Below are 57,671 nucleotides of genomic sequence, written 5' to 3'. Positions count from 1 at the left end.
TCCAGCTCCAAACTGAATTAAATTGCCTTGCAGCCTATTTGTAATACGCCCTTCATCTAAAATTAAAACCGAATTATACCCATAATTATAATCTGTATAACCCGCAAAAGCACTAATAGTCCCTAAAAGGCTATTTTCTAACCGAGCATAGCCTTGTACATTAAAATCTTCTAGGGTTGTTTTGGTTCGCAGATTAGCATTTTCATACGAATCTCCGTAGCTTTCATATGGGGCATCTTGAGTGTACAGAAATGATTTTTCTTCGTAACTAAAACGATTTCCAATTGCCAATACATTATACTTCGTACTATCTCGTTGACTAATGAGTTCATATTCGTGATCCGCGTAGAAACGCAAACCTTTCAATAAATTTTCGGCATCTTCAAAATTGACATCAATACGTCCTCGATCGTTAAATTCGGGGTCATCATTTACAAACAAGTCAATCGAATTTGCCGGCAACCCACCATTTTCTTCATTTAAAATGTCCTGGGCAGCAATATGAGCACGAACTTTATAGCGCTTACTTTTTGTAGTGTAATTAGTTGTAAAGCGGAAGTTTCCAGAGCTCGTTAAAATATTCTGGTACGTTCCCAATGACCGAACTCCTTTATACGCAATCGAAAAGTTAAACTGTTCGTTTGTATTTACTGTAAAAAAAGCGTCCAACTGCTGGCCTTGTTCAAAAGCGGTTTTAAAATATAATTCAGATAAAGGTGTTGGGACATTGTAATACTTCATATCACCTACATCCATATAATTAAAATGGTGCGATTGCGCTACAAACAATGGTTTTAAGTTCAGTTTATCAAAACTATATGCAAGAGAATTATACGGCTGCCCCACATTTGAAAAAGGCAATAGTTCAAATTGATCCCTTCGTAAATAGTTAAATTTATATTCTTTTTGAACACTCAAGCTAGTATCAACATACGTAGTATCACGATCTGCGGAAATAATCTTATACAACTCTATTGGTGGTTTTTTGGGTTCCTCAGTATTTTCTATAGGGTCCTGAGCAAACAGGCTGTTTCCAAAAGAGAGAAAGAGAAGTAGTAAAAGTAGGTTTTTCATTGATTTTTTACTTTCGAGGCAAAGGTATACTTTTGAACGGAATTCTTTATTTTAAATTTTAATGCTGAAGCTTAAAATAAACAAAAAATTAATTGAATGTGGTACCGACGAAGCCGGAAGAGGCTGTTTGGCGGGTCCTGTTACCGCTGCAGCAGTCATTTTACCGAATGATTTTAGTCACCCTTTTTTAAACGATAGCAAGCAGCTTTCAGAAAAAAAGAGGCTTCAACTCAAAGAAATTATTGAAAAAGAAGCCATTTGCTACTCTTATACCCACGTAATGATGGACGAAATAGATGAAATCAACATTTTAAATGCGTCTATTTTGGCGATGCACCGTTCTATTAAAAAATTAACGCAACAGCCTGAATTTATTGCCATAGATGGTAATCGATTTAAACCCTACGGCGAAACCCCTTTTGAATGTGTTATTAAAGGAGATGGAAAGTATTTGCACATTGCTGCGGCTTCCATTTTAGCAAAAACTGAACGAGATGCCTTTATGGCGCGTATTCACGAAGAACACCCGGAATACAAATGGAGGAAAAACAAAGGGTACCCCACTAAAGAACACCGCTCTGTCATTAAAGAATTAGGCGCAACTCCCTATCATCGTAAAAGTTTTAAACTATTGCCTGAGCAACTAAAACTAAATTTAAAAACAAAATGATTGAGTTTGTCCTCCCCTAGTTTGGGGGAAGTGCCGAAGGCGGAGGGGGACTGTTAACAACCCGTCAATAAATCGTTATCATCTTAAGGTAATCTAGACAAATTACTTGTTATTTTTGTAAGGATGGGGTACACTAAAATTTTAGCACTAGTATTTTTTGTTTTGCTTTGGGGTTGTGATCAATCCGCTACCAAAAAAGGGGAATTAATAAACTTTGTTCCGCAAAACAGCGATTTGGTTTTAAAGATTTCAAATTTTGAAACATTACAGAGCGATATAAAAAATAGCGCACTTATTTCTGAATTCAGTAAAACCAAGGCTACCACTTATTTTACTGAAGCCCACACCCTTTTTAAACACCTCAACCCAAAGAGTGAATGTTTTCTTTCTATACGTAAAAGAAACGATAGTATTACAGATTACACATTTATTGCTCGGCAAGATTCCACTTTATTCAACATTGATTCCATACAAAACCGCTCGGTTGAGACCTTAAAGCTTGATGATATTTCCTTGCAACGCATTAACATTGAAAACAAAACAGCATACTCTGCTATTCAAGACAGTGTTTTTATTGCCAGTAGTTCTCAAGAAATAATTACAGCTATTTTAAGAGGAAAAAACAAACTAGACCCTGATTTTAAAAAAGCTATTTCGGTAAAAGAAAATAGTGAGCTTACAGCGGTAATCAGCGATCCCAAGGTATTTTTAAACGATTCAACTACTGTAAACTTTGCTACAAATATAGCTTTAGACATCTCCGTTTTACCAAATGCGTTAACAGCAACCGGAGTTGCTTTAGCTCGAGACACCGTCCCACAATTATTAAAAGTATTTGAAGGGCAAGTACCGCAGCAGAACGATCTAAAACAAATTATCCCCAAAAATGCTTTATCTGCTGTATCGTATACGTATAATGATGCTGTGACTTTGTCTGAAAACTTACACCCATTTCAAACAATAACGCTTTCTGAAAATACAAACAGCATTTTAGGTTCGGTTAATGAAATAGGTGAAATTTTTCTAAAAGAAGGAAGTGCAATTGTATTAAAAAGTATTGATAGCGATATGACTAACGAAGCATTGGGACAATATCTTTCAGAAAATAACTCGTTTCGAGAAACGACCATCTACGATTTTAACCAACCCCATTTATTATATAAAACGCTCAATCCCTTAATTAGTAACACTAAATTATCACAAGCTTTTCAATTAGACGATTTTTTTGTGTTTTCAGAAAACGAAGCGATTACACAAGCCATTATTACCGCTTATAAAAATAACGATGTAGTAGAAGAAAGCTATTATTTTAAAGATGCATCCACACAATTGAGCAATGCTTCTTCTATTTTAATTTACAAAATGGGCGATAAAATTACAGACGCCATTGCACCTTATTTTTCTTCGGAAATTGCAACTATTTCCCCTTCTAATTATCCGTTGGCATTGCTTCAGTTTACGTACGATCGTGATTTTGCACACGTGAATTTGGTTTGTAAAGAAGCTTCAGAAACCAAACAGACAACAGGCACGGTTGCTGAAAAATTCAGCATTGAATTGGAGAGTACCGTTTTAGGCGACCCGCAGTTGTTTACCAATCACCGAACCAACGGAAAAGATATTATTGTTCAAGACATTCAAAATAAATTATATTTTATTTCAGAAGAAGGAAAAACACTTTGGACAAAAAAACTAAACAATCCTATTCTTGGCAAAATCCACGAAGTAGATGTGCTTAGAAACGGCAAAAAACAATTGGCTTTTGTTACTAAAAATGACTTTTATGTTTTAGACAGAACTGGAAATAATGTGTCGCCTTTTCCACTTCAATTTAAAGACGAAATAACCCAACCGCTCTCCGTTTTCGATTATGACAACAACCGGAAATACCGTTTTATCATCACCCAAGGTAAAGAGTTATTTATGTACGATAACAGTGGGAAGATTGTAAAAGGTTTCACTTTCGAAAAAGCCAAAAGTAATATTGTACTACCTCCACAGCACATTAGAATGGGTAACAAAGATTACATTGTGATTGCTGAAAAAAATGGTCATTTAAACATTTTACACCGAACTGGAAAAGTACGTGTACCCCTTTCAAAAAAGTTTGAATTTTCTGAAATACCCATTGAAGAAGAAGGAAGTAGTTTTGTTGTAATTACAAAGGACAATAATAAAATAAGTATTTCGCAAACAGGAAAAACCACTACGCAAACCCTTGATGTAAGCAACAGCTACGGTTTTGTAGTAAATGGAAATGTAAAAGCTACGATGGATGACAATTTACTGCGCATAAATGGTAAATTAACCGAATTACCGTTTGGAATTTACACACAACCTAAGATTTTTACTGTAAACCGAAATAAATATATTACCACTACTGAAACTCAAGAAAGCAAGGTGTATGTTTTTGATGCCTCGGGTGACCTTTTAAATGGTTTTCCTGTGTATGGCACCTCTCCTGCAGAAATAGGTCGCTTATCCTCAAAAAATAAAGTTGGTATCGTTATTAAAGGTTCGGAAAAAGAGATTGTTTTATATAATCTATAACCACAACTAATTGATTTTGTAACTAATTATCTTTTACAATTCCCTGTGTTAATTTTATATCCTATTCTGAATATTGTAACACACATTCGTTACAACAGTACTAATCCTATACTATAAATATGTGTAAAATTGTGTACCTTTAATTAAATAGGTCATTTTTTTACATGAATAAGTTCCTTATCCTCATCTTTTTTTGTTCTACCAATTCTTTTAAACAAGATAAGGTAAAAATCAATTTCTATAAGAGTCTCCTTTATGACTATATTTATGTTGATAAAGACTCTGAAATTTTAATATAAAAACCATTTTAAAGTATGACAACTCTCTGCCGCTGTTACCTTCTACTTTTTTTTGGCCTTACTCTTCACGCCCAAAACTCAAAAAAGATTGAAACTTTAGAAAAAGATATTTCTAAGGCTTCAACAATCGATCAAAAAATTGACTCATACGTCGCCATTTTTGAATATACTCTGAACAATTCCCCAGAAATTTTTAAAAAATATCACGATCAACTTGCCAGTTTAGAAAATAACGGTTGTGAAAAGTGTAAGGGAGTGGCCAGTTGTTATATGGGCAATTACCATAAACAAATGAATGATTATGTGAGTGCCATAGAAGCCTACAAGAAAGGCTCAAAGCACGCAAAAAAAGCCAATGATAAAGAGACTGAAGCTAGGTGCTATGCCTATATATCTGAACGCTATCTGGTGCTTAGAAATTTTGAAAAAGCCAAGTATTACGCCCACAAAATTATAGATGAAAATGTGAAAGGCACAGTAAGCAAAAATTTATTGAGTGCACACTTTATTCTTGGTTCTATTCACAACACTATGGGATTTACAGATCTTTCGGTCAAGGAATATGCGATAACGGACTCTCTGGCAGATTTGTTACCAATTAAAATTTCTGGGTTTTACAAAGGGGCAGTTAATAATAACTTGGCAAAGTTGTTCAGGGAAATAAAAGATTACGATAAGAGCCAGGAGTATTTGATTGAAGCTAAAAAAGGATTTGCTAAAATAAATGACACCTTTAATGTCATGTCTGTCAATTTCCATTATGGTATTTTACAAACAGACCGAGGCAACTACCAAGAAGCGTTAGATACTATCCCCACGATTCAAAGTTATTTCAAAAAAAATAACTTTGGCTATGATGAAGCTGTTGCAAATTTATACTTGGGTATTTCGAGCAATGGAGTAAAAAAGTACAAGGATGCACTTAAATACCTTAAGGATGCACAAGCTCTTTTTAGTAAGGTAGGAGATACGCTTACCATGGCCGAAACATACTATTATGCTGGCGAGAGCTACATGGGATTGGGAGATTATCGTTCAGCCAAAGTTAAATTAGACAGTGCCTTATATTTTGCGAACTATATGAACGTAAAACCTGTACAGATTGCCGTTTTGCATAATTTATCACGTTACGGTCAAGAGACCGAAAATTATAAAGCAGCTTTCACTTATGAAAAAATCAGGGACTCCTTAAATAATGCGTTTCAAGAAGATCTTAACAAAAAGAACACGCAAGCACTTGAGATCAGTTTTCAGACAAAAAAGAAAGAACAGGAAATAAACTTGTTAACTTCTAATAATCAATTAATAGAAGAACGAAGGAAAAATGAACGCACATTATTACTTGGAGGCTTACTTCTGTTATTTATTGCCGGTCTGTTTTTATTCTTTCAATACAGAAACCGCCAAAAAACAAACAAAAAGCTGGAAGAACTGGACACTGTAAAATCCACTTTTTTAGCCAACATCTCACACGAGTTCCGTACACCGCTAAGTTTAATAAAAGGTCCTATTGTAGATCAACTGGAACTAAAAACGCTACCTAAAAATCAACGTAGTAACCTTTTGGCTGCAGAACGCAACACCAATAAATTAGAATCATTAATTGAACAACTTTTGGCACTATCTAAATTGGAAAGTGGGACTATCAATCTGCAGGTTCAACCTGGCAACCTCTCTTCTTTTATTGCCGCACAGATAGAGGTGTTCAATTATATGTTTTCAGAAAAGAAACTTGAAACCAACATACGTCTTTCAGCAGAAAACACCACAGATTGGTTTGACCGTGATTTGGTTGAAAAAGTGATGTCAAACTTATTGGGCAACGCCATAAAATACACACCAGAAAAGGGAGAAATAATTCTTATCGGTGAAAGAGTCAAAAATACTTACAAGCTATCGGTTAAAAATAGCGGCGTTTTTTTAAGTACAGAACAACAAAAGAATATCTTCCAACGGTTTTACCAAACCGACCCAAAAAACCCAGGTACAGGCATAGGTTTAGCGCTAACAAAAGAGCTTATCGAACTCCATAAAGGAACCATTAAGGTAAAAAGTGAAGAAAATGATTATACCGAATTTATCATTTCTATCCCCATCACTATAGATTCTTACACAGAAGCAGAGAAACTTGTAGAAGAATTGCAAAAACCTATCTCTGAAAACATAATTATACAAGAATTGGACACCGAAACCACTATTACAACTGATGAAGACGCCCCAATTTTATTAATTGTGGATGATAGCCAAGAAATAAGGGACTATGTCGCTTCGATTTTTGAAAAAGAATACTTGATTTTTAAAGCCAGAAACGGAAAAGAAGGTTTTGAAATTGCAAAATCTGAAATTCCGGATATTATTATAAGTGATGTACTAATGCCCACTGAAGATGGTTTTAAACTTACTAAAAATATAAAAGAAGATCCGCTCACTTCGCACATTCCTGTTATTTTATTAACAGCTAAAAATAAAATGGCAGACAAATTAGAAGCAATGGGTCTTGGAGCCGATGCATACATAACAAAACCCTTTAGTTCAAAATTGGTCAAGGCTACAGCGGCCAACCTTATCGAGACCCGCCGAAAACTACAACAGCGTTTTGCAAAAGAAGTGATCCTAACCCCAAAGGAATTAGCTGTCTCTTCTGCTGACGAGCAGTTTTTAGAGCGTTTGCAGCTAATCATGGACAAACATTTGACCAACCCAGAACTCACAGTCGATCTTTTTAGCAATGAAATGAACGTAAGCCGTATGCAACTTCACAGAAAACTTAAGGCCTTGACCGGATATTCAACCACAGAATTTTTGCGGACACAACGTTTAAAATTAGCTGCTCAATTGCTAAAAGGTGGCAAGATTTCAGTTTCAGAAGTAGGATATACAGTTGGGTTTAACGACATCTCCTATTTCGGAAAATGTTTTAAAAAGGAGTTTGGCTGTGCCCCTTCCGATTTCGCTACTGAATAAGCACCTTCCATTAACAATAAAGTTGGCTTGGTTACATACATACTAACTTTTATTACATATACCCTTACCCTCGTTACATATACACCCCTTTTTGTTACATACCTACCAATCAGCTTTTTGTATATATAATAGTTTTACTATGTGAAATAATTCACTACCATAAAAACTATATATAATGAAAACTATTTTTACTTTTATGCTACTGCTTATCGGTATGGTAAGCTTGGCGCAGGACAAGATTTACGTGCACACCGCCACGGCAGCAAATATTGTTGGGAACACTACTTATATTGACCATCCAGACCTTAATAATAACCCCGATGCCCCTATTGTTTATGTAAATAATTTTAACCCGGGAGGCTTGGGCGGAACTTATAATGACAACGTATCGGGATTATGGTACAATGGTGACCAATGGACTATTTACAACCAAGATTTCACGCCTATAATCGAAGGAACAAGCTTTAACATTTATATAGCGAGTGATCCTAGCAATGTTTTTACCCATATAGCCACACTAGCAAATACCAGTGCCCACATAACCAGTATGGATAATCCATTATTGAATGGGCAGGATCCAGGACCATTCTTAGCGATGTCACATTATTATAACCCAAACAACGTTTACAATACCGGTAATTACGGGCAATATTATGCTAGCGGTTTAAGAAGACTGTATAATGAAGACCAAACTACTGCTGTGCCCTTAGGAGCTGCCTTTAAAGTACTGGTGGATGGTGGCGTAGGATCCACACGCACTGAGCACACATCCTCAGCTTCAAATATTACAGGTAATTGGACCATTATAGACCATTCTGACTTAAACGGTAATCCAGACGCTACGTTTGTGATGAGCCATTATTGGGGTGTGAATGGCGCTCCTAGTCAAGTGTATCTTGATGCGGTTTTGGGGGTTTGGTATACTGGCAGCAACTGGGCTATATACACTGAAGATACGAGCATCGCCTTTCCTGAGGATGTTGCTTTTGACATTATTATAGCACCACAGGAGGTGCTGAGTGTAGAAGAAAACAAATTGGCAACCACAGTTAAAATGTACCCAAACCCTGCCAATGATGTTGTTACAATAGCAGCCAATACAACCATAACCAGTGTTGAAATATATAATCTGTTAGGACAAAACATAGCGACTGCTAAAAGTAATGGTGACAACATCTTGCAAATCGATGTTTCAAACTATGCAGCAGGAAACTATCTTGCTAAAGTTACTACTGGTGAATCAAGTGAGACCCTAAAATTACTTAAAAAGTAATTCTTTCTTAAAACCAATAATGTTGTTTTTAAGAAATTAAACCTTTAAAAAAGATTCCGGGAAAAACAGCTCGGAATTTTTTTCCGAAGTAACTTTTCTTAAAAATAAACAATAATTAAAAGTCATTCTAAAGCCTTGATCATACTACTTTGTTACAATACCACTGGTATTTGTTACAATGGTACGAGTCTTCTCTTAAGTTGGCTTATACATTTACAACACAATACTTCCCATTATAATGAGCAAGACAAAAAAAACATACATAGGGAGTTTACATTATGTGCCAAGACATGATATATACCTGAACATTACAAACCTAAAAGACGGAAAATATGTACTTCATATAAGTCATAAAAATAAGGTAATTAAAAAAACAACTTTTAAAAAAAAGAAAGAAAACCATTAACAAAATCTCTTTACTCATGAAAACAATTAAAGTATTAAGCATTCTATTTTTATTTTTAGGTGCCACGACAACAACCCAAGCTCAGTTCTGGAAAAAATTGGGTGAAAAAGTAGGGGACGCTGCTGAGCGTGGGGTACAACGCACTATAGAAAGACGCGTAGAAACAGAAACGACAAAAAGTACCGACCGCACGTTGGACACTATTATTGAAGCTCCCAAAAAATCTAAAAAAGAAAAAAGAAAAGAACGCAAAAAGAAAAAGAATAATGGAGGAAACATCATTGGTGGAGATGCTAATACCGAGCAAACGAATAGCTCAAATGAAACCGTAGTAAATTCTAATTTCGATTTTACACCAGGAAACGTCGTTGTTTTTAAAGACAGTTTCTCAAAGGAAAATCTAGGCGACTTTCCCGCAAACTGGGATAGTAATGGAGCTGCCGAATTAGTAAGTATTAACGGTGAAAAATGGCTTCGGATAGGAAATAAAGCTACCATTTATCCTATGCTGAATAATACACTACCGGAAAACTACACGATTGAATTTGATTTATTTACTGAAGGTATGGACGGTAAAACAAGTTCTCAAGCTTTTTTAAAACTACTACTACAAGACACCAAGGGATTTCAGAAGCCTACATCTTTTAGTATGGTAGAGCTTTCTCCTTGCCAATTTATAGCATCGCAAGGAGTAATTGAAAAGCAAGTAAATGGCAAACGAGAAATGCGTAATAAAATAGGAAAAGATATAAGAAACGCCATCACCGGAAAGTCTCACATATCCATTGCCGTGAATAAAACCCGAATGCGAGTTTGGCTTAATGAAGAAAAAATTGTGGATGTTCCTAGGTTAGTCCCAGAAGACGCAAATAACTTTAAGCTATATACCACGGGACTTCGTGACAATGGGACAAACGATAAAATCTATATTGCAAATTTTTCGGTAGCAAAAAGTGGCGAAGACAATAGAAGCAAATTACTTACCGAAGGACGCCTTTCTACCAACGCCATTTTGTTTAACACAGGATCTGCAACCATTAAAAGTGGTAGCGAAACTATTTTAAAAGAGGTGGGCGAAGCCATGCAAAGTGCTCCCAACATACGTATTATGATTGTAGGCCATACCGATGCAGATGGAGATGCCAGCAGCAACCTTAAACTTTCAGATGAGCGCGCAAAATCGGTAAGAAAAGCTTTAGTAGATCAATACGGAATCAACATTGGTAGAATACAAACCGACGGTAAAGGCGAGAGCAATCCAGTTGCAGATAATAATTCTTCTACAGGAAAAGCCCAGAACAGACGGGTAGAATTTATAAAGCTTTAAAAATAATATTCATTTCAAATTAAAAAAGAAACACATGAAAAATTTCAAAATAATAGGTATCTGCATCATTGCTGCTTTTATAACCACTTCAGTAGCTGCACAAAATAATTGTAGCACTTTTTATCCTTTTCAACAAGGGGTAACCTTTCAAATAACCAATTATGGTAAAAACAAAAGAGTTGCCGCGATTACAGATTTTCTAGTTACCGATGCTTCAAGCAACTTTGCTACATTTACATCTTTTTTAAGAGATAAAGATGGCGAAGTTTTAAACGAAGCTACCTTTACTATGTCGTGTGAAAATGACGGTATTGTAGTAGACATGGAATCTCTTTTAAATCCGCAATTACTAGATAACTATAGAGATTTTGAAACTGAAATTTCTGGAACCAAAATAGTAATTCCAAACAATTTACAAGTTGGCCAAGAATTACCAGATGCTAGTATGACCATGCTTGTGAACATGAGTGGCATTAATTTAAGAATGGAAGTATCTATGACAGATAGAGCTGTAGTAGATAGAGAGACTATAACAACCAGCGCTGGAACGTTTGATTGTTTTGTAATTGGTTATACAAATACAATTAATATGGGAATGAATAGGACGACTACCGCCAAGCAATGGATTTCTAAAGGTGTAGGGATGGTGAAACAAGAAGACTATAACAGACGCGGGAGAGTTACAAGCAGTAGTTTATTAACAGACTTTCAGAGATAAATTTACATCTAACCTACGATTAATAAAAACCGGAGTGTTGTTACACTTCGGTTTTTTGATGCAGTTCCGCTTCAAATAGTTGAGCAAAGTGTTTTAGAAGTTTTTCCTTTACTTCTGCTAAGTTTACTTCGGCTTTTCCTAATTCTACGTTTAAAGAAGTTACAGCTTTTCCTTTAATTCCGCAGGGAATCATATAATCAAAATATCCTAGATCTGAATTTACATTTAAAGCGAATCCGTGCATGGTCACCCAACGACTAGCACGAACACCCATAGCACAAATTTTTCGGGCAAATGGTGTTCCTACATCAAGCCAAACACCGGTTTCGCCTTCAGAACGTTCAGCTTTCAATCCATATTCAGAAAGGGTTAGGATTACCATTTCTTCTAAAAAACGTAGATATTTATGAATGTCGGTAAAAAAATTTTCAAGGTCTAAAACAGGGTATCCTACAATCTGTCCCGGCCCGTGATAGGTAATATCCCCACCACGATTAATTTTGTAATAAGTGGCACCTATTTCGTTCAGCTTTTCTTTTGAAATTAAAAGATTAGAAAGGTCTCCGCTTTTTCCTAATGTATACACATGAGGGTGTTCAACTAATAAAAAATAATTGGGGGTGTTATTATCAGTACTTTCGCGGCGATTTTTCACTTTACAATCAAGTATTTTCTTAAAAAGTGATTCTTGATATTCCCAACTTTCCTTGTAGTTTTTTCGGCCTAGATCTTCAACCTGAACAAGATTATTTATCATCTTAAAAAATTCTATTTTTAGAGGAACAAAATTAACGGTATTATAATAATTTCTAATGTTATTTTAAAAATTAGTATTGTCTTGATCAAAAACATGACGTATTTCTTTAAAAAGAGGCCAAAGCGCAGTATATTTACGGTAATTATTCAAAAAAATGTCATAGATAATGAAAAAAATTACTACTAAAAACCTTGTGTTTCTGCTGTTTGTTTTATTCAGCTTTGGTATGCAAGCGCAAAACCCATCATCTTTATGGAGCCAAATAACCCTTAATGATGTAGAGGTGCAGAAAAAAGAAGCACGGAACACTATGCCTTCTGATTTTCAACTATTTAATCTAGAAACGGAAGGTCTAAAAACTATTTTGGCAACCGCCCCTTCAAGAAAAACAACGTCAAGTTCAAACGTAATAATTGAACTACCAACCGAAGGTGGAAACCTAGAAAGATTTAGAGTTTTTGAAGCTTCAATATTTAGTGAAGGTTTAAGTGAAAAATTTTCAGGAATCAACTCATATGTAGGGCAAGGTATTGATGACCCTACTGCTATGGCACGATTTAGTGTTTCACAAGTTGGAGTGCATGTAATGATTTTATCTGCTAAGCACACGACAACTTACATTGATCCCTACACTAAAGATAAAACAGCTTATATAAGTTATTCTAGGGCAAGCTTGCCAGCCGACACCAGTAACTTTGTGTGTCACGTTAAAGATAGTTTTCCAAGTAATCTTCCTGATTTAGAAGATGAGTCTGCACAAAGAAATGCTGACGACGGAATGCTGCGTACTTTTAGACTTGCTTTAGCTTGTAATGGAGAGTATGCGCAATGGCACTTAAATAACCAAGGAATAGATCCTAGCGAAACAGACGCGGTTAAAAAAGCAGCAGTTCTATCTGCTATGAATGTTGCTATGACTCGTGTAAATGGTATTTATGAAAGAGATTTAGCTGTAACAATGGAATTTATTCCTGAAAATGAAGATATCATCTTTTTAGATACTGCTACAGACGGGCTAAGCAACAACAGCGGTATGATAAACCAAATACAAGCTGTAATTGATAACGCAGTAGGTTTTAATAGCTATGATATTGGTCACGTATTCAGTACTGGCGGGGGTGGTATTGCCCAATTGAACTCACCTTGTACTTCTAGTAAAGCACGTGGAGTAACCGGATTACCACAACCTATTGGTGATGGTTTTTATGTAGATTATGTATCTCATGAAATGGGGCACCAATATGGCGGAAATCATACTCAAAATAATAACTGTCAACGATCAAACGCTTCTGTAGAGCCAGGAAGCGCCTCAACAATTATGGGATATGCAGGTATCTGCCCACCGAATGTTCAAAATGTTAGTGATGATTATTTCCACGCTATAAGCATTCAAGAAATGTGGAATAATATTACAGTTGGTAACAGTCAATGTGCTGACCAAACACCAACAGGGAATGATGCTCCTACAGCTGATGCAGGTCCAGATTTCACTATTCCAAAGTCAACACCTTTTATCTTAAAGGGTAATGCTACCGATCCAAATTCTGGAGATGTACTTACTTACAGTTGGGAGCAATTCGATTCTCAAGTTGCACCTATGCCACCACAAAATACTTCTACTGGAGGTCCAGCATTTAGATCTTTAGATCCTATCGCATCACCTAACAGATATATGCCTGCTTTATCTACTGTTTTAAATGGAAGCACTCAATCAACTTGGGAAGTTGTTCCTGCGGTAGGTCGTTTGCTAAGATTTAGACTAACAGTTCGTGACAATGTAGTAGGTGGTGCGGCAAGCGCCAGTGATAATACTCGTATTACAGTAGATGGTGATTCTGGCCCCTTTGTTGTAACATCACAAGCTAATAATCCAGAGTGGAAACAAGGATTGCAATACACTATTACATGGGATGTGGCTAATACAGATGTTGCTCCTGTTGATAGTCAAAACGTTGATATTTTATTGAGTATAGATGGCATTAATTACGACACGGTATTAATAGCAGGCACTCCAAATGATGGAAGTGAAGTAATTACAGTACCTAGCGTTGACAATACTGAAGATGCTAGAGTGATGGTAGTTGGAACCGACCATTTATTTTACGCACTAAATGCAGAAGATATACTTATTGATGAAAATTTAAGTGTTGAAAACGCTTCTCTTGAAAACTTCACTCTTTGGCCTAACCCAACAACAGGACTTGTAAATCTTGAATTTGTAACTACAACTTCAAATAAAGTATCTGTAGCTGTTTATGATGTTAGAGGAAGACAAGTTGCTGGTGAAGTATACAATAATCAAGGTGGAACTTTTAAAGAAACATTTAATTATAGTTCTTTAAATTCTGGAATGTATTTTATCACTGTTACGAATGGCGATAAAAAAGTAACTTCTAAACTTTTAAAGAATTAATATACTTTAAATTAGTTGAAAAATAAAAAGGGACGCAATTGCGTCCCTTTTTTATTATAATCAAAAAACCTACATTTCTATTGTCTTACTAATTTTAGAAAGTTTATGAGAGGTTTTATCTACTGCAAATTGAAGCTCAAAATGCAGTTCATTTCTATTTTTTGTCACTTGTAAACTGCCATTCTCTACTTTATAAAAACCTGCCTCACCCTTGCAGTAACATTGTTTACCGTATAACAATTTAATGTCCTGTAAAGAATTTCCTTTTTTGTCAACCTCACTTGCATTAGCTGGCATTTCAAAATGAATGGTTTCGGAATAATCTCCATCAACTGTTCCCTCTGGTCCTTTTTGAGAGAATGTATAAATAACCACCATATTATCTCCTGAAGAAATCTCTGGATATAATGCTCCTGTACCGTCTTCTTTAATAATAAGTTTTTTACTTTGTTGAATTTCTGCGGTACAAATTCCATCTGCAGGACACTCAACTTTTGTCTGCACTTCTTCAGTTGCTGTAGTATTTGTTTGAGAAGCTGAATTTGTATCTGTAGTAGTTTTACAAGAATTTATAATTAGTAAGGGTAGTAATAAGAAAAAGGCTTTCATAAATCGATTTTTTAAGTTTTATAAGTGAAAGATACTTAAAAATCAACACAACCGTACGTAAATTATTTTTCAAACTCTACTTCTAAATCTAAAATATCAGGATTTTTAAAGTAGTCTAAAAAACGACGTTCAACAGTAATTGTTTTCCCATCCAATGAATAATTCGCATCTTCAATAGAAGACGATTTTATTCGCTTCGGAAATGTATATTTTAATTTATAATTCATGCTATTCATAAACATTTCGGCTTCTTGCAGACTATCTTTCTGTTTTTTATACGCTTGTTCGTCTTTAACATACGCATCGCGTGAAAAGCTATTTCCGGTATAATCATAACGTACACCCAGAACATCGGTAGAAGGGTCGCTTTTTATTTCGGCACCACCACCGGGCGATTCTGGCATAACGGCCGAAGCTTGATTTAAACTATTCATCAGGTTATTTGCTTCAGTAATATTTTTAAAATCTACAAAAACATCGATAAACAAATCGCTTGTCTCAGGGGCCATAACAGTCCGTATACTATAATCTTCTAGCTTTTTTAATTTTTCTTGATCGGATTTGGACAATTTTGCGATACTATCTTTCTTCTCTTCTAAAAATGCTGCAAAAGTAACAGTACTGTCCATTTTTACCAATGTACTGTCCATACCCATAGACTGAGTCATGGCCATCATTTCTTTCATATCAATATTCATCGACATCCGTCCACTCCCATCTTCATTAATTGTTAGTGTTTCGGTAAACTGGCAGCTTACTAACGTAAAAGCAACAACCAATAAAAGAAGTAATTTTTTCAACATAACTTTATTTGTTAGGGTTATTTAAAATGATGAGCGCGGCTATTACACCGGGTATCCAACCCAAAATAGTAAGAATTAATACAATTAAAATAGACCCGCAGCCTTTATCTATTACGGCTAATGGCGGAAACAAAATGGATAAAATAACTCTCCAAATACTCATACACTACAAATTTACGGTTAAAACTTTAATTATAAGTCTGTGTAATTTCCTTTTGTTACAGCTATTGGTTACGAGCATCATTGTTGGTATCTTTGTAGCTTCATTTATTAGAAATAACATATGCAACTTTCAGAACAAGAACAAGTACGTCGCCAAAAACGCGAGCAACTGCAAAAAATGGGTATCAATCCGTACCCAGCAGATCTATATGAAATAACATCTTTAACTAAAGATATAAAGAAGGATTTTTCTGAAGGTAAAAAGGTTAAAATCGCGGGTCGATTAATGTCTCGCCGTATTCAAGGAAAAGCCTCTTTTGCTGAACTACAAGACAGCGAAGGTCGCATACAAGTGTATTTTAACCGAGATGAAATCTGTACAGGTGAAGACAAAACCATGTACAACGATGTGTATAAAAAATTGCTTGATATTGGCGATTTTATAGGTATTGAAGGCGAACTGTTTATAACAAACGTAGGTGAAAAAACAGTGATGGTAAAGAATTTTACTTTACTTTCTAAAGCATTACGCCCATTACCGCTTCCTAAAGTTGACAGCGAGGGTAATAAGTTCGATTCTTTTAACGATCCTGAACAACGGTATCGCCAGCGTTATGCCGATTTAGCCGTAAACCCACACGTAAAAGAAGTATTTAAAAAACGAACAAAGCTATTCAATGCCATGCGAACGTTTTTTAACGAACGTGACTATTTTGAAGTAGAAACCCCCGTATTACAACCTATTCCTGGTGGTGCAGCGGCTCGTCCGTTTGTTACCCACCACAACTCATTAGATATTCCATTGTATATGCGAATCGCAAACGAGTTATATTTAAAAAGGCTAATTGTAGGTGGTTTTGATGGTGTGTATGAGTTTTCTAAAAACTTCCGTAACGAAGGGATGGATCGCACCCACAATCCAGAATTTACCGCAATGGAAATTTATGTAGCCTACAAAGATTACAATTGGATGATGGATTTCTGCGAACAACTATTAGAATTTTGTGCAACAGAAGTTAACGGAACCAGCAAAGTTACATTTGGCAAACACGATATTGATTTTAAAGCACCGTACCCAAGAGTAACAATGGCTCAAGCTATTGAAAAATATACCGGCTTTGACATTACCGATAAAAGCGAAGCCGAAATTAGAAAAGCAGCTGAAGATTTAGGTATTGAAGTAGATGAAACCATGGGTAAAGGAAAACTCATCGATGAGATTTTTGGTGAAAAATGTGAGCCTAACTATATTCAACCCACTTTTATCACCGATTACCCAAAAGAAATGAGCCCGTTGTGTAAAGAACACCGCGACAACCCAGAACTTACAGAGCGTTTTGAGCTTATGGTTTGCGGAAAAGAAATCGCCAATGCCTACAGCGAACTAAACGACCCAATTGACCAGCGCGAACGTTTTGAAGCACAATTAAAACTAGCAGATCGTGGTGATGATGAAGCAACCGAATTTATCGATTACGACTTCTTGCGGGCATTAGAATACGGGATGCCTCCAACAAGCGGAATGGGTATTGGTATGGACCGATTAATTATGTTCCTTACCAACAATGCTTCTATACAAGAAGTGCTTTTCTTTCCACAGATGAAACCAGAAAAGAAAATTACAGTTGAACTTAACGATGAAGAAAAAGAGGTTTTTGAGTTGCTAAAAAAAGCTAAAAAAATAGACCTTAATGAACTTAAGGAACAAAGCGGTCTTAGCAATAAAAAATGGGACAAAAGCATTAAAACGTTGACCAAACATAAATTAGCCAATGTTAACAAAACAGATGACGGCCTGTTTGTAGAGTTGGTAGAGTAAAAAAAGCGACTCCCTTTTACAGAAGCCGCTTCCCAAACATCAAAACCGGAACGTGCATGGCACCTTCCGGTTTTGAATTTTTATTTCTCCTTTTTATCTAAAAACTTGATATCTCTGGTGTTTTTCTGCACCGCGACGGCAGAGAAAAGTGCCAATACGAAAGACATTCCGTAAAAACCTTTTTCACTCAATTCCATATCGGCGTTCCAAAGACCTATTATCAATAATAAAATCGATGCTATAGTGGTAAACCAACAAATACCATAGTAAATTTCAGTTACAGGAATACCTTCTTGTTTATCACGTACACTTTTTTGCACCGAAACCACCGAGAATAACCCAAACAATAAAATGGTAAAGTAATATCCTTTCTCGTTCAACCACATATCTGCATTCCACAAGCCTACACAGTAGGATATCATCCCAACAAATAAAGCAGTCCAGGCAGCCGAAATAAATGCCGCGGTAGGCCTACAATTAAACGCTTCTTCTTTTTTCTTGTTACGGGTAAACTCATTATCGGTTTCTTTCCCTGTATTCATTTTTTGATTTTCCATAATTAAACGTTTTTGATGTTTATGTTTTAGTACGGTACAAATTTGCTAAAGTATCGGTTATTAAAAAACGTTACTTTTTATAAAAACTTACGATTGAAAAACATACATTTATCTTTTATTTACTTTTAAAACGATGATAGTTTACCCATAAACCAACGATTGAATGAAGGATATTTCAGCAATAATCGATACATTTTCTACGGAAGAAAAGCAGGGATTTGCACGCTTTCTGAAGAAAAAGAACCAACGTGGCGATACGAAGAACCTACAGCTCTTCAAATTAATTAACAGTGGAAGAACGCAAGATTTGGATGTCCAGCTATACGGGAAACCGTCCAAAAATGCGTATCACGCCCTGTGCAAAAGACTTCGTGATAGCTTGGTAGATTTTACAGCCTCCAAAAGTTTTTCGGGAGAAACTTCCGAAGAGATGGAAATTATGAAGTTGCTGCTAGCTGGCAGGATATTTTTAGAGCAAAAACTGAACAAAATCGCCTTTAAAACATTGAAAAAGGCCGAAAAAGAAGCCTTAGCCTTAGACTTACACCCAATTCTTAATGAAATCTATCATACAAAAATCCAATATGCACACCTAAACCCTTCCCAAACATTGGAAAATGTGATACAAGCTTCCAATACCAATATGAAGTTGTTTCAAAAACAATTTCAATTAAATATGGCATATGCTTCCATAAAAAAGCATTTAAAAAACCCAGGGGAATCTTCTATTACTGGAATAATATTAGAGCATTTTTCGGCTTTTAACATTAAAATTGATACAACGCTCACCTATAAATCTTTGTTTCAGCTACTCAACATAACAGCCACTGCAGCGACTTTGCAAAGTAATTATTATGAAATCGCTCCATTTATGATGGATATTTACACAATTATTTCAGAAAAAAAGGAAGTAGCACAAAAGCATCTTTTCTATCATATAGAAACTCTTAATCTCATGGCTGTAAACAGTTTCAGGAATAAGAATTTTGAACAATCAAAAGAGTTTGTCGTAAAAATGGAAGTAGAAATGCAAAGGAATAACAAGCAGTATTATAAGCGTTTTAGCGACAAACTAGTTGTTTTAAAAGCAATGAACTTAACTTACACAGGAAAAGCAAGAGAAGCTTCAAAACTGCTTAAAAACACCAAAAATCTTTCGCTAGACAGCCAGTTAACGTTTTGCATGTGTCTATTTCAACAGAGTGAATTCAATAGCGCATATCAAGAGTATAGAAACTTGACGCACAGTGACCATTGGTATGAAAAGAAAATGGGCTGGTTATGGGTGCTCAAAAAGAATATTATCGAAATCCTATTACTCATCGAACTCGATAAACTGGATCTTGTGCTATCACGTTTACAAAGTTTTAAAAAAAGATATACAAAGCCACTAAAAAAAGCAGGTGAAGAACGTGTGTTGACATTCATTAAACTAGTTTCAGATTATTATGAAAATCCAGATCAAGTAACCACTGAGAGGTTTAAAAATAAAGTGGAGGGGTCTTTTGAGTGGATTGGCACACAGCAAGAAGATATATTTGTGATGAGCTTTTATGCATGGCTAAAAGCGAAAATGGAAAAAACAAACCTATATAAAACAACTTTGGGATTGGTATCCTAAAAAAGATAATATCCTATTAGAACACGACCCACAAAAAGCACTGTTAGCAATATAACCTTAATCTTTTGGCATAGACGGTTCAATATCTCTATTGATTTGCAAACAGTGCCTAGTAAGCTTAACAAAAAAGATTCTCTCTTTTGTGCATGTAGTAGTCTGATTTTCAATAAAAAACTTACACAAATACAATAAGATTTTTAAGCAGAAAGCTAGAGGCTGTATTTTTAACACCTTGCAAAACAGTGGTTAAAAAGAAATGGTTATTTTTAAACAAACTATTTCAACAAATGAAACCATACCTACTCAAGCTTTTTTCGGTAATTTTCTTATTAATTATAATTTCCTGCGGCGGCGATGATGATTATAGCCCTACTGAAACTGAAACCACAGACACCGAAAACCCCACGCCACCCACAAACTTAAGGACAAGTAATAAAACAGAGAATAGCCTTCAACTAAATTGGGATGCATCGAATGATAACGTAGGTGTGGTAAATTATGCTGTATTTCAAGATGGTAATTTAATTAACAATGACGTTAATGGCACCTCTTTACCCATCCAAAACTTAACAGCGGAAACAGAATACAGCTTTTCGGTTATTGCTTTTGATGCTCAAGGAAACGAATCGGAAAGCAGTGATATTTTAGATACGTGTACACTCGCTGTAACGCTAGAGTATAAAACAAATCTATCTGAGATGGGCGTTTTCGCGGGAAGCCTTTCTAGTTTAAGTCCAGCCGCTGGCGTTCAATTATATGAAATAAACAGCACACTCTTTACCGACTATGCAAAAAAGCAACGTTTAGTACGCCTACCCAACTGTGAAACTATGGAATATAGAGGAGACGATTTGTTGCCAGAATTCCCAGACAATACTTTGATTGCAAAAACATTTTACTATAACAAAAACGATCAAAACCCAAGCGAAGGAAAACTCATTATTGAAACGCGCATCTTACTAAAAATTAATGGAAATTGGCAAGTGGGTAATTATATTTGGAACGAAGCCCAAACCGAAGCAACCTATACCGAAAATGGAAGCGTTAAACCTATTAGTTATATAAATGAAGCTAATGAAACATTGAATATTGATTACGAAATCCCTTCTAAACAAGATTGTTTTACATGCCATAATAATGATAACACAACCCTTCCTATAGGAATGAAGTTACGAAGTATGAACTTTACTCCTTCCTACACAAGTCTAAATCAGCTTGCTTACTTAGAAAGTATTGGGATGATGGAGGGCATAACTTCAGAAAACATAAGTGTACTCCCCGACTGGACAGATGACGCCACGTACGATATTTTAGAGCGAGGCAGAGCCTACATAGACATAAACTGTGCTCATTGCCACCAACCCGGAGGAGCAGTAACAAATTTTAATCTTGATTTTAGGTTTGAAACTCCTTTTGAGGATACTAGTATTTATGCTAATCGCGGCGAGATTGAAGCTAGAATTCAAAGTACAGCCCCTGTGTATAGAATGCCGCAAATAGGACGTACCATTGTACACGAAGAAGCGGTTACAATGCTACTTGAATACCTAGAAGCCATTGAAGATTAAAACATCTTTTATATGTATTTAAAAGCTGCCTTTACGGCGGCTTTTTTTATAAATATCTACCTATAAATTAAACCAAGTGTTAAAAAACAAGTCATAGGTATGTAGAACATTAAAAAAATAAAAACATGAAAAATGTATTAATTATCTGTATTGCCCTATTGGGTTTTAATGCAATAGCGCAAAAAAAGGATACCTCTAAGAGAGAAGCTAGATCTGAAATGAAACAAAATTTAACTGCTGAGCAGAAAGCAGAGTTAAAGTCAAAAAAGATGACATTAGCGCTTGATTTATCTGAAAAGCAACAAAAAGAAGTAAATCAACTGTTTCTGAAAGAAGCCAAAGAAAGAGAAGCACTTAAAAAAGACGGGGAAAACCGAAAAGAGCTTTCTGAAACTGAACGTTTTGAAAGAAAAACACAAATGATGGATAAACTAATTGCTCATAAAAAGGAAATGAAGTCCATCTTAAATGAAACGCAATACACCAAATGGGAAAAATCTTTTGGAAAGCATAAAAAAAGAGAAGGCAAAAAAAGAAGAGGTGAAAAAAGAAGAGGTGAAAAAAAACGTGGCTAAAAGGCTGTAAATATTAAAATTGGCTTAATTTTTGGTCTATATACGTTACAATTACTTACTTTAGTAATTGATTTTTAAAAGTAAAAGACATGAAAAATATAGTTAAAATACTTGCAATCGCTCTTGTAATGGTAGCTGGCGTACAATACTCCACTGCTCAAAGCCTGTCTCAAGACGCTGATAGACCAGAAGTAATAGCCAAAAAGAAAGTGGCAGATATTTCAACAAAATTAGGAATAGATGACAGCCAAGAACGTGCTCTTTTTAGATATTACACTTCTTACGAAATGAAATACAAGAAGAACCTTGCTGGCAAAGACTTAAACGAACCTAAGCTTGCAGCTGAAAAGAAAGAGTATATGGATGACTTAAAGGCCAATGTTAAAAAAACATTGAACGATGAGCAATACAATAAGTGGTTGAATATGCTAAAAGAATAGCTTTATCACATATTTTACAAAACAAATCCCTCCTTAGCAAAAGCTTTGGAGGGATTTTAATTTTACACCGAAATTTTTAATTTGTTTTATAGTGTTTTGGCTACTTTGCCACAAGCTTTAATGGTAGCATCAAGATCCTCGTAGGTCAAGGCTTCAGTTAAAAACCAAGTTTCAAATGCACTTGGCGCAATGTAGATTCCTTCAGCTAAAAGACCGTGAAAAAACTTTTTAAAGGTATCGTTGTTTCCTAAAGCAGCTGTTTTAAAATCTGTTACAGGTGTTTCAGAAAAATGAACCGATATCATAGAACCTACCCTATTAATGGTATGTGTTACATTCGCTTCAGTTAGAACAGAAGCTAATCCTTTATGTAAGTATTCAGTCTTTTTTTCTAATGAAGTAAATATTTCAGGATTATTATTCAGTTCCAATAACATCGCCAAACCAGCAGCCATGGCTAATGGATTACCACTAAGCGTCCCAGCTTGGTAAACTGGACCTTCGGGTGCCAAATGACTCATAATTTCGGCTCTGGCAGCAAAAGCTCCCACTGGTAAACCACCGCCTATCACTTTTCCGAAGGTAACAATATCGGCATCAATACCGTACAGTTCTTGAACGCCACCTTTCGCTAAGCGAAAACCCGTCATTACCTCATCAAAAATTAGTAGAATATTATTTGAATCGCATAACTTTCGTAATCCTTCAAGAAAACCTTTTGCTGGAGGAATACAGCCCATGTTCCCAGCTACCGGCTCTAAAATAATACAGGCTATTTCATCTTTGTTTTCTGAAATAACCTCGGCCACATTATTTAAATCGTTAAAATCTGCTAACAAGGTATCTTTTGCCGTACCCTCTGTAACACCTGGACTATTAGGTGTGCCAAAAGTAACCGCTCCACTTCCCGCTTGTATTAAAAATGAATCGCTATGTCCATGATAACAACCTGCAAACTTGATGATTTTATCTTTCCCAGTAAAACCACGAGCCAAACGCACGGCGCTCATACACGCTTCGGTTCCACTGTTCACAAATCGTATTTTATCAATATTCGGAACCATAGAAACAGCCAAGGAAGCTATTTCGGTTTCAATTTCAGTAGGCATTCCAAAGGAAGTTCCTTTTTCGGCTTTATCAACTACAGCCTCAACTACTGGCTGGTGTGCATGCCCTAAAATCATAGGACCCCAAGAATTGATATAGTCTATTAGTTTATTTCCGTCTGCATCATACAAATAAGCTCCTTTGGCTTTTTCAACAAAAATAGGTTCTCCTCCGACTGCAGTAAATGCTCTTACTGGAGAATTAACACCACCAGGTATCACTTTCTGTGCCTCTTTAAAAAGGGCACTGCTTCTTTTATAGATCATAATAAATTATTGATTTTTTACTGAATGCAAGTATAAAACTTGCCCAATGGATATATTATTAGACTCTAACCCATTGTACTCTTTTAATGTTTCAACCGTAATGTTATACCGTCTTGAAATATTATATAGCGTATCACCACGTTCTACAATATAGGTTTTTACTTTCGTGTTTTTCGTGTCTTTTTGCTTCTCTATTGCAGTTCCGCCCAAAACAAGTTCATCATAATGTGTTAGACCATAGCGCTCTACAATACTTATCAATTTATCTGGATAACGTGGATCGGTTGCATATCCGGCTTTTTTTAGACCTTTTGCCCAGCCTTTATAGTCGTGTTTTTTTAGTTTAAAGAGATCCTGATAGCGGCTACGTTCGGTTAAAAACAAGGAATGGTCCCTAAATGAATATTTTGGATCTTTGTATTTTCTGAAACACTCCTGTAATTCATCATCATCGTGATACACGCGGCCTCCGGTCCATCCATGGCACTTAATCCCAAAGTGATTGTTCGCTTTTTTGGTAAGTTCGCCCCGACCTGCACCACTTTCTAAAATACCTTGTGCTAATGTTATACTTGCAGGGATACCATATTGCTGCATCTCCTCCATAGCAATCAAGCTATAATTATCAATATAAGTAGTAACAATTTCTGCGTAGGAAGCATTGGGAGGAGGCGTTTTAATTTCGGTTTTTTTAGGAAGTTTTATTTCTCCTTTTCGGGTATCTGAAATGTCTACCCGCTCAGTACGGTCTCTTTTATTTGAAGTGACTGCTCTTTTTTTAGATTTACAGCTGCTAAAAAACAGTGTGCTGATTAACAATACGATGCAAATTCGATATAGCATATTATAGGTCTATTTGTGGCAAGTTTTTCTTTTTTAAACGTTGATTCATACCGGCAATACCTTGTAAACCTCCTGTATGGACAGCAAAAATACGGCTATTTTCTTTGAAATACCCACGTTTCAGTAAGTCTACAATACCAAATAGCATTTTTCCGGTATAGACCGGATCTAATGGGATACCGGTTTTTTTATAAAACTCATTAATAAAACGCACCAATTGCAAATCTATTTTAGCATACCCTCCAAAACAGTAATCATCTATAATTTCAAAATTAGTTTTTGAAGTATATTTTTGAATTTCTGAAGTTTGAAATTTTCCCTTTAACGCTGAAAAACCTAGTACTTTTTGATGCGGTTGCGATGCGCCAACTAATCCCGCCAGCGTACCGCCTGTGCCCACTGGAGCACAAATATAATCGACGTGCTTTTCTACCCTAGAGAATATTTCTTCACAGCCTTTTACTGCCAAAGCATTGGTACCTCCTTCAGGTAATAAATAGAAATCTCCATAGGTATTTCTAAGCGTTTCTATAAATGATGCTTCATATTTATCCCGGTAGGCTTCCCGGGTTATAAACTGAAGTTGCATACCTTGTTTTTGGGCATAAGAAAGGGTTGCATTTTCACTTATTTTATTTGATAGTTCCTCTCCTCGTATTATCCCTACAGTTTGTAAGCCTGCTAGTTTGCCTGCAGATGCAACTGCCGCAATATGGTTAGAATATGCTCCCCCAAAAGTTAGCAAGGTCTTATGGTTTTCAGTTAAAGCCTGCTGAATGTTATATTTCAGTTTTCTGAATTTATTACCTGAAACAAATGGATGAATCTGGTCATCGCGAAGTAGGCTTAAACTACATGTGGTATTCACAAAACTTAAAAGATTTATTTGTTGTAGCTTACTATCTGTGTTTAAAGAAAAAGATTGGTACTTATTATTTTTCATTATTTCCAGTTAATAGTTGATATAATCTTGGTTTTAATTTAAAAAAGTAGGATTATAAAAATTGTAAAAAGTTCCAAAAAGATCTATCGTTTAAAAATGAAATATCCTGCTCCTTTGCATACGCCTCTCGTTCAAAACTAATATTTCGGTATGCCGTAGAGTGATTCCGGTATCGCAGTAGTCTAATTAGATATTCAATTCCATACCATACGTAAAAAAACACCACCAAAAGTTCTGTCTGTTGCCGCAAGTGAATACGTTCATGATTCATAAAAACTGCATCGGTCTTTAAAGCACTATCTTTTAATAATAAGAAAGGCCATAACGCAATCCCCACAAATTTCTTCCGCAATAAAAACCGATTTACCAAAACAATCATAAAACCACCTTAGCCTACAAAGTTACATATTTGAAAACTGCCTACTGAGCACTGAATTTTGTATTTTTGTAGTATGTTATTTCCAAAGAAAAGAATAGAGATTGAAGAAGGCGATTTTTACCTAACGCCCGAAGGCTACAAATGTTTTACCGAGCAATACCACTTAAAACGGGGTTATTGCTGCGAAAGTGGTTGTAGGCATTGTCCATATGGATTTAACAAAAAAACCAATTCAAAGAACAATCAATAAACCCAATCCACCTCTTCCATTGCGAAAAGATTGGCGTATAAAAGAAAAGAGTTATATGACATTCAAAGAGACTATACAACAAGGCATTCCAGATCAATTACCAAAAGCAAAAGCCTACGATATGGAACGCAACCATGCCCCTAAACGTAAAGAAATTCTTTCTTCAGAAGAAAAGAAACTTGCGTTGCGTAATGCCTTACGATACTTTGATAAAAAATACCACACTACCCTCCTACCCGAATTTAAAGCAGAGTTAGAAAAATACGGACGCATCTATATGTACCGTTTTCGCCCAGATTACACCATGTACGCTCGGCCTATTGATGAATACCCAGGAAAAAGTCAACAAGCAAAGGCTATTATGTTGATGATACAAAACAATTTAGATTATGCGGTGGCGCAACACCCCCACGAATTGATTACCTACGGTGGAAACGGAGCTGTTTTTCAAAATTGGGCACAGTATCTGCTAACGATGCAATACCTTTCGCAAATGACCGACGAGCAAACCCTTGCTATGTATTCGGGTCACCCTATGGGTTTATTCCCTAGCCATAAAGATGCTCCCCGAGTGGTTGTTACTAACGGGATGATGATTCCTAATTATTCTAAGCAAGATGATTGGGAGAAATTCAACGCATTAGGAGTTACTCAGTATGGACAAATGACAGCTGGTAGCTTTATGTATATTGGTCCGCAAGGTATTGTTCACGGAACAACTATTACTGTTCTCAATGGTTTCAGAAAGATTAAAAAGCAACCACAAGGAGGCTTATTTGTTACTTCAGGACTTGGAGGAATGAGTGGTGCACAGCCCAAAGCTGGAAATATTTCAGGCTGCATAACAGTTTGTGCCGAAGTAAATAAAAAAGCAACCCAAACACGCCACGAGCAAGGCTGGGTAGATGAAGTGATATCAGACGTAACAGAACTTGCCAACCGGGTGAAAAAAGCCATTTCAGAAAAAGAAACCATATCTATCGCTTACGATGGCAATGTGGTAGATGTCTGGGAACATTTTGCTGAAGCAAATATTAAAATTGATTTAGGAAGCGACCAAACATCACTACACAACCCTTGGGCCGGAGGATATTACCCTGTTGGGATGAGCTATGAAGAAGCCAACGATATGATGGCTAACAATCCTGAAATCTTTAAAAATAAAGTTCAAGAAAGCTTGCGTCGTCAAGCTGTAGCCATCAATAAACACACAGAAAAAGGAACCTATTTTTTTGACTACGGAAACGCTTTTCTTTTAGAAGCTTCTCGTGCTGGTGCTGATATTCTTTCAGAAGAACCAAATAAGGAGTTTAGATATCCTTCGTATGTACAGGACATTATGGGACCTATGTGTTTTGACTATGGTTTTGGCCCATTTCGTTGGGTATGTGCATCAGGAAAACCAGAAGATCTTCAGAAAACAGACAATATCGCTTCCGAAGTACTTCAAGAATTAATGAACGATTCGCCTAAAGAAATCCAACAGCAAATGCAGGACAACATTAATTGGATTGAAGGAGCACAAGAAAATAAACTGGTAGTAGGCTCACAAGCACGTATTTTATATGCTGATGCCAATGGGCGTACCCAAATAGCCGCTGCTTTCAACAAAGCTATAAAAGAAGGCAAAATAGGTCCTGTAGTATTAGGTCGAGATCATCACGATGTTTCTGGTACCGATTCTCCGTATCGAGAAACTTCCAACATCTATGATGGAAGTCGTTTTACAGCCGATATGGCTATACAGAATGTAATTGGCGATAGTTTCCGCGGGGCAACTTGGGTAAGCATACACAACGGCGGTGGTGTTGGTTGGGGCGAAGTGATAAACGGCGGTTTCGGCATGGTTCTTGATGGTACTATAGATGCACAACGACGGTTAGAAAACATGTTATTCTGGGATGTAAATAACGGAATTGCACGCCGCAGTTGGGCACGAAACGACGGAGCGGTCTTTGCCATAAAAAGAGCCATGGAAAACAATCCAAATTTACAGGTAACCCTCCCCAACTTCGTAGATGATGATTTACTTTAAAAACAATAAATTATGAAAGCATTAAAATTTATACCCCTTCTACTCTTATTTGCTTTTGTAGCTTCTTGTACCTCTGTAAGAGTTGCAACCGACTACGATAGAAAAGCAGATTTTAACAGTTACAATACCTTTGCGTTTTATAAACCTGGTATTGATAAAGCAGAAATAAACGATTTAGATAAAAAACGTATCCTCCGTGCTATCGATGCCGAATTAGCTGCTAAAGGACTATCCAAAAACAAATCGGCCGATCTTTTGGTAAGTATTTTTACAAAAGAGAATGAACGTGTAGATGTATATAACAATAACTTTGGCTACGGTTGGGGTTGGAATCCATGGTATTATGGAGGATATTCTGGAAATACAGTTTCCCGTTCTACTGAAGGGAGCCTTTATATAGACCTTATTGATGCAAAAACCAACGAACTAGTGTGGCAAGGGATAGGCAGTGCTCGCCTTATTACAAGTGGTAATATTGACGACAAAGAAGAACGCATTCGAGAAATTGTAAATGAAATTTTAGCGGAATATCCCCCCGGAGCAATGCAACAATAAAAAAAAGCCCTCGAAAATCGAGGGCTTTTTTTTATGACTTTTCTAAGCTATTTCCTATAAAACCCACCTATGTTACATACGTTATACACTTTGTTACATTGGTAATAGTACTACCTCTTTTCTACCTATAAATTTGTTTCAATGATATTGACCCCTTAAAAAAAGAGGGTATTGCCCCAGGCAACTACAAGTCTTCACCTGCTGAAAATCAAAACAGTGCGCGCTACTTTTGATGACAGTAATTTAATGAACAATTTAAAACTTAGTATTATGAAAACAATTTTTACTTTTTTAGGGATGCTGCTTTTTACAGCAGTACTTGCACAAGATAAAATCTTTGTGCATACCGCCACGACAGAAAACATTTCAGCCGATGCCACTTTTATTGATCATCCCGACCTTAACGGTAACCCCAGTGCTGGTATATTGGAAGTGCACAATTTCTCTCCATTGGGTGTTTACAACGATCGCGCAACTGGGCTGTTTTACAGTTCCACGCAAAATAAATGGACCATCTACAATGAAGATTCATCGCCCATGGTAGAAAATAGCAGTTACAATGTCTATATTGGCGACCCATCAAATTTTATAACCCATATCGCTACAGTAGGGAACCAAGGATCTTTTGGGGGCTATACTACCGTAATTGACGACCCAGATTTTAATGGAAGCGACCCAGGACCGTATGCCGTGTTTTCAACTTACTACAACCCCAACAGCGAACGCAATGACAATCAATTTGGGTTTTATTACGATACAGCATTGGACAAACGTGGTATTTATGAAGAAGGTACAACAACAATTCCCGATGGAGCAGCCTTTAAAATATTGAAAACAGGTGGAACTGGTACAAATCGTACTACTCATGTAGCATCGGCCGCCAATACAAGCGGGCATATTACAACCATAGATCATCCAGACTTGAACGGAAACCCAGACGGTGCTTTTGTGTTTAGTCATTACTGGGGCGTTAACGGTCCTGACACACAAGTGAGCTTAGATGCAAATTTGAGCGTTTGGTACAATGGCAGCAACTGGACTATCTATTGTGAAGACACCACTGTGGCAATCCCTGAAAACCTAGCCTTTGATATTATAATAGCAGATCGAGAAGTATTGGGTGTTGAAGAAAACCAATTGGTGGCAGCTAGCGTTACCATGTTTCCTAACCCAACAAGTGGAGTTGTTACCTTTGATTCAAAAGAAGTAATTTCTAATATCGGTATTTACAACATATTGGGTCAAGAGGTAAAGCAAATATCTGGAAAAAATAGCAATAACCTAACCATCGACATATCCGGACTTGCAGCAGGAAATTACATTGCTAAAGTGCAAGCAGGAACAGCTGTTGAATCTGTAAAGCTAATCAAGTTATAATATTTGTTTTTTTTGTTTAGTATTCTAAAGAGAAGTGTTTAGGCACTTCTCTTTTTTTAGTGGTAATAACAAAAAGGCTGCCCTACAATAGAACAGCCTTCTGAAAATAAAACTGAGGAGTACTTTAGTTTTTAACCAATTTTATACTTTTTGAAAGCCCGTTGCCGGTTTTCAATTGCATAATATATATCCCAGGAGTCCAACTTTGAACATCAATGTTTATTTGAGTGGTTCCGTTGTAAGTTTTATTGACAACCTGTTGACCTAACATATTGTATATTGCAGCTTGCTCGATAGCTACGGTACTGTTAAGTGTTATTTCATTTTGCACCGGGTTGGTATAAGTAAATGATGCATTTGAAAATTCCTCTACACTCAGTTCTTCATCTACAACATTCTGGGCATATATTTTAGATCCGTCCCCTTTGTCTTCCATAAAAACCGCTACGCTTTGGTTATTTACTGGCATTGTATATTGTACACGGCCTTTATTTGCTGAAAAGGTAGCGATAGGCATTGTTTCTTCTGCCCAAACAAAATTACCATTCTCATCAACGTAAACCGAATTTAATGTCGTTGGTGTTGCTCCATTATCAGCTCCCTCTTTGTTAAGGAAAAGTGGACTGTCATCTTTTAAGTAAAGACTTCCGGCGTGCACTTTTTCTGAACCAAGCGGGAAAACCTCTTTAGCGTTATCGGTAAACTGTCTTGCACCGGTTTCTTTATCAAATTTTTGGACAAATTCACCATATTGATCTTGTACGCTATTTGTAAAGGTTGATATAGCCCAAACATATTGTGAGCCAGGTTGAAATGCAACCTCCGTACTCATCTCATAGTCTGTTTGTTCTACATCAAAATCAACTCCGTTAATTCCCCATGGAAGTGTTCCATCAGGGCTAATGCGCTGTAAAAATGAATCAAAACGGTTGTTTGCAGCAGAAAAATAGCTCATATACACCACATCTCCATCCTGTGTTCCCGCATAATTACGATTAAAAGCAGTTAAGCCTTCAGCTAGCTGAGTAGCTTCCGCCCAAACTGCATTACCGTCTGCATCATACCGTTGAGCATATAAATTTGAGTTTATACCACTTAGTAATGAATGGAAAACAGCGATTATATCACCTCCCGAAATCTCAAAGAAGTTTGCAGGCGCTGTAAATCCTGATTCTAACGCTATAGGCATAGTTGAGGGCCAAATTGCACTTCCTGTCTCATCATACTTTTGCATTACAGTTCCGGTTGAAGCCAACCAACTAATTATAACATCTCCATTAGATAGTGGTAAAATAGTTACTTTATTACCACTACCAACATTTACTCCATTTGAATCCCATAAGGAGTTTCCATCGCTATCAAACTTAAATACATAAGCGGGGTCGCCACCACCGGTACCAGTAACACCTATATATAAATTGTCGTCAGCATCAACAACCATATTCCATAATACTGTAAAGGTTCCCATTGGTATTTGATCGCTCACTAACATCCCATCTGTACCAAGGGTTTGGTTTCCGTCTGCATCTAAAATTTGCATGCGTAACTCAATATTGGTGGGTGCTCCTACGTTTTTCCAGAAAACCACATAAGTCATTCCATCAGAAGTGCCTTTGGCCTGCATATCAAGTGCTTCAGATTCTGCAACCAAGGTGTTCATATCAGTTTCGGTTGTCCATTGTGCTTGGGCAACAAAAACTGTTAACAAAGTAAAAAGTGTAATAATCGTTTTCATATGTTTCATTTTAATTAGATTTTGGTTTAGTTTTATCGTTTTTATTCAATTCTTTGATAAGCTTTTTCAAAGCGTTCTTTTTGTCTTTGCTATTTTCTAATAACTCATCCAAATTATCTTCTTGATCTTTCTTTTTCATTTTTTTCGTTTTGGGTTTCAAAACTTTTTCAAATGTATGCGCTGCTTAGAGCTACACATAATATTTAGACCTACTAAAATCACTCATAGCTAAAAAATAACCATAGAATTAGCACTCAAATAATTTTAATTATTTGATTTTCAAATACTTTATATTCTTGTAAATTTATACCCTTTATTGTCCGAAGCTTGACAAGTAAGCAGATAATTCAACATCAGAGTGGGTGATTTCTAATTTTTTCCGAAGTCGTGTGCGGGCATTTTCAATAGATTTTGAAGATTGTCCTGTAATTTGTGCAATCTCTTTTGAAGTTAGATTTAGTTTTAACAGAGCACACAAACGTTTATCTTTTGAAGTTAAATCGGGGTGTTTTTTGGAAAGGCTTTTATAGAAAGATTCGTGAACTTGTTCAAAGCGCATTTCAAATTCTTCCCAAATATTACTATTTGTATCACGCTTTAATCGCTTGGCGATATAATCAATAGCTTGTTGCGTTTCCTTTTTAGCAGCTTTACGTTTAACTTCTTTAAGGTCTTGTAGAATCTCTTCGATAATTTCGGTACGGTGTATTTCTACCATAGCCTTACCTATTAGCTCTTTATTTTTTAACTGAAGATTGCTGTCGAGCTCTTTTTGCTTGGCAACCGCTAATTGTTTTTCAAGTTTGGTGTTTCTCAATTTATTTCTAAAACGCACCAATAAAATGCCTAATAACAACAAGCCAGCAAGAAGAATTAAAAGAATAATGTAATTTCTAAACCGCTGCTTGCCTTCCTTTAAATCACGGATTTCTTCCTTGGTTTTATATTCTTGTTCAATCTTTATTTTTTCAACATTGGCCGTCTTTTCTTCTATATTTAAACTATCCCTTACTTGATCATATTTCTGAAAGTATTCTGCAGCGTTTTTATAATCCTTCTTTTCTAGATAATTTTTATAAAGGGTTTGCAGAGCTGCTTGATTTTCGAAGCTAAATTTACTTTCGGCTAGTGATTTATTGGCTTTTGTAGCGTAAACGATGGCAGAATCTAATTGATATATCTTTTCGTAATACGTAGCAACCGAATTATAAATCCACCCTTTAGACTGAGACCGCTGACTAGTATCCTTTTCTATATAATTTGTTGCTAAAGCAAAATGCTTTTGTGCTTTTTGCAAACTGTCTTTTAAAAAATAAACCCTTCCTAAGTTACCATTAAGATACGCTTTCAAATACGTTTCACCCGGGACCTTTTTTAATAATTTTTCTGAACGCTTATAAAAATAACTAGCCGAATCAACTTGGGAGTTTAAATAGCTAGTCCCTAAATTATTCAATATTTTTGCTAACAGAACCGTGTCGTTTTCTTTCTCCGCGTAACCATAGAGTTTTTTAAAAAAGAAACGTGCTTTTTCCGGCTCTTTAATTCTCCCGTAGGTTACTGCTAGGTTCTGTTCAAGAGTTATAGCTAAATCAGAAGAGGGTTGATTTTGGTAATGATCGTACGCTTTTAGGTAATATTTCAATGCAATATCGAGCGCATCTTTACTAAAAAAAAGGTCTCCAGCTGCATTATAATAATTGGCTATTACTTCTTCAGAACCTGAATTGACAGCACTCTTTTTGGCAATATTTAAATAGTATAACGCACGATCCCAATCATCATTCTTTAATTGAGAAGCTATAGACACACTAATTTTAGACTTTTCAACTTCTGAGGAAGCATTAGCTAAACTATCTACCAATACAGAAACAGGCTCTTGAGCCATTCCTGAAAAAGTAATTAGGAAAATAAAAAGTATTCGAAGCAACATAATAAAAATTACCTCGAAAGATACAGAAATTTAATAATTCAATAATGCTTCAATTTTAGCTTTCACCTTTTCAGTAGAAGGAATCATTGTTTCTTCTAACGTTGAATTTAATGGAATTGCAGGCATATTTTCACTACCAATTATCATAACGGGTGCATCTAATTGCTGAAAACACTCTTCTTGAATTCTACCTTGCAAGGCTCTTGAAAAACTATTATCTGAAGGTTCTTCGGTTACCACCAAACATTTTCCGCATTTTTTTACCGACTTGAATACCGTTTCATAATCCAATGGATGTAACGTCCTAAGATCAACTATTTCAATACGGTCTTCCATTCCTAATTCCGCCGAAGCATTAACCGCCCAATGTACCCCCATCCCGTAGGTAATGATGGAAAGGGTTTCTTCATCTTCTTGTTTCCAGATTTCTTGTAGCAACCACGCTTTCCCAAACGGCAATACATAGTCTTCTGCTGGCTCTAGAGATGTAGCACCTTTAGTTCCTTTTACTTTACTCCAGTATAATCCTTTGTGCTCAAAAATAACCACTGGGTTAGGATCGTAATAAGCCGCTTTCATTAAGCCTTTTAAATCAGCACCGTTACTTGGGTACGCAATTTTAAGTCCACGAATGTTCGTCACCACACTTTCTACCGAAGAAGAGTGATACGGACCACCGCTACCATACGCACCAATAGGCACGCGAAGAATCATCGATACTGGCCATTTTCCGTTAGATAAATAGTTGCTTCGGCTTACTTCGGTAAATAATTGATTCAGTCCTGGCCAAATATAATCGGCAAATTGAACCTCAACGATGGGTTTTAAGCCAACAGCACTCATCCCAACCGTAGAACCTACGATAAAAGCCTCTTGTATTGGGGTGTTAAATACACGGTTATCACCAAACTTTTGTGCCAAGGTAGCCGCTTCCCTAAACACGCCTCCTAAACGACCGCCTACATCTTGTCCGTACAACAAACACTCTTTGTGTTTACCCATCAACTCTTCAATTGCAAATAAGGCACAATCTACCATCACTACTTTTTCACCACCTTCTGGTGATCGCTCTCCTTTTTCTTCAGTAATTTCGGTAGGCGCAAAATCGTGTGTAAATAAGTCTTCCGGTTTAGGATCTTCAGCCTTTAAAGCTTTTTCATAATCCTTTTGAACCGATTTTTGAATGTCAGTTTCTAGTTCTGAAAGTTCTTTTTCAGAAAAATCATTATCCAATAATAACTTCTTAAGCTTTGGATATGGATCACGAGACCTTGCTTCATCCAGATCATCTCTATAAAATTCCATCCGAACACCCGATGTATGGTGATTCAATAACGGAACTTTAGCGTGAACTAAAAACGGGCGACGCTCCGTTCTAATTTTTGAAATTACCTCTTGAAGGGTATTGTAGCTTTCTTCAAAGTCAGTCCCGTCTATAGAAACCGCTTCCAAACCATGAAACCCCGCAGCGTATTCATAGGCATTTTGGGCGCGCGTTTCGGCTTCATTTGCTGAAATATCCCAACCATTATCTTGCACTAAATACAAAATGGGTAATTGCTTTAAAGCCGCCATTTGAAAGGCTTCTGCAATTTCACCTTCCGTTACAGAAGCATCACCTAAAGAACAAACCACAAAAGGTTGCTCCTCATCTTTATTATGTAAGTTTTCAGTCTCTTTGTACCACATCCCCATCGCCACTCCAGTTGCCGGAATAGCCTGCATTCCTGTTGCACTACTTTGATGCGGTATTTTAGGTTTATCATCATCCCGCAAACTTGGGTGTGAATAATACGTTCGCCCAGCTGAAAAGGGATCGTCTTTTTTTGCCAAGACTTGCAGCATTAAATCGTACGGTTTTATCCCTATTGATAATAAAATAGAATCATCACGATAATACGGAAAGGCATAATCTTGGGGCTTTAGCTGCATCCCAAGGGCGGTTTGAATCACTTCATGCCCTCGCGAAGTTGCGTGTACATATTTTGAAACCGTTTTAAAATTTTCTTCATACAACTCGGTCAAAGACTTAGCCGTCACTAAATTTTTAAATGCTTTCTTTAATATATCTTTTGAAATCTTCTTCATCTTAAAATTTTCTTTTTGTATCAAATTGCTCCATATTATCAGCCACTCTTCTTAAAAAAGAGCCGGCTAAATATCCATCTACAATGCGATGATCAAAGGATAATGATAAATACATCATGTGTCGAACTTCAATACTATCTCCGTCTTCACGTTCCATAACTTCGGCTCGTTTTTTTATAATTCCAGTAGCTAAAATAGCTGCTTCCGGTTGATTGATAATGGGGGTTCCCATTAGACTTCCAAAGGTTCCCACATTACTAATTGTAAACGTACTACCTTTGGCATCATCACCTTTCAACTTGTTATCTCTGGCTTTTCCTACTAACTCATTGGTTTTTTCAGCAAGGGCTTTTAAATCTTTTTTATCGGCTTCTTTTACAACTGGAACGATTAAATTTCCGGAAGGTAAAGCGGTTGCCATCCCTATATTTATTTCTTCTTTTACAATAATGTTTTTCCCATCAAGACTAGAATTAATCATTGGGAAATCTTGAATCGCTTTTGCTACTGCTTCAATAAAAAGCGGTGTAAACGTCAGCTTTTCATTGTGCTTTTCTTTAAAAGCAACCTTGTTCGCATTTCGCCAATGTACCATATCAGTCAAATCTGCTTCTACATAAGCAGTTACGTGTGGTGCCGTTGTTGCGCTAAAAACCATATGATCTGAAATCATTTGGCGCATGCGATCCATTTCAACTATTTTACCAGTTCCTTTATCAAATTTTAAATCGGGAACCTGAAAGCCTGAAACTTCAGGTACGGGTTGTGCAAACTTAAACGGGCGCCCTTCTTCAATATAGGTAATCACATCGCTTTTACGAAGACGACCTTCCTTGCCAGTACCAGGAATTCTAGCCAATTCTTCGTAACTAATGTGATTATTTCTAGCTATACTTTCTACTAACGGACTTATAAATACATTTTCGTTTACCCTAAATGCTAAAGATGCGTTTGCTTTATTGCTTTTTGCTTCTTTGGAAACAGAAGGCTGGACTTCTTTCTTTTTTGAAGTTTCAGGTTTTTTAGCCGTCTTTGACTTTTTAGAGGAACTCTTTTCTTCTGAAAGATTTAAAATAGCAATTACATCCCCTACAGGAACTACTTCTTGTGCAGCTTTTATATGTTCAATCATAATACCAGAAGCAGGCGCTGGCACTTCATTATCTACTTTATCGGTTGCTACTTCACAAAGAATATCGCCTTCTTCAAAAGAATCGCCTTCGTTTACTAACCAATTAATGATAGTTCCTTCAGTAATACTTTCACCCATTTTGGGCATCTTAAATTCCTGCTTAGGCATATTTTATTTCTGTTTTTTATGAGTTTCGTAAATCAATAATTCGTTTGAGTTTGCCTCCTTCGCTTTTAGGTATTTCGCCATAACAATTTAAGGTTACGTTCATACTCAACCCGACTGTGTCTTTAATATTTTTTTGCAGCTTATTAGAAATTGAAACCAGTTGTGCATTATTACCTGTATCCTCTTTTGTAAATCCATTGCCATAGCCCAATTCTTGTTGAAACTCAAGATTTGTTTCTACTTTTACTTCAACGCGGTCTGACAATCCTTCTTTTGTAACAACTAATTGATAACTGGGAGCTAATTGGGTGTATTCTTTAAATACCTCTTCTACTTGTGTATGAAATAGATTTACACCTCTAATAATTAACATATCGTCTGCACGCCCTTTAATAGTACTCATTTTTATATGTGTTCGAGAACTACTTTCGTTGTACGAAAGACTACAAATATCGTTTGTCCAGTATCGAAGAAACGGCATGGCTTCTTTTGTTAAGGTCGTAAACACCAAAACACCTTCTTCTCCATATGGAAGCGGCTCTCCCGTATCTTTATCTACCACTTCTGGATAAAAATGATCTTCCCAAACATAGCTACCGGTACCACGCTCATTATAGGCCTCCTGTGAAACTCCAGGCCCTATAATTTCACTAAGACCATAAATATTGGTTGCTTTTACACCCAAAGAGGTTTCTATATCTTTTCTAATAACATCGGTCCAAGGTTCTGCACCTAATATGGCATATTTTAAGTTAAGATCGGAAACTGATAGATTTCTTTTTTCTAATTCAAAAGCAATAGTTTGTGCATAGGATGGGGTACAGCAAATTACTTCAGGTTGAAAATCTTGTAGCAACCTAATTTGTCTGTCTGTCATGCCTACTGAAACAGGAACAACAGTCATACCTAATTTCTCTGCTCCATAATGAATACCGATTCCTCCAGTAAAAAGTCCATAGCCATAGCTATTATGCATTTTCATCCCCGGTTTTGCCCCACCAGCCGCCAAAGATCTTGCTACTACTTCGGAAAAAAGTTCTAAATCTTTCTTTATATAAGCAACGACTGTAGGCTTACCCGTAGTTCCGCTTGAACAGTGTATGCGTGCTAATTTATCTTGAGGAAGCGTTAAAAACCCAAAAGGATACTGATCCCGTAAATCTGTTTTTTTAGTAAAAGGAAGTTTATGAATATCGGCTATAGATCGTATTTTAGAAATATCCACACCTTTTTCGTCAAATTGATTCTTATAAAATGGAACATTCTTATAAACCCGGTTTACTAAGCTCACCAGACGTTCACTCTGTAATTTCCGTAGTTTTTCTAAAGGAAGTGTCTCTATTTCTTTGTTAAACATATAATCTATTTATTATTATTTTCTGAAGTCACTCAATGTCTTATAAAAATCTTCCTGATTAGGTCTGTTCTTCGGAATTTCCCGTAAGGGTTCTACTTCTTTCAAACTCTCGTGACAGTCGGTAGGTAATTGCTGGTATAAGCGTGTTCCAGCTGTTTTCCAGTCTATCATTTCGTCTGAAATATCCTTAATAGCTTTTGCAGGATTACCAACTATCAATTTTCGTTTTGGAAATACCGTTTCTGCTTTTACAAACGCCATAGCGCCAACTATACATTCGTCACCAATTTCAGCATCATCCATAATCACACTGTTCATACCAATTAAACAATTACGCCCTAAGTTAGCGCCGTGAATAATGGCACCGTGACCTACGTGTGCACTTTGTTTAAGCACAATACTTTTACCAGGAAACATATGTACCGTGCAGTTCTCCTGAACGTTTACACCATCTTCCAGAATAATTTCACCCCAATCGCCACGAATAGCCGCTCCAGGCCCTATGTAACAGTTTTTACCAATAATTACATTGCCAGTGACTGCTGCCAACGGATGTACAAAACTGCTTTCGTGAACTACGGGTATGTGACCTTTAAAGCTGTAAATCATAAGTAAGAATGATAAATTTTAAATGAAAAATGTAAAAGTCCTATAAATACTTTATAATTATAAATTTTTCGGTTTTACATTCTACATTTTTCAGTTTATTTAAAACGTTTTAGTTTCTCTTTTGTAAAGGAAGAAAGCACTAAGCGCCCGCTTATTTTGGCACGTTCTTTTAATAATTCATCCCAATCTTCGGTTCCTCGCCAGAACATTTGTTTCATTTCTTTTACTGCTTCGGGATTGTAGCCGCAAAGTTGTTCTGCTAAAGCTTGCACTTCTTCGTCTAGCTCTTCGGTCGTTTCAAAAACCTTGGTAAATAAACCTTTATCTCTCGCCCATTCTGGTGAATAAAATGAATTGGCATCGATTGCTATTTGCGACATCCCGCTGGCTCCAATTTTTCGTTGTACTGCAGGACCTACCACAAAAGGACCAATACCTAGGTTCAGCTCACTCAATTTTATAGCTGAAAACTTAGTTGCCATTGTATAATCCATCGCTGCTGTTAGACCAACACCGCCACCGACGGTTTTTCCTTGAACACGACCAATAATAAACTTAGGGCATTTGCGCATCGCGTTGATTACATTAGCAAAACCACTAAAGAATTTTTCGCCTTCTTGTTCATTTTCGATAGAGATAAGCTCTTTAAAACTGGCTCCTGCACAGAAAGTTCTATCGCCTCCACTTTTTACAACAAGTACCAAAACCTCATCGTTTTGACCCATTTCAGTGATGGTATTTGCGAGTTTTGCAAGAATATCTCCTGGTAGTGAATTGTGAGCAGGGTGAAAAAATTCTATCGTTGCTATTCCTTTTTCTATGGTATGTTTTACGTATGGTTGTTGTTCTGACATAATTATATTAATCTAAATTGTTCAAAATGATGATTAAGGTGTTTTCTCTCCAATAAATACGATTCGTATTTGTTGAGTTCTCCAAAAACTAAATTCTTTAATTTAGCGTCGGGATTCTCCTTAAAAAATTTGATATACTTTTCGCGTTGCTCTTTGAATTTCTCAATGGCCGTTTCTAAATCTGGATGTTTTAAATCATCCAATTTATCTTTTTCAAGCATTGGAAATTGAGAGTTTTTTGGAAATTTTTTATAGTTATATAAGCTTGCATGTACCTTTTCTAAAATCTCTTCCGGTGTAGCAATTTCAAAGTCTTGAATTTCACCGGAAGTAATTTTATAAGAGTATTCTAAATGCTCTACCATATGTTGAGGCGTCATGATGCCCCATTTTGGTTTAGCATCTGCAGTTAATTTTGACAAACATTCATTGATTTTTTTATCGGTCATTTCAACAAATGTCTCTTGCTTTTTCTGAACCATCGTTAAAATAGTTGCTATCGCTACCAACGGTTCTTGGTCTTCATCCGGTTCAGCATCGAATACCTCAACATACCATTTTACAATTCCGGAAGGCAATTCGGTTCCTTTTTGCTCTCGGTCTACTTTCTGCTTACACGTTAAACGAACATACACCGTATCATTGTGGTACAACGGACGCAAAAAGCGAATGTCCTCTAACCCATAGTTTGCTGCTACTGGGCCTTTGTTTGGATAGACAAACAATCCTGCAGCTGCGGAAATAATAAAATAACCGTGCGCTGTTCTTTTTTCAAATATGCTTCCTTCTAAAGAAGTGATATCGGTATGCGCATAGAAATGATCCCACGTTAAGTTTCCGAAGTTAATAATATCGGTATCGGTTAGGGTTCGTTTATGGGTTTTTAACGACATACCAGGTTTTATGTCCTCCCAATGATATGCAAAAGGGTGTTTTTCAGATTCTTTGTAAGCCGATTTTGGTTGATAAATACCGGTAACTTCCGTAAGTGAAGTTGGCGAACCTTGAATGGCACAACGCTGTAAGTAGTGTTTTACACCACGAACACCACCCATTTCTTCACCGCCACCGGCACGACCAGGGCCACCGTGAATTAAATTAGGCAATGGCGAACCGTGACCTGTGCTTTGCTTCGCACTTTCCCGATTCAAAATTAAAATACGACCGTGATGTGTAGCTGCGGAAACGGTATATTCTTTTGCAATTTTATCGTCATTGGTAACAATCGAACTTACCAATGAACCTTTCCCCATTTTGGAAAGCTTAATCGCATCGTCCAATGTTTTATAAGGCATAATGGTACTTACCGGACCAAATGCTTCAGTGATATGAGCCGCTTCATTGGCAAAAGGATTGTCTTCTCGAAGTAAAATTGGTTTTACGAACGATCCTTTTTTAGCATCAGCTCCAACTGTTTTAGCTTCATCAAAATCACCATACACAATCTGCGCTGTTTTCGTTATTTTTTCAATTTGTTCTTTTACTGAAGTCCGTTGTGCATCGTTAACCAAAGCGCCCATTCTAACTTCTTTTAAGCGAGGATCGCCAATGGTAACTTTATCCAATTGCTTGCCTAACGCTATTTGAACATCCTCCACTAAGTTTTCTGGCACAATAACCCGTCTAATCGCCGTACATTTTTGACCACATTTAACGGTCATTTCATTTCGGACTTCTTTAATGAAAAGATCAAATTCTGGTGTTCCAGGAACGGCATCTTCTCCTAAAATAGCAGCGTTTAATGAATCTGCTTCCATAGTAAACGGAACCGATTCTTCAATTAACCTTGCATGTTTCTTCAATATTTTTCCAGTAGTTGCCGAACCTGTAAACGATACGACGTCTTGCGATTCTACTGTATCTAAAATGTTTTTAGCAGTTCCGCTAATTAACTGTAATGATCCTTCTGGTAAAATTCCTGAAGCGATAATTTCTTTCACAACAGCTTCGGTTAAATACGCTGTTTGTGGTGCCGGCAACACAACTGCGGGCATTCCTGCCATCCAATTTACTGCACACTTTTCTAGCATTCCCCAAACTGGGAAATTAAAGGCGTTAATATGAACTGCCACTCCTTCGCGAGGTACCATAATGTGATGAGCCATAAAACGCCCGCCACGTGATAAATCGACCGGATCTCCTTCTACATGAAATGGCTGATTGGGAAATAACTTCCGAAGCGAAGCATTTGCAAACAAGTTTCCGAAGCCTCCTTCAATGTCTATCCAGCTATCTACTTTGGTTGCACCGGTTCGGTAACTTACTTCGTAGAATTGTCTTTTTTTCTTCTGAAGATAAAACGCTAGTTTCTTAAGCATTAATCCCCTTTCCTGAAACGTCATCTTCCGAAGCGTATCACCTTTTTGTCTTCCGTACTGAAGAATTTCAGGAATATCTAACCCTTCCGTAGTGATACTCGTAAAATGTTCGCCAGTTACAGAATCAAGAATAGGCGATCCTTCTCCTTTTCCCTCTGTCCAATTGCCTTGTATGTAATGCTGTGTTTTCATCTTATAAATTTTAAATGTAAAACTGAAAAAGTTAAAATGTAAAAAGATTTAATAGTTATACTTCAGCCTTTATCATTTTACATTTTTCGGTTTTTAAGCTCTAATTCTGATTATTTCACCGTTAATTTTCCCTTTTACACTTTTAAAATAGCCATCGGTTATTTTACGCATTGGGACGGGTGTGTTTCCAGGAAAATAATCTTTGTATTTTTCATAGGCATCTTCAACCATATCGGCAGAGACGACATTTATTCGCAGTCCGTTGGTTAATTCTAAGGCCGCTGCTTTTGTAAAACTTTCTACAGCGCCGTTAACCATTGCAGCACTTGTTGTTTTATCAACTGGCTCATCGGCTAAAATACCAGTGGTTAATGTAATGCTTCCATTATCATTAAGATGTTTTCTTCCTAATCGAACAAGGTTAACCTGCCCCATCATTTTACTTTTAATACCGATGTAAAAATCTTCTTCGGAAAGGTTATCAAACGAATCCCATTTCGCATCACCGGCTATATTTACGATAGCATCTACGTTTCCCGTTTTCTGAAACATTTCTTCAATAGAATCTGGATTTGCAATATCTACCGTCACATCTCCAGAAGACCTTCCAGCGATTATAACCTCATCGTTTTCTTCAGAAAAACGTTTCGTTACTGTTTTTCCTATGGTTCCGTTTCCTCCTATTATTAGTATTTTCATAGTTGAATTTTAAATATAAAATTGCAAAACCGTAAAATGTAAAAGTGAAAACTTCATTAAAAGCCTTATCACTTTATAATTTTACATTTTGCCTTAAGTATTTTTAATTTTATGTTCGCTCAATCACCGCTGCATATCCTTGACCAACGCCTACACACATGGTCACTAAAGCATATTTCTTCCCAGTTTCCTGAAGCTCTAAAGCTGCAGAATAGGTTAAACGAGCTCCGGTAACGCCTAACGGGTGACCAATAGCAATAGAGCCGCCATTCGGGTTAATCCGTGGATCATCATCTTTTAATCCCCATTCGCGTATGCATGCTAAAGCTTGAGATGCAAAGGCCTCATTTAGTTCGATTACATCCATATCTTCCATCGTTAATCCTGCCTTTTTCAATGCTTTATTTGAAGCCTCAACAGGACCAATTCCCATAATGCGAGGTTCAACCCCAACCACTGCAGAACTTAGAATTTTAGCAATTGGCTTTAAATTGTATTTCTTTACAGCATCTTCTGAAGCAATAATAGTTGCCGCAGCACCATCATTTAACCCAGAGCTGTTTCCGGCTGTAACACTTCCTCCTTCTTTTTTGAAGGCTGGACGTAATTTTGCCAAAATCTCTTTGGTCGTTCCGGGTTTTATGAATTCATCATCTTTAAAAATAATCGGGTCTTTTTTCCGCTGTGGAATTTCCACCGGTACGATTTCCTTAGCAAAACGGCCGCTTTCTTGTGCTTTGGAAGCTTTCATCTGACTGTTATACGCAAAAGCATCTTGATCTTCACGAGTGATTTTATATTTCTCAACTAAATTTTCGGCGGTATTTCCCATTCCGTCTGTGCCGTACATATCGTGCATTTTCTTGTTGACGAATCGCCATCCAAAACTACTGTCGTACATTTTAGCATCGGTTCCAAACGCGCTAGAAGGTTTTGCTATCACGTAGGGACCTCTCGTCATATTCTCCACACCGCCTGAAATAAACAAATCGCCATCACCAGCTTTAATTGCTCTGTTGGCGTGAATTATGGCAGATAAACCACTACTACATAGTCGGTTTACCGTTTCGCCAGGTACCGTAAAAGGTAGTCCTGCTAACAAAAGAGCCATTCTTGCCACGTTTCGGTTGTCTTCACCAGCTTGGTTGGCACAACCCATAATCACATCGTCAATGGCTTTTTTTGGAATATCTGGGTTTCTTTTTATTACTTCAGCAATCACTAAAGCAGCTAAATCGTCCGTACGGATTGTACTTAGCGTTCCTTTATAATTTCCTATTGGCGTTCTAATGCCGTCTATTATATATGCTTCTTTCAAAATATTAAATTTTAAATGAAAAATGTAAAAGTCAAAAGTTTTAAAAGCACTTTATAATTTTAAATTTTTCGGTTTTACATTTTAAATTTTATTTGTTTGTTGTCTTAATGCTTGAAGCAAAAATTGCCACTAACTCTTTACATTCATTAGTAATTGCTCCAAACTTAGTTTTATTATCTATTAAATCAGCTTCTTTTAAAATCTGAAGGTTTACTTGTGATTCTCTTAATTCTTTTAAACATATTTTCATTTTATGAATAAAATCCCTACGTGACTCTGCTCCTTGCGCTTCACCATAATTTAAAGCTGCAGATGTTGCAGAACGAATTAGCTGTTTTGTTAAATGCTCCGTTGCAAAATTCTTTTTCAGCATACCTATATTTAATATAATGCTTGCTGAAAACTTAACCAACCGTTCTTGTAAGTCGAATTTTTTCAAAGTCTAAAATTTAAATATTATAAGAGTCAACTTTTAGTAATCAATTTCATCTTCACAATTTACATTTTACATTTTTCGGTTTTACTTTTTACCGTTATTCTTCCCACTCTTTACTTGTTCGATAGACCACTCCTTTAAACAATGCAACCAACTCGTCGCCTCGTTTAACTTCTACAATATTGAACCCTAATTTATTATTTACTTTTTCAATGACCGACTCTGCGGTAAGGTAATCACCTTCATTCAAGGCTTCTATATGATTTATGGATGTTTCAATAGAAACAGCATACTTTCCGTGGGTATTTGCTGCAAAACCAAAAGCAGTATCGGCCAAGCTATAGCTAATTCCGCCGTGTGCTTTCCCCATACTATTGAGCATTTCTTTTCTAACGGTCATTGCTACTTTACAACGTCCGAGTTTAACTTCAAGTAGTTCGATACCAAGCCAAGTGCTAAAAGCATCTTGAATGAGCATTTTATGCGGAATTTTTGTGGCTTCCATCATTTAAAAGAAAGTTTTATTTTCTTTATTCATTCTTCTTAGCATGGGTGAACAACGGTATCGGTCTTCACGATATTCATCATACAATTCATCCAGTTTTTGCACACACCAATCTATTCCCTTTTCATCTGCCCACGCTAGTAATCCTTTCGGGTAATTAACACCTTTTGTCATCGCATTATCGATATCCTCTGCTGAAGCTATGTTCCAAAACAATGCATCGGCGGCTTCATTAATTAACATCACTAAAACACGATCGAAAATCTTTTGTGCTAATGCCACATCTTGATTAGGCTCTGGCTTCGTTGCTTTTTCAGAATAATCATAATATCCTTTTCCAGACTTTCTACCCAAGTATCCTGCTTCAGAAAAACGTTTTTGCGTGAAGGATGGCTTGTAACGCGGATCGTAATAAAAGGCTTTAAAAACAGTTTCGGTTACAACGTAGTTTACATCGTTTCCTATAAAATCCATCAACTCAAAAGGCCCCATTCTAAATCCGCCAATTGATTTCAACGCCCAATCAATTGTTTCAAAATCAGCGATTCCTTCTTCGTAAATTCGTAACGATTCACCATAAAATGGACGTGCTACTCTATTTACGATAAAGCCAGGGGTATCTTTTGCTACAGCAACTGTTTTTCCCCAGTTTTGGATATTCATTGTTGTTTTCCGAAGTACTTTATCTGAGGTTTGTATCGCCGGAATCACCTCAACCAACTTCATCAACGGTGCGGGATTAAAAAAGTGAATCCCGATACAACGCTTCGGTTTTTTCAATGAAGAAGCAATAGAAGCGATTGACAAAGAAGAAGTGTTTGAAGCGATAATTGTTTTTTTAGAAACATAGCTTTCCAACTCTTGAAAAACCTTCTTTTTAATATCTAGATTTTCAACAATTGCTTCGATGGTTAATTCTGAATCGCTCAACTCTTTTAAAGAATCTACATACGAAATGTTATCTTGAATGCGCGTTTTTTCAGCTTCGTCGATTCGGCCTTTTTCAACCAAGCGAGCCATTATTTTCTCTAAAGCTGCTTTCGACTTATCTAATGCCTCTGTATTTGTATCGTAAAGTTTCACCAAACAACCGGCTGTTGCAGCTACTTGTGCAATGCCGCTTCCCATGGTTCCACTTCCTATTATCCCTACATGTTTAATCATATATCTTTACTTTCCTTTAAAATTTGGCTTTCGTTTGTTTACAAATGCATCAACCCCTTCGGCATAATCCTCACTTTGAGCGGATTCAATTTGTAGTTTAGACTCCATTTCTAACTGACTTTCTAAACCGTTAGACATCGATTCATTTAACAAACGTTTTGTGAGCCCTAGTGCTTTTGTGGGCATATTTGCCAAGTTATTTGCAATGTTTTTTACTTCTTCCATAAAGGTTTCCGCAGAAATTACTTTATACACCATCCCTAATTTTTCAGCATCGGTTGCTGAAACTTTATCGCCCAACATCATTAATGCTGAAGCTTTCTGAAATCCGATTAATCGTGGTAAAAAGAATGTACCAGCGCTGTCGGGAATCAAGCCAATTTTACTAAAAGCTTGAATAAAACTCGCCGCTTCTGAAGCTACCACAATATCGCAAGCCAAAGCAATATTTGCTCCTGCTCCAGCCGCTACGCCATTTACGGCAGCTATGATAGGCTTTTCAATACTTCGGATTCTTCTAATTATTGGGTTGTAATGCTCTTCTAATATTTTTTTAAAGCCAGGATTTAGTTCTGGTGAAGTTACTTCTTTTAAATCTTGCCCCGCACAAAATGCTTTGCCGTTTCCAACTAAAATAATAGCTCTAACGTCTGCATTCTTTTCGCAAGCGTCTAATTCGTCTTGTAATAAAAAAGCCATCTCACGATTAAAGCTGTTAAACTTTTCGGGACGGTTTAAGGTGATGGTTGCTACTTTGTTTTCTATGTGGGTGGTTATGCTTTTACTCATTGTAACTCCTTTGTTTTAATCTTTTTTAATTTAATTTTTAACAGGAAAACATCCCCCTAACCCCCTTCAAAGGGGGAATTCTGTTTATTTTAAACATTTGAAATAATCAAATGGTTCTTGGCAATCATCGCATTTAAATAGTGCTTTGCAGGCTGTAGAACCAAACTGACTTACCAAATGTGTATTAGTGCTTCCGCAATTGGTGCATTTAACTAGCTTTTTTTCTCCTAGTAACACATCTTTATCTGCAGATTCAGACATCGGGCGTGCGATTCCGTATTCTTCCATTTTTTGAAGACCTTCTTCAGAAATCCAATCGGTAGTCCATGCTGGGGAAAGGATTAATTCTATCTTGGCTTCTTTTCCTATTTCAGAAAAAGCAGTTTTAAGATCATCGCCTATCACATCCATTGCGGGACACCCAGAATAGGTAGGTGTTAGTTTAATGGTTACTACGCCATCTTCCTCGGTTGCTTCGCGAATAACACCTAAGTCTAATACTGTAAGCACAGGAATTTCGGGATCTGAGACAGTTTTCAGAACCGGAATTAAATGTGTGTCAATATTTGTAGTTTCGGTCAACAAAATTAATTTTTTTCAAAATTTAAAAAACCCTTCGACTGCGCTCAGGGTGACATGGTTCTACCATGTCATATTTGGATAGGTTCGTTGCATGTACTGCAAATCGGCTAATAAATACCCCATATGTTCTGTATGCACGCCTTTTTTCCCTCCACGAGTGAAATACTTCCGTTCTGGAACTTCAAGGGTTGCTTCTTCTAGAATTTCTGAAACTTTTTCATAATACGTTTCTTTCATTTTTGAAACATCTACTGCAATTCCTTCTTCTATCATTGCTTTATCAGCTTCCATTACATCAAACAATTCATCTGTAAAACGCCACATCGCATTGATTGCCTCTTGCATTTTTTCTTTACTTTCCTCAGTTCCGTCGCCTAAACGCTTTACCCAGTCTGAAGAAAATCGTTTGTGGTAGCTTACTTCTTTAATTCCCTTTTTTGCAATAGCTACTAAAGTCTCATCTTTACTGTTTTGAAGTTGCTCCATAAGCATTAAGTGATACACATCGAATAAAAATTGACGTGCCATTACATGTCCAAAATGTGTGTTAGGTTGTTCTACCAACAATACGTTCTTATAATCTCTTTCAATACGTAAAAAGGCAATATCGTCTTCGGTTTTGTCTTCACCAGCTAGTTTTGCCGCATATTGGTAGTAACTACGCGTTTGCCCCAATAAATCTAAAGAGATGTTTGTTAGCGCGATATCGGTTTCCAAAGTAGGACCATGACCACATAACTCTCCTAATCGCTGTGCAAGGATTAGCGAGTTGTCTGCAATACCTAGTATGTAATTGTATAAATGGATATCTTTCATATTTTTTAAAACGAAATCGAAACTGAAATCGAAATCGAGGGTTTAATTAATTATAATTCTTTAAAAGTGTCACAACAATTCTTATTAATTCATCATTTTCTTTTAAAATCTGATTTGCATCTGTTTTTTTTAATAGGTCTGCTTTTATTTGAATGTTGATATTTCGCAACGATTCTCGCAATTCCTTTAATGTAATCCTCAATTTATTCGCTCTATCCCTGTCAGAACCTGCACCAGCAAATTCTCCAAAATTAAGGGCTGCAGAACAACCCGATCTTATTAATTGCTTCGCCAAGTAATCTGCAGAAAATGATTTCGGTGTTTTATCAAAAAGCAAAATTATCAGAGCTGCAAAATCTTCAAAACGTCCATCTAAATCATATTTCTTCATAAATTAATTAATTTCGTTTTTCGATTTCGATTTCAGTTTCCGAAGGACTACATATGTTTTACATCATCAGGTAAATCATAGAAAGTAGGATGACGGTATACCTTGTCTTGAGCAGGCTCGAACATCTCCCCATTATCTTGTGGATTAGAGGCTGTAACATTTTTACTTTCCACAACCCAAATACTTACGCCTTCGTTACGTCTTGTGTAGACATCACGTGCATTTTCAAGTGCCATTTCGGCGTCTGCTGCGTGTAAACTCCCAAAGTGACGGTGCTCTAGACCATTTTTACTTCGAACAAATATTTCCCAAAGGGGCCAATTTTTTTTAGTATCTCCCATATTAACTTGCTTTTGCAACGTTTTTATTTGCTTTCTTTTCGGCGTGTGCCATCGCTGCGTCTCGAACCCACTCGCCATTTTCCCAAGCATCTACTCTCGCTTTCATACGTTCTTTATTACAAGGCCCGTGACCTTTTACCACTTGCCAGAATTCACCCCAATCGATCTCACCAAAATCGTAATGACCGGTTTCTTCATTAAACTTCATATCTGGATCTGGAATTGTTAGCCCTAAAATGTCAGCTTGTGGCACAGTTTGATCTATAAACTGTTGACGCAATTCGTCATTCGATTTACGCTTCAATTTCCATTTCATGGATTGCTCCGTATGAACAGATTCAGCATCGGTAGGCCCTAACATCATTAAGCTTGGCCACCACCAACGATTTAACGCATCTTGCGCCATTTCTTTTTGTTCATCAGTTCCATTACAAAGTGTCAACATAATTTCGTATCCTTGACGCTGGTGAAAGCTTTCCTCCTTACATACGCGCACCATCGCACGGGCATAGGGACCAAATGATGTGTTACACAAAGGCACTTGGTTAATAATAGCTGCTCCATCTACTAACCAACCAATGGCGCCCATATCGGCCCACGTTACTGTTGGGTAGTTAAAAATGGATGAATATTTTGCTTTCCCAGAATGTAATTGCTCGTACATTTCCTCTCGAGAAATCCCTAAGGTTTCACAGGCGGAATATAAATACAACCCGTGTCCTGCTTCATCTTGAACTTTCGCCAATAAAGCCGCTTTTCTGCGCAATGAAGGTGCTCTAGTAATCCAGTTTCCTTCAGGTAGCATCCCGATAATTTCGGAATGGGCATGCTGCGAAATTTGGCGTATATGGGTTTTTCTATACTTCTCCGGCATCCAATCTTTCGGCTCTATTTTCTCATCACGCGCAATACGTGCTTCAAATATTTCTTCTAAATTTTTTACTTCTTGTTCACTCATAATTATCTTGTTTTAAGCTGTAAGCATATTGCTACAAGCTATTAAACATCAAAATCTACTTTCACTTTTGAAGACGTTGGCACTGCTTGACAACTTAACACAAAGTCCTGCGCAACTTCATGGTCTTCTAAAGCATAATTTATTTTCATTTCTACATCGCCTTCTATTATCTTGCATTTACAAGTACTGCAAACTCCTCCTTTACAAGCGAAGGGTAGGTCGGCTCCGTTATTTAACGCTGCATCGAGAATATTGTCAAAATCTTTCGTCATTATAAACTCAAACTCCTTCCCGCCATCTACAATGGTTACTTCTACTCCTTCAACGATTCGTTTTGCGAGTCGCTCTGCACGTTTTTTATCTTCTTCGGAAAGTCCGGTTACGAACAATTCAAAATGAATTAAGTTTTTTGGCAATCCAGCTTCCACTAGATAATCACTAACATATTGAACCATTTGTTCTGGACCACATAAAAATACTTCGCTTGTATCTGGAATATCAATGAATGTATCGGTTAATACTTTCATCTTTTCATCATTAAATCGTCCGTTCAACAACTCGATATCGCGTCTTTCTTTTGTAAGGAAATAATAGATTTCTAACCTTCCAAAATACTGGTTACGAAGCTGTTCTAACTCTTCCTTAAAGATAATGGATTTTGCGGTTTTATTCACATAAAACAACTTACAAGTAGCGTTAGGTTCTAAAGCCAAATGGGTTTTTATCATTGACAAAACAGGTGTAATACCACTTCCCGCAGCAAAAAAGAGGTAGTTTTTCTCTTTTTCAGGCTCGGCATTTACACCAAACATTCCGCTTGGCTCCATCACTTCAATAGTGTCGCCAGCCGCTAATTGTTCATTAATATAGGTTGAAAATTTACCGCCGTAAATCTGTTTTACGGCCACTTTCCATTGTTTGTCCACCGGACTAGAGCATAAGCTATACGATCGTCGCGTATCTTCGCCATCAATGTCAGCTTTTAAGGTAAGGTGTTGTCCTTGACGAAAGTTGAACTCTTCTGAAAGTTCTTCAGGCACGTCAAATGTGATGACAGAACAATCGTCTGTTTCTTTATAAACGTCCTTTACTTGTAATTTGTGAAATTTTGCCACAGTTTCTTTGTCGTATTTAATACACAAAACTAACGATTGTTAGTTAAAATTACAAGCAATCATATGTTAAGTGTTTTTGAAATTAAATGTTTAAGACCAGTATGTTCGTGGTTATTTGATGATGATGATTTTATAATTTTCACTGTATAAATTGAGTAAGAGAGAAGACCTTTCAAGTTACGTATCCTTAATCAACGTTTTTGATTATAGTTTATAAAGTTTTGCAATGCCTAAATAGTATGATTCACCTTGAGACTTAAGAGGTTTATCGCTTATTATATGAATGTAATATCTATAACATACGCTATATATACGCTATATATACGCTATATATACGCTATAAATGTAAAATTTTAAGCCCATACGCCAAAGAAAACAACAAATAGCCATTATTTGTTAATTTAAGTTAAGTGTAGTATCTTAGTTACTGTTAATCTCCCCAAAATGTATAGCCCATATATATTCGGAGATGAAGTTCATAAATTTTGCGATAGTTAAGTTTTCGGTATTCCTAACATTAGGGATTCTTTCGGCATATCTCGTTCCAACAAATACCTTTTTACTTCCATTTTTACTCTTTGGTTTTCTATTTCTTTTTGTAATCTGGGTTGTTGAAAGAAAGCGGCTTCAGAAATCAATATTTTTTGGGATTTTCACCTATTTAATTTTCTTCGGAATTGGTTTCGCTAGTTATCAATTACAGCTTCCTAAATTTCAAAATGAGCATTATTCGCATATTCTTTCAGACAAAAACACTTCTAAAACATCTTTACTTTCTTTAAAGATTACTGAAGTTTTAAAACCGGATCGTTATAACAATAAATATATAGCTGAATGTATCTCTATTAATAAGATAGAAGCAAATGGTAAAATCTTGTTGAATATTCAAAAAGATTCAATTTCAAAAGAATACACTATTGATGATGTTTTACTAATTTCTGACAAAGTGATTACTATTCCAGAACCGCTTAATCCGTATCAATTTGATTATTCAGCTTATATGAAAAAACTTGGGGTGTATTTTCAAATTAGAAGTGAACCGCGAGCTATTTTGGCTTTTGAAAAAGGTAGTAAAACCATTCGCGGAACCACTGAAAACGTTCGTAATCATCTTATTGCTAAGCTAAAAAAAAGTAACATTACCGACCATGAACGGTCTATTATTCAAGCTCTGGTTTTAGGGCAACGCCGTGATATTGACAAACAGCTCTACGCCGAATATGCTGCTGCTGGAGCTGTACATATTCTGGCTGTTTCTGGCTTACATGTTGGTATTCTATTTTTTATTCTGAAATGGTTGTTCTTGCCTCTGGGAAATATACGCCATGGAAAACAAATAAAAGCAATTTTAATTATTGGTTGTTTGTTCGGGTTTGCGTTATTGGCAGGATTGTCGCCTTCTGTAGTACGAGCTGCTACTATGTTTTCGTTGTTTTTATTTGCCGAACAGCTAAAACGGCCTACAAATAGTATAAACACCCTATTTATTTCGTATTTATTTTTACTTATTATTAATCCGTTGTGGTTGTTTCATGTTGGGTTTCAATTAAGTTATCTAGCAGTATTCTTTATATTATTAATACAACCAAAGTTATTTGGACATTGGTATCCTAAAAACCGAATTATAAGAAAAGGTTGGGCCATCCTCACCGTATCGGTTGCTGCTCAAATAGGAGTAGTGCCGTTGAGTTTATTTTATTTCCACCAATTTCCTGGGCTGTTTTTATTAACCAATATTGTGGTACTTCCGTTCTTGGGAATTTTATTGGGTTTCGGATTATTGATCGTGTTACTGATTTCAATCAACATACTCCCTGATTGGTTATCTGAAGTTTACAACCAAATAGTTTTATCACTAAACAATTTTATAAGCTGGGTAGCCAAGCAAGACGCCTTTTTATTTCAGGACATTCATTTTTCAGAAGAAAAAGTTTTGGTCTCCTATTTGTTTATAATTGCAGCCATCTTACTTTGGAAACAGTATTCCTATTATCGCTTACTGGTTTGTTTATTAAGTACTTGCTTATTGATAAGCATTTTTATATGGGATAAGCGAGAAGCTTCAGAAAATGAATTAATAGTATTTCAGAAAAGTAGGAGTACCTTAATTGGAATAAAAAATGGAAATGACTTACTACTTTTAAAACCTGATACTCTTTCAGAAACTGTAAAGAATATATTTCCAATAAAAGGGTACCGGACTGCCAATCAAATTGAGGGTTTTTCAGAAAAAATAGTTCCGAAGGTATTTTCATATAATAAACAAAATATTTTGATTTTGGATAGTGTAGCGGTATACCCAAAAAGCACAAAAATTGATATTGTATTGCTTACACAAAGTCCGAGAGTAAACTTAGGACGCTTAATTGATAGTTTGCAGCCCAAACAGATTATTGCGGATGGTAATAATTATAAAACATACGTAAATCGTTGGCGTAATACGTGTGAAAAGAAAAAGCTCCCCTTTTACCATACTGGTACCAAGGGAGCCTTCATTCTAGAGTAGTGAAACACTTAACTAAAAACCCTACTCTTAAAAAGTGCCTTCAAAGTTTTTTTGATATTCTTGCCAAGATTCAGCAGTTGTTAATTTTTTATAATCATCGTTCGCTATCATTTTAATATATATCTCTAATTGTTCGGGTGTTTTATATCCTGGAATTGCTTGTATTAGTGTCCCATCATTTTCAAAAAAAACTAAACTTGGATATCCAGTTACTTTTAACGCATGTGCGAATAGATGTTGCGAATTGCGGCCCTTTCTTCCTTCTTGGTAATTAGGATTGGTATATGTAAAATCCTGATAAGTTACTTCTTCTGTACCTTCAGCATTAAATTTCACCGCATAGTAATTCTCATTTATATAATCTATCACATCTTTATCAGTGAATGTTTTCTTATCCATCAATTTACAAGGACCGCACCAATGGGTATAGACATCCACAATAATTTTTTTTGGGGTTGTTTCTTGAGCGGCCAAAGCTTCGTTCATCGTCATCCAATTTATTTTTTGGGCTGTTACCGATGTTGTAAATATTACTAAAAAAAGGAGGAGTAAGTTGTTTTTCATATTGGATTTATTATCTGTTTTTATATCAACAAAAAACGTTCCACACAAAGGGAACGTTTTTTATTATAATTTGTTGTGTTAATTATCTAACTCCGTGCATTAATCGTTTTAAAACTGGATTAAGTGCTAAAATTAATAAGCCCGCAACAGTTGGCACCACGGTAAATATCAAGAAAAAGGTTGATAGTGAATACTCTTCGGTTATATTTTCAATTTGCCCACCTACTACGGCCGCCAATTTATTACCAATAGCAATCGCCAAGTACCACATACCAAACATGAGCGCAATCATTCTTGCCGGAACAAGTTTAGACACATACGATAACCCCACGGGAGATAAACATAGCTCTCCAAGGGTGTGGAATAAGTAGGCAAAGATTAACCAGATCATACTTACTTTCACGCCTGCGGTAATTCCATATGATCCATATGCCAACAACCCGAATCCAATTGCCATTATAATAAGCCCTAAAGCATATTTTACAGCTGCTGATGGATTGTATTTACTATCCCACCATTTAGAGAAAAAGGATGCAAAGGCAATGATAAAGAATGAATTTAAAATACTAAACCATGAAACAGTTATCTCTACTTGGTTATCTTTTATTTCGGTTACGGTAGCTTCTATTATACCGCTATCTCTATCTTGAGCAATGGCGTTTTCTTTAGCAAAAGCAACTTTTTCTTCATTTAGATACCCAAAAATTGTACCTTCATTGTTTTTAGTAATGATATTTATAGTAGAACCTACTTGAAAATCTTTAGGCTCTGAAATGGATGTAACGCGATCTACTACAGTTACTCCTGTTTCTATATTGGTGTTTTCGGTAATAGGAATATAGTCGAATGTCTCGTTGCCTTCATCATCGGTACTTTGTACTTCAATAGCTTTATAAGACACATCGTAAGCAGTTGTAGTAAGATCTCTATTTAACATCCAACCAACAAGACCCCACATACCTAAAAAGCATATAGCTAATACAATATTAGACCCTGGAATGGTTTTGTATGTCTTTTTCCATAACAAAAACAGCACGTAAGTAATTATTGCCAAAGGCACTACAGTCAATAAAATATTGACTATGTTATAAATTACTGCAGCGTTACCACTTAACACTCTATCTACATTATCTCTTGCAAATAAAATTAATGAAGAGGCTCCTTGCTCAAAAGAAAGCCAGAAAAATACGGTAAAGAAAGCAAATATTACAAAGGCGATCATCCGGTCGCGCACTATTTTAGTATATCGCGAAATACGTCTGATGACCAAAACCAAAAATAACAGGAGACCAATTAACACAGTAACTATTTGTCCTGATAGCCCAAAGGCTTCATATGGGAAGAGATTTACATTTCCAATTTTTGAAAGCGGATCGTTAATTAAATACCCCAACCCAATTAAAGAGGTTATTACAATTAATACCTTATCAAGAATAGTGAACGGATTTTCTTTCTCTTCAGCTTCTTCAGCATTATTTTTTGCACTTTTTTCATTTATATTTTGTGGCAATTCAACTTCGTGTTCTTTTGTAGGTTTTGCACCTATTTTACCAAACAAGTTTTTTGAAAACCAAAACTGTAAAGTACCCAACAACATAAAAATCCCAGCCAAACCAAAGCCCCAAGACCAACCTACTCGCTCAGCCAAGTAACCACAAAGCATCATTCCGAAAAATGCACCTGCATTCACCCCCATATAGAAAATGGTATAAGCCCCATCTTTCTTTTCAGGGTTTTTCTTATACATTTCAGAAATAATAGAGGTAATGTTGGGTTTAAAGAAACCAGTACCGATAACCAATAACGCCAAACCAACATATAAAGAAGCTTCCGTTTCTAACGCCATACTAGCATGACCTAGTGTCATAATTAAAGCTCCAATTACAACTGCCGAACGGTATCCCGTTAATTTATCGGCTATAATTCCTCCTAAAATAGGAGTTAGATATAACAAACCTGCGTACGTCCCGAAAAGTGCTCCAGCATTTGCTGCGGTCCATTCCCATCCGGGATTATAACCAATAGCAGCCATGGTTAAAAAGTTAACTAAAAGAACGCGCATTCCATAGAAGGAGAAACGCTCCCACATTTCGGTAAAGAAAAGAACGAACAATCCCGCAGGATGCCCCATTACTTTATCTTTAAACAGGTTTTCAATATCTGTATTCATATACTTCGTGTAAAAAAAGGGTTAGTTTATTTTTTCGTCTGCCAGTTCATAATTTTCCTGCTCTAACATTTCACGTTCGTTGTCTTCGGCACCGTGTGTTAATTTTTTAAGTTTTTTCAAGAAAACAATTAGTAGCAAGCCAAAACTTACAGTAAAAATAGTAAGCCACATAAAGGTTTTATATTCTTGTGCACTTTGCTCTTCCTCTAAGACAAATGAAACTCCATAATCCTTACCATCACCCTTATTTTCGATAATCTGCGCTTTGTCCTTATCTTTTTCAAAAACAAGTTTTGCATGGTATGGGTTTGAGCCATTAACATCATCCTCTTTCAATGTTCTAATAAGCTCTTTAGTATTTGAATTCTCTTCAGTTGATAATTTAAATAGATCATTTAATTTTTCACCAGTATTAAAATCTTTATAAACAACCTGATTGTTTTCTAAATACACATCTGCTTTTATACCAAAATTTTTATCTTCATTAATTGGATAGTCATAAACAGAAACTACTTTATTTTCTTTATTCTTGACTTCCATTGAATCCTTAGAAATATAAGGCAAAATTTGT

The 57,671-nt window shown here is 36.4% G+C and carries 50 protein-coding genes and 1 pseudogene (1 of these 51 running past the window's edge); 17 read left to right on the top strand and 34 right to left on the bottom strand.

What is annotated here, in order from left to right; all coding sequences use genetic code 11:
* Positions 1–1,074, bottom strand: the 5' portion of a protein-coding gene (locus tag AACZ92_RS01400) for a putative porin (protein ID WP_339696130.1). It extends 819 nt beyond the left edge of the window; 1,074 of the gene's 1,893 nt are visible here — the first part of the coding sequence; the start codon lies at positions 1,072–1,074; its stop codon lies off the left edge, out of view.
* 61 nt (positions 1,075–1,135) lie between these two features.
* Between AACZ92_RS01400 and AACZ92_RS01395 the strand changes: the two genes are divergently transcribed.
* The 6 genes from AACZ92_RS01395 (at position 1,136) to AACZ92_RS01370 (ending at position 11,281) form a co-directional block, all read left to right on the top strand.
* Positions 1,136–1,744, top strand: coding sequence for a ribonuclease HII (locus tag AACZ92_RS01395; RefSeq protein WP_339696127.1), 609 nt, complete (start codon positions 1,136–1,138; stop codon positions 1,742–1,744).
* 123 nt (positions 1,745–1,867) lie between these two features.
* Positions 1,868–4,294: a hypothetical protein gene (locus AACZ92_RS01390; protein WP_339696124.1), complete on the top strand. Its 2,427-nt coding sequence runs from the start codon at positions 1,868–1,870 to the stop codon at positions 4,292–4,294.
* Between the two features lie 314 nt (positions 4,295–4,608).
* Positions 4,609–7,557: a response regulator gene (locus tag AACZ92_RS01385; RefSeq protein ID WP_339696121.1), complete on the top strand. Its 2,949-nt coding sequence runs from the start codon at positions 4,609–4,611 to the stop codon at positions 7,555–7,557.
* A 175-nt stretch (positions 7,558–7,732) separates the two neighbouring features.
* Entirely contained in the window at positions 7,733–8,830 is a 1,098-nt protein-coding gene (locus AACZ92_RS01380; protein WP_339696118.1) for a T9SS type A sorting domain-containing protein, read from the top strand.
* Between the two features lie 422 nt (positions 8,831–9,252).
* Positions 9,253–10,563, top strand: coding sequence for an OmpA family protein (locus AACZ92_RS01375; protein ID WP_339696115.1), 1,311 nt, complete (start codon positions 9,253–9,255; stop codon positions 10,561–10,563).
* A gap of 34 nt (positions 10,564–10,597) precedes the next feature.
* Positions 10,598–11,281, top strand: a complete 684-nt coding sequence (locus AACZ92_RS01370) for a hypothetical protein (RefSeq protein ID WP_339696112.1) — start codon at positions 10,598–10,600, stop codon at positions 11,279–11,281.
* Between the two features lie 40 nt (positions 11,282–11,321).
* Here the strand turns inward: AACZ92_RS01370 and lipB are convergent, their stop codons facing one another.
* Positions 11,322–12,035: a lipoyl(octanoyl) transferase LipB gene (gene lipB, locus AACZ92_RS01365; RefSeq protein WP_339696223.1), complete on the bottom strand. Its 714-nt coding sequence runs from the start codon at positions 12,033–12,035 to the stop codon at positions 11,322–11,324.
* A gap of 169 nt (positions 12,036–12,204) precedes the next feature.
* Here lipB and AACZ92_RS01360 point away from each other — a divergent pair, with 169 nt between their 5' ends.
* The gene (locus AACZ92_RS01360) at positions 12,205–14,451 is read left to right on the top strand and encodes a reprolysin-like metallopeptidase (protein WP_339696109.1); all 2,247 of its coding nucleotides are present in this window, start codon (positions 12,205–12,207) and stop codon (positions 14,449–14,451) included.
* Positions 14,452–14,520: 69 nt separating this feature from the next.
* Here AACZ92_RS01360 and AACZ92_RS01355 read toward each other — a convergent pair whose 3' ends face one another.
* The 3 genes from AACZ92_RS01355 to AACZ92_RS01345 form a co-directional block, all read right to left on the bottom strand.
* On the bottom strand, positions 14,521–15,060 hold the full coding sequence (locus tag AACZ92_RS01355) for a hypothetical protein (protein WP_339696106.1): 540 nt from the start codon (positions 15,058–15,060) through the stop codon (positions 14,521–14,523).
* A 62-nt stretch (positions 15,061–15,122) separates the two neighbouring features.
* On the bottom strand, positions 15,123–15,863 hold the full coding sequence (locus tag AACZ92_RS01350) for a hypothetical protein (protein WP_339696103.1): 741 nt from the start codon (positions 15,861–15,863) through the stop codon (positions 15,123–15,125).
* 4 nt (positions 15,864–15,867) lie between these two features.
* A complete protein-coding gene (locus tag AACZ92_RS01345) occupies positions 15,868–16,026 on the bottom strand; it encodes a YqaE/Pmp3 family membrane protein (protein ID WP_339696100.1) in 159 nt (52 codons plus the stop codon).
* Positions 16,027–16,146: 120 nt separating this feature from the next.
* Between AACZ92_RS01345 and lysS the strand changes: the two genes are divergently transcribed.
* Positions 16,147–17,844, top strand: coding sequence for a lysine--tRNA ligase (lysS, locus tag AACZ92_RS01340; protein WP_339696097.1), 1,698 nt, complete (start codon positions 16,147–16,149; stop codon positions 17,842–17,844).
* 80 nt (positions 17,845–17,924) lie between these two features.
* Here lysS and yiaA read toward each other — a convergent pair whose 3' ends face one another.
* A complete protein-coding gene (gene yiaA / locus AACZ92_RS01335) occupies positions 17,925–18,401 on the bottom strand; it encodes an inner membrane protein YiaA (RefSeq protein ID WP_339696094.1) in 477 nt (158 codons plus the stop codon).
* A 163-nt stretch (positions 18,402–18,564) separates the two neighbouring features.
* Here yiaA and AACZ92_RS01330 point away from each other — a divergent pair, with 163 nt between their 5' ends.
* From AACZ92_RS01330 to AACZ92_RS01315, 4 genes are all read left to right on the top strand, one after another.
* Positions 18,565–20,022: a hypothetical protein gene (locus AACZ92_RS01330; RefSeq protein WP_339696091.1), complete on the top strand. Its 1,458-nt coding sequence runs from the start codon at positions 18,565–18,567 to the stop codon at positions 20,020–20,022.
* A 287-nt stretch (positions 20,023–20,309) separates the two neighbouring features.
* Positions 20,310–21,590 carry a fibronectin type III domain-containing protein gene (locus AACZ92_RS01325; RefSeq protein ID WP_339696088.1) on the top strand — a complete coding sequence of 427 codons (1,281 nt, stop codon included), beginning with the start codon at positions 20,310–20,312 and terminating at the stop codon, positions 21,588–21,590.
* 125 nt (positions 21,591–21,715) lie between these two features.
* On the top strand, positions 21,716–22,165 hold the full coding sequence (locus AACZ92_RS01320) for a hypothetical protein (RefSeq protein ID WP_339696085.1): 450 nt from the start codon (positions 21,716–21,718) through the stop codon (positions 22,163–22,165).
* An 89-nt stretch (positions 22,166–22,254) separates the two neighbouring features.
* Positions 22,255–22,605, top strand: a complete 351-nt coding sequence (locus tag AACZ92_RS01315) for a hypothetical protein (protein WP_339696082.1) — start codon at positions 22,255–22,257, stop codon at positions 22,603–22,605.
* Between the two features lie 86 nt (positions 22,606–22,691).
* Here the strand turns inward: AACZ92_RS01315 and hemL are convergent, their stop codons facing one another.
* Genes hemL through AACZ92_RS01295 form a run of 4 tightly spaced genes read right to left on the bottom strand, consistent with a single transcriptional unit; the run spans position 22,692 to position 26,116 of the window.
* Positions 22,692–23,978, bottom strand: a complete 1,287-nt coding sequence (gene hemL, locus AACZ92_RS01310) for a glutamate-1-semialdehyde 2,1-aminomutase (RefSeq protein ID WP_339696079.1) — start codon at positions 23,976–23,978, stop codon at positions 22,692–22,694.
* A 6-nt stretch (positions 23,979–23,984) separates the two neighbouring features.
* On the bottom strand, positions 23,985–24,821 hold the full coding sequence (locus tag AACZ92_RS01305; protein ID WP_339696076.1) for a glucosaminidase domain-containing protein: 837 nt from the start codon (positions 24,819–24,821) through the stop codon (positions 23,985–23,987).
* Position 24,822: 1 nt separating this feature from the next.
* Complete coding sequence (locus AACZ92_RS01300) at positions 24,823–25,764, bottom strand: pyridoxal-phosphate dependent enzyme (protein WP_339696073.1); 942 nt, start codon at positions 25,762–25,764, stop codon at positions 24,823–24,825.
* 52 nt (positions 25,765–25,816) lie between these two features.
* On the bottom strand, positions 25,817–26,116 hold the full coding sequence (locus AACZ92_RS01295) for a hypothetical protein (RefSeq protein ID WP_339696070.1): 300 nt from the start codon (positions 26,114–26,116) through the stop codon (positions 25,817–25,819).
* Positions 26,117–26,216: 100 nt separating this feature from the next.
* On the opposite strand from AACZ92_RS01295, the gene AACZ92_RS01290 reads away from it, so the two are divergent.
* The 4 genes from AACZ92_RS01290 to AACZ92_RS01275 all read left to right on the top strand — a co-directional run bounded on the left by AACZ92_RS01290 (position 26,217) and on the right by AACZ92_RS01275 (position 30,360).
* Entirely contained in the window at positions 26,217–26,393 is a 177-nt protein-coding gene (locus AACZ92_RS01290) for a DUF5522 domain-containing protein (RefSeq protein WP_339696067.1), read from the top strand.
* A 55-nt stretch (positions 26,394–26,448) separates the two neighbouring features.
* On the top strand, positions 26,449–28,428 hold the full coding sequence (locus tag AACZ92_RS01285; RefSeq protein WP_339696064.1) for a urocanate hydratase: 1,980 nt from the start codon (positions 26,449–26,451) through the stop codon (positions 28,426–28,428).
* 12 nt (positions 28,429–28,440) lie between these two features.
* Positions 28,441–28,983: a DUF4136 domain-containing protein gene (locus AACZ92_RS01280; RefSeq protein WP_339696061.1), complete on the top strand. Its 543-nt coding sequence runs from the start codon at positions 28,441–28,443 to the stop codon at positions 28,981–28,983.
* 270 nt (positions 28,984–29,253) lie between these two features.
* Positions 29,254–30,360, top strand: a complete 1,107-nt coding sequence (locus tag AACZ92_RS01275; RefSeq protein WP_339696058.1) for a T9SS type A sorting domain-containing protein — start codon at positions 29,254–29,256, stop codon at positions 30,358–30,360.
* A gap of 124 nt (positions 30,361–30,484) precedes the next feature.
* Here the strand turns inward: AACZ92_RS01275 and AACZ92_RS01270 are convergent, their stop codons facing one another.
* The 21 genes from AACZ92_RS01270 to AACZ92_RS01170 all read right to left on the bottom strand — a co-directional run bounded on the left by AACZ92_RS01270 (position 30,485) and on the right by AACZ92_RS01170 (position 51,860).
* Complete coding sequence (locus AACZ92_RS01270) at positions 30,485–32,095, bottom strand: T9SS type A sorting domain-containing protein (RefSeq protein ID WP_339696055.1); 1,611 nt, start codon at positions 32,093–32,095, stop codon at positions 30,485–30,487.
* A 10-nt stretch (positions 32,096–32,105) separates the two neighbouring features.
* Positions 32,106–32,234: a hypothetical protein gene (locus AACZ92_RS01265; RefSeq protein WP_339696052.1), complete on the bottom strand. Its 129-nt coding sequence runs from the start codon at positions 32,232–32,234 to the stop codon at positions 32,106–32,108.
* Between the two features lie 174 nt (positions 32,235–32,408).
* Positions 32,409–34,028 (bottom strand): hypothetical protein, encoded by a 1,620-nt coding sequence (locus AACZ92_RS01260; RefSeq protein WP_339696049.1) that lies wholly within the window; start codon positions 34,026–34,028, stop codon positions 32,409–32,411.
* Between the two features lie 30 nt (positions 34,029–34,058).
* Positions 34,059–36,116: a thiamine pyrophosphate-dependent enzyme gene (locus tag AACZ92_RS01255; RefSeq protein WP_339696046.1), complete on the bottom strand. Its 2,058-nt coding sequence runs from the start codon at positions 36,114–36,116 to the stop codon at positions 34,059–34,061.
* Position 36,117: 1 nt separating this feature from the next.
* Entirely contained in the window at positions 36,118–37,416 is a 1,299-nt protein-coding gene (locus tag AACZ92_RS01250; RefSeq protein ID WP_339696043.1) for a dihydrolipoamide acetyltransferase family protein, read from the bottom strand.
* 16 nt (positions 37,417–37,432) lie between these two features.
* Positions 37,433–38,773 (bottom strand): AMP-binding protein, encoded by a 1,341-nt coding sequence (locus AACZ92_RS01245; RefSeq protein WP_339696040.1) that lies wholly within the window; start codon positions 38,771–38,773, stop codon positions 37,433–37,435.
* A gap of 15 nt (positions 38,774–38,788) precedes the next feature.
* Entirely contained in the window at positions 38,789–39,382 is a 594-nt protein-coding gene (locus AACZ92_RS01240; protein ID WP_339696037.1) for a transferase hexapeptide repeat family protein, read from the bottom strand.
* A 95-nt stretch (positions 39,383–39,477) separates the two neighbouring features.
* On the bottom strand, positions 39,478–40,236 hold the full coding sequence (locus tag AACZ92_RS01235; RefSeq protein ID WP_339696034.1) for an enoyl-CoA hydratase/isomerase family protein: 759 nt from the start codon (positions 40,234–40,236) through the stop codon (positions 39,478–39,480).
* A 2-nt stretch (positions 40,237–40,238) separates the two neighbouring features.
* Positions 40,239–42,746 carry a phenylacetic acid degradation bifunctional protein PaaZ gene (paaZ, locus tag AACZ92_RS01230; RefSeq protein ID WP_339696031.1) on the bottom strand — a complete coding sequence of 836 codons (2,508 nt, stop codon included), beginning with the start codon at positions 42,744–42,746 and terminating at the stop codon, positions 40,239–40,241.
* Between the two features lie 93 nt (positions 42,747–42,839).
* Positions 42,840–43,445 carry a short chain dehydrogenase gene (locus AACZ92_RS01225; protein WP_339696028.1) on the bottom strand — a complete coding sequence of 202 codons (606 nt, stop codon included), beginning with the start codon at positions 43,443–43,445 and terminating at the stop codon, positions 42,840–42,842.
* Positions 43,446–43,554: 109 nt separating this feature from the next.
* Entirely contained in the window at positions 43,555–44,763 is a 1,209-nt protein-coding gene (gene pcaF, locus AACZ92_RS01220; protein ID WP_339696025.1) for a 3-oxoadipyl-CoA thiolase, read from the bottom strand.
* Between the two features lie 88 nt (positions 44,764–44,851).
* Positions 44,852–45,202 carry a four helix bundle protein gene (locus tag AACZ92_RS01215; protein ID WP_339696023.1) on the bottom strand — a complete coding sequence of 117 codons (351 nt, stop codon included), beginning with the start codon at positions 45,200–45,202 and terminating at the stop codon, positions 44,852–44,854.
* Between the two features lie 94 nt (positions 45,203–45,296).
* Complete coding sequence (locus AACZ92_RS01210; RefSeq protein ID WP_339696220.1) at positions 45,297–45,704, bottom strand: hotdog fold thioesterase; 408 nt, start codon at positions 45,702–45,704, stop codon at positions 45,297–45,299.
* Between the two features lie 3 nt (positions 45,705–45,707).
* The gene (locus AACZ92_RS01205; protein WP_339696020.1) at positions 45,708–46,868 is read right to left on the bottom strand and encodes a 3-hydroxyacyl-CoA dehydrogenase NAD-binding domain-containing protein; all 1,161 of its coding nucleotides are present in this window, start codon (positions 46,866–46,868) and stop codon (positions 45,708–45,710) included.
* A 6-nt stretch (positions 46,869–46,874) separates the two neighbouring features.
* Positions 46,875–47,657, bottom strand: coding sequence for an enoyl-CoA hydratase-related protein (locus AACZ92_RS01200; RefSeq protein WP_339696017.1), 783 nt, complete (start codon positions 47,655–47,657; stop codon positions 46,875–46,877).
* Positions 47,658–47,741: 84 nt separating this feature from the next.
* Positions 47,742–48,245: a 1,2-phenylacetyl-CoA epoxidase subunit PaaD gene (paaD, locus tag AACZ92_RS01195; protein WP_339696217.1), complete on the bottom strand. Its 504-nt coding sequence runs from the start codon at positions 48,243–48,245 to the stop codon at positions 47,742–47,744.
* Positions 48,246–48,299: 54 nt separating this feature from the next.
* The gene (paaC, locus tag AACZ92_RS01190) at positions 48,300–49,055 is read right to left on the bottom strand and encodes a 1,2-phenylacetyl-CoA epoxidase subunit PaaC (RefSeq protein WP_339696014.1); all 756 of its coding nucleotides are present in this window, start codon (positions 49,053–49,055) and stop codon (positions 48,300–48,302) included.
* 46 nt (positions 49,056–49,101) lie between these two features.
* The gene (locus tag AACZ92_RS01185; RefSeq protein WP_339696011.1) at positions 49,102–49,446 is read right to left on the bottom strand and encodes a four helix bundle protein; all 345 of its coding nucleotides are present in this window, start codon (positions 49,444–49,446) and stop codon (positions 49,102–49,104) included.
* Positions 49,447–49,493: 47 nt separating this feature from the next.
* Positions 49,494–49,787 (bottom strand): 1,2-phenylacetyl-CoA epoxidase subunit PaaB, encoded by a 294-nt coding sequence (paaB, locus tag AACZ92_RS01180; protein ID WP_339696008.1) that lies wholly within the window; start codon positions 49,785–49,787, stop codon positions 49,494–49,496.
* A 1-nt stretch (position 49,788) separates the two neighbouring features.
* Positions 49,789–50,745, bottom strand: coding sequence for a 1,2-phenylacetyl-CoA epoxidase subunit PaaA (gene paaA, locus AACZ92_RS01175; RefSeq protein WP_339696005.1), 957 nt, complete (start codon positions 50,743–50,745; stop codon positions 49,789–49,791).
* 41 nt (positions 50,746–50,786) lie between these two features.
* The gene (locus tag AACZ92_RS01170) at positions 50,787–51,860 is read right to left on the bottom strand and encodes a 2Fe-2S iron-sulfur cluster-binding protein (protein WP_339696001.1); all 1,074 of its coding nucleotides are present in this window, start codon (positions 51,858–51,860) and stop codon (positions 50,787–50,789) included.
* 469 nt (positions 51,861–52,329) lie between these two features.
* Here AACZ92_RS01170 and AACZ92_RS01165 point away from each other — a divergent pair, with 469 nt between their 5' ends.
* A complete protein-coding gene (locus AACZ92_RS01165; RefSeq protein ID WP_339695999.1) occupies positions 52,330–54,366 on the top strand; it encodes a ComEC/Rec2 family competence protein in 2,037 nt (678 codons plus the stop codon).
* Positions 54,367–54,393: 27 nt separating this feature from the next.
* Here the strand turns inward: AACZ92_RS01165 and AACZ92_RS01160 are convergent, their stop codons facing one another.
* The 3 genes and pseudogenes from AACZ92_RS01160 to AACZ92_RS01150 all read right to left on the bottom strand — a co-directional run.
* Entirely contained in the window at positions 54,394–54,930 is a 537-nt protein-coding gene (locus AACZ92_RS01160; protein ID WP_339695997.1) for a thioredoxin fold domain-containing protein, read from the bottom strand.
* 82 nt (positions 54,931–55,012) lie between these two features.
* Entirely contained in the window at positions 55,013–57,100 is a 2,088-nt protein-coding gene (locus AACZ92_RS01155; RefSeq protein WP_339695994.1) for a peptide MFS transporter, read from the bottom strand.
* 21 nt (positions 57,101–57,121) lie between these two features.
* Positions 57,122–57,671, bottom strand: a pseudogene (locus AACZ92_RS01150) (MFS transporter); the annotation flags it as partial.

The sequence above is a fragment of the uncultured Marixanthomonas sp. genome (assembly GCF_963974425.1).
Taxonomy (GTDB): domain Bacteria; phylum Bacteroidota; class Bacteroidia; order Flavobacteriales; family Flavobacteriaceae; genus Marixanthomonas.
The sequence above is the reverse complement of the archived record's forward strand: the minus strand, read 5'-3'. Positions and strand labels throughout refer to the sequence as shown.

What these genes read in the sequence shown, in the direction of transcription:
- AACZ92_RS01255 (WP_339696046.1), bottom strand. Translation starts at nt 36,116, where the DNA reads ATGAAGAAGATTTCAAAAGATATATTAAAGAAAGCATTTAAAAATTTA.
- AACZ92_RS01325 (WP_339696088.1), top strand. Translation starts at nt 20,310, where the DNA reads ATGAAACCATACCTACTCAAGCTTTTTTCGGTAATTTTCTTATTAATT.
- AACZ92_RS01345 (WP_339696100.1), bottom strand. Translation starts at nt 16,026, where the DNA reads ATGAGTATTTGGAGAGTTATTTTATCCATTTTGTTTCCGCCATTAGCC.
- AACZ92_RS01155 (WP_339695994.1), bottom strand. Translation starts at nt 57,100, where the DNA reads ATGAATACAGATATTGAAAACCTGTTTAAAGATAAAGTAATGGGGCAT.
- AACZ92_RS01315 (WP_339696082.1), top strand. Translation starts at nt 22,255, where the DNA reads ATGAAAAATATAGTTAAAATACTTGCAATCGCTCTTGTAATGGTAGCT.
- paaZ (WP_339696031.1), bottom strand. Translation starts at nt 42,746, where the DNA reads ATGAAAACACAGCATTACATACAAGGCAATTGGACAGAGGGAAAAGGA.
- AACZ92_RS01250 (WP_339696043.1), bottom strand. Translation starts at nt 37,416, where the DNA reads ATGCCTAAGCAGGAATTTAAGATGCCCAAAATGGGTGAAAGTATTACT.
- hemL (WP_339696079.1), bottom strand. Translation starts at nt 23,978, where the DNA reads ATGATCTATAAAAGAAGCAGTGCCCTTTTTAAAGAGGCACAGAAAGTG.
- AACZ92_RS01290 (WP_339696067.1), top strand. Translation starts at nt 26,217, where the DNA reads ATGTTATTTCCAAAGAAAAGAATAGAGATTGAAGAAGGCGATTTTTAC.
- AACZ92_RS01165 (WP_339695999.1), top strand. Translation starts at nt 52,330, where the DNA reads ATGAAGTTCATAAATTTTGCGATAGTTAAGTTTTCGGTATTCCTAACA.
- AACZ92_RS01225 (WP_339696028.1), bottom strand. Translation starts at nt 43,445, where the DNA reads ATGAAAATACTAATAATAGGAGGAAACGGAACCATAGGAAAAACAGTA.
- paaA (WP_339696005.1), bottom strand. Translation starts at nt 50,745, where the DNA reads ATGAGTGAACAAGAAGTAAAAAATTTAGAAGAAATATTTGAAGCACGT.
- AACZ92_RS01360 (WP_339696109.1), top strand. Translation starts at nt 12,205, where the DNA reads ATGAAAAAAATTACTACTAAAAACCTTGTGTTTCTGCTGTTTGTTTTA.
- paaB (WP_339696008.1), bottom strand. Translation starts at nt 49,787, where the DNA reads ATGGGAGATACTAAAAAAAATTGGCCCCTTTGGGAAATATTTGTTCGA.
- AACZ92_RS01235 (WP_339696034.1), bottom strand. Translation starts at nt 40,236, where the DNA reads ATGTCAGAACAACAACCATACGTAAAACATACCATAGAAAAAGGAATA.
- AACZ92_RS01275 (WP_339696058.1), top strand. Translation starts at nt 29,254, where the DNA reads ATGAAAACAATTTTTACTTTTTTAGGGATGCTGCTTTTTACAGCAGTA.
- AACZ92_RS01300 (WP_339696073.1), bottom strand. Translation starts at nt 25,764, where the DNA reads ATGAAAAATAATAAGTACCAATCTTTTTCTTTAAACACAGATAGTAAG.
- AACZ92_RS01395 (WP_339696127.1), top strand. Translation starts at nt 1,136, where the DNA reads ATGCTGAAGCTTAAAATAAACAAAAAATTAATTGAATGTGGTACCGAC.
- AACZ92_RS01245 (WP_339696040.1), bottom strand. Translation starts at nt 38,773, where the DNA reads ATGTTTAACAAAGAAATAGAGACACTTCCTTTAGAAAAACTACGGAAA.
- AACZ92_RS01375 (WP_339696115.1), top strand. Translation starts at nt 9,253, where the DNA reads ATGAAAACAATTAAAGTATTAAGCATTCTATTTTTATTTTTAGGTGCC.
- AACZ92_RS01370 (WP_339696112.1), top strand. Translation starts at nt 10,598, where the DNA reads ATGAAAAATTTCAAAATAATAGGTATCTGCATCATTGCTGCTTTTATA.
- AACZ92_RS01185 (WP_339696011.1), bottom strand. Translation starts at nt 49,446, where the DNA reads ATGAAGAAATATGATTTAGATGGACGTTTTGAAGATTTTGCAGCTCTG.
- AACZ92_RS01355 (WP_339696106.1), bottom strand. Translation starts at nt 15,060, where the DNA reads ATGAAAGCCTTTTTCTTATTACTACCCTTACTAATTATAAATTCTTGT.
- AACZ92_RS01200 (WP_339696017.1), bottom strand. Translation starts at nt 47,657, where the DNA reads ATGAGTAAAAGCATAACCACCCACATAGAAAACAAAGTAGCAACCATC.
- yiaA (WP_339696094.1), bottom strand. Translation starts at nt 18,401, where the DNA reads ATGGAAAATCAAAAAATGAATACAGGGAAAGAAACCGATAATGAGTTT.
- AACZ92_RS01210 (WP_339696220.1), bottom strand. Translation starts at nt 45,704, where the DNA reads ATGGAAGCCACAAAAATTCCGCATAAAATGCTCATTCAAGATGCTTTT.
- lysS (WP_339696097.1), top strand. Translation starts at nt 16,147, where the DNA reads ATGCAACTTTCAGAACAAGAACAAGTACGTCGCCAAAAACGCGAGCAA.
- AACZ92_RS01350 (WP_339696103.1), bottom strand. Translation starts at nt 15,863, where the DNA reads ATGTTGAAAAAATTACTTCTTTTATTGGTTGTTGCTTTTACGTTAGTA.
- AACZ92_RS01265 (WP_339696052.1), bottom strand. Translation starts at nt 32,234, where the DNA reads ATGAAAAAGAAAGATCAAGAAGATAATTTGGATGAGTTATTAGAAAAT.
- AACZ92_RS01330 (WP_339696091.1), top strand. Translation starts at nt 18,565, where the DNA reads ATGAAGGATATTTCAGCAATAATCGATACATTTTCTACGGAAGAAAAG.
- AACZ92_RS01160 (WP_339695997.1), bottom strand. Translation starts at nt 54,930, where the DNA reads ATGAAAAACAACTTACTCCTCCTTTTTTTAGTAATATTTACAACATCG.
- AACZ92_RS01205 (WP_339696020.1), bottom strand. Translation starts at nt 46,868, where the DNA reads ATGATTAAACATGTAGGGATAATAGGAAGTGGAACCATGGGAAGCGGC.
- paaC (WP_339696014.1), bottom strand. Translation starts at nt 49,055, where the DNA reads ATGAAAGATATCCATTTATACAATTACATACTAGGTATTGCAGACAAC.
- AACZ92_RS01240 (WP_339696037.1), bottom strand. Translation starts at nt 39,382, where the DNA reads ATGATTTACAGCTTTAAAGGTCACATACCCGTAGTTCACGAAAGCAGT.
- AACZ92_RS01380 (WP_339696118.1), top strand. Translation starts at nt 7,733, where the DNA reads ATGAAAACTATTTTTACTTTTATGCTACTGCTTATCGGTATGGTAAGC.
- AACZ92_RS01385 (WP_339696121.1), top strand. Translation starts at nt 4,609, where the DNA reads ATGACAACTCTCTGCCGCTGTTACCTTCTACTTTTTTTTGGCCTTACT.
- AACZ92_RS01260 (WP_339696049.1), bottom strand. Translation starts at nt 34,028, where the DNA reads ATGTTGCTTCGAATACTTTTTATTTTCCTAATTACTTTTTCAGGAATG.
- AACZ92_RS01320 (WP_339696085.1), top strand. Translation starts at nt 21,716, where the DNA reads ATGAAAAATGTATTAATTATCTGTATTGCCCTATTGGGTTTTAATGCA.
- AACZ92_RS01270 (WP_339696055.1), bottom strand. Translation starts at nt 32,095, where the DNA reads ATGAAAACGATTATTACACTTTTTACTTTGTTAACAGTTTTTGTTGCC.
- AACZ92_RS01305 (WP_339696076.1), bottom strand. Translation starts at nt 24,821, where the DNA reads ATGCTATATCGAATTTGCATCGTATTGTTAATCAGCACACTGTTTTTT.
- AACZ92_RS01280 (WP_339696061.1), top strand. Translation starts at nt 28,441, where the DNA reads ATGAAAGCATTAAAATTTATACCCCTTCTACTCTTATTTGCTTTTGTA.
- AACZ92_RS01390 (WP_339696124.1), top strand. Translation starts at nt 1,868, where the DNA reads ATGGGGTACACTAAAATTTTAGCACTAGTATTTTTTGTTTTGCTTTGG.
- AACZ92_RS01285 (WP_339696064.1), top strand. Translation starts at nt 26,449, where the DNA reads ATGACATTCAAAGAGACTATACAACAAGGCATTCCAGATCAATTACCA.